General features: G+C 51.3%; 33 protein-coding genes and 1 pseudogene. 11 read left to right on the forward strand and 23 right to left on the reverse strand.

Going from position 1 to position 44,598, the window contains the following annotated elements; genetic code table 11:
• Positions 1-180 precede the first annotated feature (180 nt).
• Both AB4Z33_RS21925 and AB4Z33_RS21930 read right to left on the reverse strand, forming a co-directional pair.
• Positions 181-1,665, reverse strand: a complete 1,485-nt coding sequence (locus tag AB4Z33_RS21925; protein ID WP_442051927.1) for an AMP-binding protein — start codon at positions 1,663-1,665, stop codon at positions 181-183.
• Positions 1,666-1,703: 38 nt separating this feature from the next.
• On the reverse strand, positions 1,704-2,552 hold the full coding sequence (locus AB4Z33_RS21930; protein WP_442051928.1) for an SDR family NAD(P)-dependent oxidoreductase: 849 nt from the start codon (positions 2,550-2,552) through the stop codon (positions 1,704-1,706).
• Positions 2,553-2,730: 178 nt separating this feature from the next.
• On the opposite strand from AB4Z33_RS21930, the gene AB4Z33_RS21935 reads away from it, so the two are divergent.
• Both AB4Z33_RS21935 and AB4Z33_RS21940 read left to right on the forward strand, forming a co-directional pair.
• Positions 2,731-3,177, forward strand: a complete 447-nt coding sequence (locus AB4Z33_RS21935) for a MarR family winged helix-turn-helix transcriptional regulator (protein ID WP_442051929.1) — start codon at positions 2,731-2,733, stop codon at positions 3,175-3,177.
• A 63-nt stretch (positions 3,178-3,240) separates the two neighbouring features.
• Complete coding sequence (locus AB4Z33_RS21940) at positions 3,241-4,062, forward strand: NmrA family NAD(P)-binding protein (protein ID WP_442051930.1); 822 nt, start codon at positions 3,241-3,243, stop codon at positions 4,060-4,062.
• On the opposite strand, the gene AB4Z33_RS21945 is transcribed toward AB4Z33_RS21940, so the two are convergent.
• From AB4Z33_RS21945 to AB4Z33_RS21960, 4 genes are read right to left on the reverse strand one after another with little or no spacing between them, the layout of a single operon-like run.
• On the reverse strand, positions 4,063-4,632 hold the full coding sequence (locus AB4Z33_RS21945; RefSeq protein ID WP_442051931.1) for a DUF1697 domain-containing protein: 570 nt from the start codon (positions 4,630-4,632) through the stop codon (positions 4,063-4,065). It lies immediately after the preceding gene.
• A 24-nt stretch (positions 4,633-4,656) separates the two neighbouring features.
• On the reverse strand, positions 4,657-5,754 hold the full coding sequence (locus AB4Z33_RS21950) for a low temperature requirement protein A (protein WP_442051932.1): 1,098 nt from the start codon (positions 5,752-5,754) through the stop codon (positions 4,657-4,659).
• Positions 5,755-5,763: 9 nt separating this feature from the next.
• Positions 5,764-6,939 carry a response regulator gene (locus AB4Z33_RS21955; protein WP_442051933.1) on the reverse strand — a complete coding sequence of 392 codons (1,176 nt, stop codon included), beginning with the start codon at positions 6,937-6,939 and terminating at the stop codon, positions 5,764-5,766.
• Positions 6,920-8,743, reverse strand: coding sequence for a histidine kinase N-terminal 7TM domain-containing protein (locus AB4Z33_RS21960; RefSeq protein ID WP_442051934.1), 1,824 nt, complete (start codon positions 8,741-8,743; stop codon positions 6,920-6,922). Before AB4Z33_RS21960 ends, AB4Z33_RS21955 begins: the two co-directional genes overlap by 20 nt.
• Before the next feature lie 216 nt (positions 8,744-8,959).
• Here AB4Z33_RS21960 and AB4Z33_RS21965 point away from each other — a divergent pair, with 216 nt between their 5' ends.
• Together AB4Z33_RS21965 and AB4Z33_RS21970 are read left to right on the forward strand one after the other, a co-directional pair.
• Positions 8,960-9,880, forward strand: coding sequence for an ABC transporter ATP-binding protein (locus AB4Z33_RS21965; protein ID WP_442051935.1), 921 nt, complete (start codon positions 8,960-8,962; stop codon positions 9,878-9,880).
• A 1-nt stretch (position 9,881) separates the two neighbouring features.
• Positions 9,882-10,829 carry an ABC transporter permease gene (locus AB4Z33_RS21970; protein WP_442051958.1) on the forward strand — a complete coding sequence of 316 codons (948 nt, stop codon included), beginning with the start codon at positions 9,882-9,884 and terminating at the stop codon, positions 10,827-10,829.
• 141 nt (positions 10,830-10,970) lie between these two features.
• On the opposite strand, the gene AB4Z33_RS21975 is transcribed toward AB4Z33_RS21970, so the two are convergent.
• The gene (locus AB4Z33_RS21975; protein ID WP_337099209.1) at positions 10,971-11,603 is read right to left on the reverse strand and encodes a hypothetical protein; all 633 of its coding nucleotides are present in this window, start codon (positions 11,601-11,603) and stop codon (positions 10,971-10,973) included.
• 242 nt (positions 11,604-11,845) lie between these two features.
• Here AB4Z33_RS21975 and AB4Z33_RS21980 point away from each other — a divergent pair, with 242 nt between their 5' ends.
• Positions 11,846-12,976, forward strand: a complete 1,131-nt coding sequence (locus AB4Z33_RS21980; RefSeq protein ID WP_442051936.1) for an MFS transporter — start codon at positions 11,846-11,848, stop codon at positions 12,974-12,976.
• A 52-nt stretch (positions 12,977-13,028) separates the two neighbouring features.
• On the opposite strand, the gene rpiA is transcribed toward AB4Z33_RS21980, so the two are convergent.
• The 5 genes from rpiA to AB4Z33_RS22005 all read right to left on the reverse strand — a co-directional run bounded on the left by rpiA (position 13,029) and on the right by AB4Z33_RS22005 (position 15,734).
• Positions 13,029-13,700: a ribose-5-phosphate isomerase RpiA gene (gene rpiA, locus AB4Z33_RS21985; RefSeq protein ID WP_442051937.1), complete on the reverse strand. Its 672-nt coding sequence runs from the start codon at positions 13,698-13,700 to the stop codon at positions 13,029-13,031.
• A gap of 19 nt (positions 13,701-13,719) precedes the next feature.
• Positions 13,720-14,679 (reverse strand): acetylxylan esterase, encoded by a 960-nt coding sequence (locus AB4Z33_RS21990; protein ID WP_442051938.1) that lies wholly within the window; start codon positions 14,677-14,679, stop codon positions 13,720-13,722.
• 136 nt (positions 14,680-14,815) lie between these two features.
• Positions 14,816-15,052 carry a hypothetical protein gene (locus AB4Z33_RS21995; protein ID WP_442051939.1) on the reverse strand — a complete coding sequence of 79 codons (237 nt, stop codon included), beginning with the start codon at positions 15,050-15,052 and terminating at the stop codon, positions 14,816-14,818.
• 154 nt (positions 15,053-15,206) lie between these two features.
• Positions 15,207-15,386 carry a helix-turn-helix domain-containing protein gene (locus tag AB4Z33_RS22000; protein WP_442051940.1) on the reverse strand — a complete coding sequence of 60 codons (180 nt, stop codon included), beginning with the start codon at positions 15,384-15,386 and terminating at the stop codon, positions 15,207-15,209.
• A gap of 36 nt (positions 15,387-15,422) precedes the next feature.
• Positions 15,423-15,734 (reverse strand): AraC family transcriptional regulator ligand-binding domain-containing protein, encoded by a 312-nt coding sequence (locus AB4Z33_RS22005; RefSeq protein ID WP_442051941.1) that lies wholly within the window; start codon positions 15,732-15,734, stop codon positions 15,423-15,425.
• A 158-nt stretch (positions 15,735-15,892) separates the two neighbouring features.
• On the opposite strand from AB4Z33_RS22005, the gene AB4Z33_RS22010 reads away from it, so the two are divergent.
• Complete coding sequence (locus AB4Z33_RS22010) at positions 15,893-16,474, forward strand: NAD(P)H-dependent oxidoreductase (protein ID WP_442051942.1); 582 nt, start codon at positions 15,893-15,895, stop codon at positions 16,472-16,474.
• Positions 16,475-16,535: 61 nt separating this feature from the next.
• Here the strand turns inward: AB4Z33_RS22010 and AB4Z33_RS22015 are convergent, their stop codons facing one another.
• From AB4Z33_RS22015 to AB4Z33_RS22050, 8 genes are all read right to left on the reverse strand, one after another.
• Positions 16,536-17,624 carry a response regulator transcription factor gene (locus AB4Z33_RS22015; protein WP_442051943.1) on the reverse strand — a complete coding sequence of 363 codons (1,089 nt, stop codon included), beginning with the start codon at positions 17,622-17,624 and terminating at the stop codon, positions 16,536-16,538.
• Complete coding sequence (locus AB4Z33_RS22020) at positions 17,621-19,411, reverse strand: cache domain-containing sensor histidine kinase (protein ID WP_442051944.1); 1,791 nt, start codon at positions 19,409-19,411, stop codon at positions 17,621-17,623. Before AB4Z33_RS22020 ends, AB4Z33_RS22015 begins: the two co-directional genes overlap by 4 nt.
• Positions 19,412-19,562: 151 nt before the next feature.
• Positions 19,563-25,847: a fibronectin type III domain-containing protein gene (locus AB4Z33_RS22025; protein WP_442051945.1), complete on the reverse strand. Its 6,285-nt coding sequence runs from the start codon at positions 25,845-25,847 to the stop codon at positions 19,563-19,565.
• Between the two features lie 85 nt (positions 25,848-25,932).
• Positions 25,933-27,522, reverse strand: a complete 1,590-nt coding sequence (locus AB4Z33_RS22030) for an extracellular solute-binding protein (RefSeq protein WP_442051946.1) — start codon at positions 27,520-27,522, stop codon at positions 25,933-25,935.
• A gap of 95 nt (positions 27,523-27,617) precedes the next feature.
• The gene (locus AB4Z33_RS22035) at positions 27,618-28,499 is read right to left on the reverse strand and encodes a carbohydrate ABC transporter permease (protein ID WP_442051947.1); all 882 of its coding nucleotides are present in this window, start codon (positions 28,497-28,499) and stop codon (positions 27,618-27,620) included.
• Positions 28,500-28,509: 10 nt separating this feature from the next.
• A complete protein-coding gene (locus AB4Z33_RS22040; protein ID WP_442051948.1) occupies positions 28,510-29,448 on the reverse strand; it encodes an ABC transporter permease in 939 nt (312 codons plus the stop codon).
• 195 nt (positions 29,449-29,643) lie between these two features.
• A complete protein-coding gene (locus AB4Z33_RS22045) occupies positions 29,644-30,612 on the reverse strand; it encodes an alpha/beta fold hydrolase (RefSeq protein ID WP_442051949.1) in 969 nt (322 codons plus the stop codon).
• A 161-nt stretch (positions 30,613-30,773) separates the two neighbouring features.
• Entirely contained in the window at positions 30,774-31,709 is a 936-nt protein-coding gene (locus AB4Z33_RS22050) for a LacI family DNA-binding transcriptional regulator (RefSeq protein ID WP_442051950.1), read from the reverse strand.
• Positions 31,710-31,883: 174 nt separating this feature from the next.
• On the opposite strand from AB4Z33_RS22050, the gene AB4Z33_RS22055 reads away from it, so the two are divergent.
• The 5 genes from AB4Z33_RS22055 to AB4Z33_RS22075 are packed head-to-tail and all read left to right on the forward strand — an operon-like array spanning position 31,884 to position 38,108.
• The gene (locus AB4Z33_RS22055) at positions 31,884-33,233 is read left to right on the forward strand and encodes an alpha/beta hydrolase (protein WP_442051951.1); all 1,350 of its coding nucleotides are present in this window, start codon (positions 31,884-31,886) and stop codon (positions 33,231-33,233) included.
• Entirely contained in the window at positions 33,233-34,567 is a 1,335-nt protein-coding gene (locus tag AB4Z33_RS22060; protein WP_442051952.1) for an alpha/beta hydrolase, read from the forward strand. Before AB4Z33_RS22055 ends, AB4Z33_RS22060 begins: the two co-directional genes overlap by 1 nt.
• 25 nt (positions 34,568-34,592) lie before the next feature.
• Positions 34,593-35,945 (forward strand): sugar ABC transporter substrate-binding protein, encoded by a 1,353-nt coding sequence (locus AB4Z33_RS22065; protein WP_442051953.1) that lies wholly within the window; start codon positions 34,593-34,595, stop codon positions 35,943-35,945.
• A 1-nt stretch (position 35,946) separates the two neighbouring features.
• On the forward strand, positions 35,947-37,269 hold the full coding sequence (locus AB4Z33_RS22070; RefSeq protein ID WP_442051954.1) for a carbohydrate ABC transporter permease: 1,323 nt from the start codon (positions 35,947-35,949) through the stop codon (positions 37,267-37,269).
• Entirely contained in the window at positions 37,266-38,108 is an 843-nt protein-coding gene (locus tag AB4Z33_RS22075) for a sugar ABC transporter permease (RefSeq protein WP_442051955.1), read from the forward strand. Before AB4Z33_RS22070 ends, AB4Z33_RS22075 begins: the two co-directional genes overlap by 4 nt.
• Before the next feature lie 64 nt (positions 38,109-38,172).
• Here the strand turns inward: AB4Z33_RS22075 and AB4Z33_RS22080 are convergent, their stop codons facing one another.
• The 3 genes and pseudogenes from AB4Z33_RS22080 to AB4Z33_RS22090 all read right to left on the reverse strand — a co-directional run.
• On the reverse strand, positions 38,173-42,237 hold the full coding sequence (locus tag AB4Z33_RS22080) for a DUF5695 domain-containing protein (protein WP_442051956.1): 4,065 nt from the start codon (positions 42,235-42,237) through the stop codon (positions 38,173-38,175).
• 250 nt (positions 42,238-42,487) lie between these two features.
• Positions 42,488-44,461: a glycoside hydrolase family 127 protein gene (locus AB4Z33_RS22085; protein ID WP_442051957.1), complete on the reverse strand. Its 1,974-nt coding sequence runs from the start codon at positions 44,459-44,461 to the stop codon at positions 42,488-42,490.
• A gap of 29 nt (positions 44,462-44,490) precedes the next feature.
• A pseudogene (locus AB4Z33_RS22090) lies at positions 44,491-44,598 on the reverse strand (arabinose transporter permease); the annotation flags it as partial.

The raw sequence follows: 44,598 nt of genomic DNA on the forward strand, positions 1-44,598 counted from the left end.
ATACTATAACGGTATTTGGACGATAAGCCAATGGACAATTTCAAACTATTCTTTGGACAAATTTCCGCGCTAATCATCTATATGGCTAACAAAAATAAAAGGCGCTCTTCCGAATCTCTCTCTACGACCGCCGTTTGACGGATCTAAAGAGGTCTCGGCTGCGCCMAAATCGTACTTCGTTCAATGCAATTGCTTGCGATCAACCTTGCCCAGCGGAGTATAGGCAATTCTATCAACAAATACGATCTCTCTTGGCATCTGGTATCTCGCGACTCTCGGTCGCAGCCATTCGATAAGCGTCTCCGCGTTAAGCTCGGTGCCTGCCTTAAGCTGAACGACCGCCTTCAACCGCTGGCCGAATTGCTCGTCCGGAACGCCAACGACGGCGGCATATTCGATGAAAGGATGCTGGAACAGAATATGCTCAAGCTCGCTCGGGTACACATTTTCACCAGCCGAAACGATCATATCATCCGCTCTTCCTTTCAGAAAGAAGTAACCTTTCTCATCCCGATAGCCCATATCGCCCGTCTTGATCCAAGTAGACCCGCTTTTTACGCAAAACTGTCCAATCACGCCAGCCGCTGCTTCATGCATGCTCCCATCCAGCACTTTCAATCCCACGCCTTCGATGAGCTTGCCGATCGTGCCTGATGCCGCATCCAAATCTTGCGGCGACGCGATGATACATAGTCCCGCTTCCGATGTGCCGTACAGATTGTACAGCACCTCTCCCAGCTTCGCAGACACCTCTTCCGCCAGTCTCGGATTGAGCTCCGCCCCTCCTGACGCGATACAGGCAAGCGACTTCAAATCTCCTCCGGAATTGCTTGCTCGGAGCATTTTATCGATCATCAGCGGAACGACCGTTATCACTTCTGCCTGATGCTCCCGTACGAGACGGCAAGCATGTTCAGCCTGGAAGATACTCGTAACGACCGACTTCTTCCCAAGTGCGACGAACAGCAGCAATATAGCAATGCCATATCCGTGGTAAATCGGAGTAGCGATATAGACCGTCTTGTACTGCAAGAGCCGCAGCCTCTCCAGCATCGACGAGAAAGGCGGCAAGTAATGGAACAACGAGGGCTTGTGGGCGACCTCCTTCGCTCTTCCCGTCGTGCCGCCCGTGAGCAGCATAAGCTTGCTGTTCGAGTTGCGTTGCCCTCTAGAACTCCTCGAAAGAGGACCGTGAATCATATTGCTAATGGCGGGTAAATTTTCGTGATAGCTTAAAACACTTGCCCCCTTAAAGGTGGATTGCCTTATGAAAGCTGTTAATTCCTCATCATAGATAAGGAAATCGAACGCATGGGCATCCAGCAGTTGCGCGAACTGATCCGAGCTCATCTCGGCATTCATCAAATAAATATCCGCACCTGTCATGGATAACGCAAAAATCGATTTCACTAGCGAAGCATGGTTGCGGCAAAGCAAACCTGCCTTCGAGCGGCTGCCTAGTCCATATTGCTCGCGCAGCTGCACGGCCAGGCACTCTGCTTGATCCAACAGCTGCTGATAGGTTAACGTCTCATGATCGTCTGATAGCGCGACACGATGACGATGCGAGCCGGCAGCAAGCTTCAACAATGCCATCAGGTTGATCCCATACCTGCAAATAACGAATAGCAATCGGTACACGCCGACGGGTGTTAGCAGCTTCATTCGGTATAATACCGACAGTAATGTCAGCAATGGCAGCGTCATCTCCCCCTTCCGCGGAGCCGTCTTTCCGCGAATCGCTCAAGCGTTGCTCTGAATAGAACCGAAGCAAGCTGACCAAGCGGCAGCCACCAAGGCATCCAGCTTCGGCGCCTCGTATATAATGATTTTGCAATAATGTCCGCAACATGATCCGGACTCATCGCAGGCACGGAGCGATAGGCTGCCGTTGGCTCGATCATTGGCGTCCGTACGAGCGGCAAGTAAATAGACGTTGTTGCGATGCCTGATACGCGCAGCTCAGGTGAAGCTGATCGCAGCCATATATCGAAAGCCGATTTGGATGCTTGATAGGCAGCCCATTTCGGGAGAGGAACGATTGATGTATTAATCGTCGATATATTGATGATATGTCCCTGAGCACGTCTCAGCAGCGGAATGAGCGACAACAGAAGCTCTACTGGGGCAACATAGTTAATCGCCATCGTTCTCGTAAAATCATGTTTTCGATCCAATGAATCCATTATGGAGCGATTAATCGATAAACCTGCATTGCTTACAACGATATCAAGTCCGTCTGGCAATCGATGAATGAATGACAGCAGCCCTTCCCGTTCGTCCGCGTCACGAAGATCAGCGCCATAGATGCTCACCCGTGCAGACAGCTTCTCCATCTCCTGTTTCATAACGAGCAGTTTATCCTCTCGCCTAGCTACAAGGATCAGATGCACGGGCAATTCGGCCAGCCTATATGCCAGTCGTTCCCCAATGCCGGAGCTGGCGCCGGTAATCAGAATCGTCTTCTTGCGAAGAGCAGCGGTCAATCTGCTCCTATTTAGCCGCACCCCAGAGGAAAACAACAGCTTCTCCAGTAATCGGTAGTTGTACATCGTCACCATCCTTTCATACGCGTGCTGCGGCTTCCAAACTTATGAATGTAATTGTATCTCCTCTGCCAATACCTGTAAATGAAATCAGAAGACTTATGAAATCCATTATTTACAAACCAGAGATAAAATCATATACTGTATTTAGTTAAGCACTTAACTATGTGGAGGCAACAAAAGAATGGATGATCTCGAACAATTTATTCATGATCTGCCCTTGCGCAACCGAGTATTTTTCGCGCTTGTAGAGGCAACTGCCAGCTTAGTAGACGTATCGGAGCAATATTGGCAATCCAAAGGGCTGAATGGAGCACGAATTCGGCTTCTCGTCGAGATCATGAAGGAGGGCGGCACGATTCTCCCCTCAACGCTTGCCCGCAAGATCGGCGTAACCAAATCGAACATTAGCTTGTTGCTCAGTCCGCTCGAGAGCGACGGCTTAATTAGCCGCAAGCCTCATCCCAGCGACGGACGCATGTCGGTTATTTCCATTACAGCTGAAGGCCAAAGCGTATTGCTGCAGCATCTGCCTGACAATCGGCAACTTATCTCCAATAAGATGCAACAGTTATCTGAAGAGGAGCTTCATCAACTGCTCGCGTTGCTCCATAAGTTGCACCAAGCGTAATGTCGTTTGCTCGCCCATTTAGTTAAGCCATTAACTATCTCCCACAAGAAAGGATAATTCGATATGAAAATCGCTATAACAGGAGCGAATGGCCAATTAGGAATGATCATTATGGAGCAGCTGCTCACGCGCCTCCCCGCCGAGCAAATGATCGCTTGCGTTCGAGAGCCGGGTACGATGAAACGGTTTGAGCAGTTAGGAGTTACGGTTAAGCGGTGCGATTACGACCAGCCAGATACGCTGCCGCAGGCATTCGAAGGTGCTAYGTATGTACTCCTTATTTCCAGCTCCCATAGTGACGATCTTGTTCGTATTCGTCAGCATTCGCATGTCATCGAGGCGGCTAAGAGAGCGGGCATCAGCCATTTGATGTACACGAGCTTCGCTTATCCGGAAGCGTCCACCGCCTCCCTTGCTCATATGCATAGAGCGACGGAGCAAACGATTCTGGCAGCAGGCATGACGTATACCTTTTTTCGCAATGCCTTCTACGTTGATTTCGTTAACGTGTTAGACTTGAACACAGCTATAACAAGCCGTGAACTTGTGATTGCCCCGGGGAATTGGCATTTCAATGCCGTTAGCCGTTTCGATCTGGGAAGGGCGATCGCTTCTGTCCTATCCGAGCCCGAGCTTCATAGCAATAGAGTCTACGAGTTAACTGTACCGACCGCTTGGCAGTTCAACGATCTAGCTAATGCTCTATCCGAGCTGACGGGAACAACCATAACCGTACGAGAGGACGCGGCTGTCCAGCATTGGATCTACGGACTTCTTCGCAAGCTGGACACCTCGTCAACCTCGGATGCGATGGAGCGGCTGATTGGCTCACCGGTTACTTCTCTGCTAGAAACCATTAGACCTTTCATTCATCCCAAACCATAATTATTCCGACTTTCCATTAGCCATCTCGTCGGCTAACGCGATGAGCTTATTCATTGTTTTCCAATTGCGAGTCGTTGGAAGTACGCCGAGCTTCTCCACTTGAGCGGCCAGCTTGGAGTTGCGAATGCTCTGCTTGAACAATAAGTAGACGTCTTTGCCCGCGATTACGAATCGCTCTTCGTCCGTCTCGAATGTATGCAGTCTTTCGACACGCTCCGGCTCCGGCTCGCTAAGCAGCATCGTCACATATAAGCTCTCGCCTTCTCCAGCCTCCGCTTCAGCCATGAGCTCATCCGAGAACGGAAGGCCCGCAACGATAGCTCTCAACTCATCAGCCGTTCGAATAATCGTCTTGATCGAGAACCCGAATACCTTCTGAATCTGCTGCTCAATCCGATCACGCAATACACCTTCGTCTTCTACCGATTCGAACAAAATATTGCCGCTCTGGATATACGTCTGCACATTCGCTAAACCAAGGTCGGCAAGTGCAGCTCTCAGGTCCGCCATCTTCATTTTGTTATTGCCTCCGACATTGATCCCGCGCAGTAACGCAACATGTATCGTCATTTGTTTGATGTTCTCCCTTTCTTTCTATTTCGTGGTCACTTTGGCATACAAGGCGAAGAACAACATCACCTCACCTACAAGCAGGTAGCTAGGCAATACCGTGATGAAGCTTATGACAATAAATACGGCGAGAACGCCGAGCAATAAAGCAAGATGAGAAGTCCCGAGTCTCTGATCACTATGTCTATACTTATGGAATACAAGCGTTGTTGAGAAAAAGTAAAGCAGCACCGAACCGAACAGGAACGTGACCATGTAGACGTAATCCAGCTGATCTAGAAATAATAGACGAATGGACGCCGCCAGCATACATAGTGATATGAAAATAAGCAAATGGCCGTAAATAATAATTTGTCCCGTTGTATTTATATTTTTGTTCACCTTCAGCTCGACATTATCAAAGTATTGCCACCATACCGCGATAGCAAGCAGGAAGGTGAGTACAGCGAATAGAACGGATTCCCAAGTCCACTCGCTGGACTGCAAGACAGCAAGTATACTGACCAATATTTCCCCAAGCAGAATAAGCGTGAACAAGGCGAAGCGCTCCAGCAAATGATGGGTATTGATTGACGTCTTAACCAAATATCGTCTGCCCATAAGCGGCAGAGCCATATCGATGACTATTCCTGCATAAAGGACAGCATATCGTACCCATGAATCGAAGAACAACGAGAGGGAGGAGATGATTAGACCGATCCAGAAACGGCTGCCCAAATATCGTGCCGTATCCTTGCGATGATCGCTCTCCCGCTTGCTGACCGCTAAATATTGAATAGCCGTCATCGCTCTAAGTCCAGCATAACCGATTAGGAAGGTCAAGTAATATTCGTCGAACTCAACGGATAAACTCGCCGTCATAATCAGCGAGAAGAACAACTGCAGAATAAGAAACACACGATGGGATACGCTATCCTCCCCGTACCGGTTAACGAACAGCGATTGACCTACCCAAGCCCACCAGACGGGCACAATAATAAGAACAAACTTCAGCAAATATTGAATGGGAATCGTGTCATGCTCGACATGCAGAAGCACATGACCAGCCTTCGACACTGCTGCCACAAAGAGCAGATCATAAAATAATTCAAGCCAGGTTACTTTTTTGGCAAAATGGGCCATGGACAAATATCATTTCCTTTCCAATGTCGTACTTCTCTTATTGCTATCGTCAAATCTGCTAATCAATAAATCATAATGATGAATCATTTCATTCGAAGGACGAATGCCGAGCTCTCGGCTAAGCAGCCTTGCAAAATCCGTATAAAGGACCGTCAACCCTTTCTTATCCCCTGTCATCTCCCGAATCGTCATCAGCATGCGAATAACCGAATCATCTAGCGGATTACGCTCGTTTAGCTTGAGCAATAGCTTCGAGGCTACCGACGAATCCCCTATGGAGATAAGCAACTCAGCGAGCTGCTTAACGAATGAAGCATACAAATCCTCGTAACGCTCCGTTTCATAAATGGCCCATATATACGCCTTGTCGCCGAATAACCTGCCCGCATAAAGCCGCTCAACCTGCAGCGCCCGCTCCATATCACGCACTTCGTTTGGCCGAATCTCTTCGACTCGCCTTGCGAACTCTATATAATCGATTATGGAATCCTTTAATTCCAGCGCGTATCCGTCATTCTCCGACCGCACAACATCGCGCAGGCCTATCGTCTCCAGCGACTTACGAAGCTGATAAACAGTCGTATTCAGATAGCTCTCCGCATTCGAAACGACCATACCGCCGAATATATCCTCGACGAGCCTGGAACGCGGAATTCGCCGTCCATGATGGATAAGCAAGTAGGCGAACAGCTCCGCGCACTTGCGCGAGATCCACTTCACCCTTCCTCGTTCATTGCTGACGGAAACATCGCCAAGCACCGTTACCCTTGTCTTGTCCGACTGCTCAGTTCCCGGCTCGACCTCCCGCGAAGGACTCGCCTGCCTGCGGTTCGCAAGGATACGGTTCACTGTCCGCCCAAGCCGTTCTTGAGAAACCGGCTTTACGAGGTAATCAACGACGGCAAGCTCATAGGCTCTAAGCGCATAATCCTTATGCGACGTGACGAATACAATCTGTAATTCAGCATTCGCAGCTTCCATGCTGACTGCGAACTCCATTCCGCTCTCTCCCGGTATCGAGATATCGACGAATGCCAGCTCAATATTCCCGCTGTCGCGTATGAAGGAAGCGGCGGACTTCGTATCCGTAAACGCGCCTGCAACTTCAATCCCCGGCAGCTTCGCTAACATTTTACGCAAAATAAGATGCATTGCGGGTTCGTCGTCAACCAGTATAACTTTCATACAACTCCGCCTCCCTTCCTTCGCTATCGAACGCCTCGCGACCGCCAAGAGAACCTGGCAGCGTGAACGAGAATGTCGTCCCCTTGCCTGCTTCGGTGCTGAACCATAGGCTGCCTCCGTTAATACGAACGAATTCCCGAGTCAGCACGAGACCGAATCGCATCGCACCGCGTTCGTCTTCTTGATCTAGAGGACCGAGGAGGGGCTCCTCCATAAGCAGCAATTCAGTCGTCTTCTTATCCATGCCGACACCGTTATCGCGTACAGATACAACGACAAGCTCCCCTTCCAATACGGCTTCCAGCTCAATAAATCCGCCCACTCCTGTATATTTGATCGCATTCGAGAGCAGGTTCCGCAGAATAAGATCCAACATCTCTTTGTCCGCTCGTACGGTGAGCCGCTCATCGATCCGTTCTGTCATACGGATTTGCTTCATGCCGGCCTTCGTACTAACCATGGACAGAGCTTGCCTGACAACCTGCTGCAAATTCCAGCCCGATGGCCGGAATACGACCTTCCCACGCTGGCTGCGATACCAGTCAAGCAGGTTCTCGACGAGGTGAAACGTATTTTGCATTTGCCCTTTCAGCTCGCGGAACAACTCGGCATGCTCCATATCAGCCTCAGTCAGCTCCTCGCCGAGAAGCTCGGTTAAGCTAACGAGAATGGCGATCGGATCGCGAATATCATGGGTGACGACGGTAAACAGCTTGTCCTTGAATGCGTTCAGCTCGGACAATTGTCTTGCGTTCTCACGCAGCCTCGCCTCGTTCTCCTTCATCTCCGTAATATCGGTGAACAGCAATATTTTGCCTATCGGGAGCGTGCTTGTATCGTAAATGAACGATAATCTGCAGTCATAGTGACGATTGCGGTTCAACATGAACCGTTGGAAAGAGAAGCGTTCCTCTTCGGACGTTGCTGCAATAACAGGCGTCAGAAGCTCCGGACAATCGGACAGAACCTGAACGGCCGGGATCGGCAATTGCTTCGCCAGGCCAAGCTCCGGAAGCACTTCGCAGGCCGCTTTATTGAAGCTGACGATCTGATCCTCATAGTCGAGCAGTATCGCGCCATCGCGAATCGTATCGAATACTTTGGCCATTGCTAGCGGCGTCAGACGGAGCAGATTAATGCGATAGATGCCCCATAAGTAAACAACGCCCGACACGGCAAAGCCGAACGGAGTCAGATCGACGTTAATGCCTGTCCAGAAAAACATATTGAATAAGAATGGAGCTGCTGCGCCGATCAGTAGCACGGCGATTTGCTTGCGCACATTCGCCATGGATCGCCAGTACATCGATAGGTACAGCATAATGCCGCAAAGCATGACGGCGTAGTTGTAAGCCGTATGTACTTTGTATCCGAATCCCTTAACCGTCGTATATAGCGGAATGGAGGTGTCAGAATGCCATATGTATTGCTCGTAGATAAGATGATGCCAATCATTCRTTAGATGCAGGAAAAAGACAACAACGGGAATAATGAAGAGAGCTGACATCATGCTTCTGCCGAGCTTCGCCGCCGTCCCCGTAAATTGGATCGCCTGCAGCAGCCAAAGCGTGGAGACGAAAGGGATACCCAGGTATTCGATCTGGAGCGACAGCTTGAACGTATTCAAATCGCTGCTTAGTAGTTCAAGAACGTAGCCTGACGCATAAAGGACTGCGCCTATCATAATGGCAATCAATGTTTTCGCGCCGGGCAAATGCCGTTTCCGATAGGACAACGAAGCGACGAACAACATGAGAAGTATGGCGAGCACTAGCAAAATAACCATCCCTTGCTTCGTATCCATCGACCAGCCTCCCGCTCTGAATCTCTCACTAAGCTCTAAACGAATTATATATTCAAAAAGCGGCGTCTGCATACAAAATCATTTCAGTAATAGCCGGATCAACTCTGGTTATACTCGACCTAAGCAGGGGGAAAATACTAATCAAAGGTCTATTTTATACCGATACTACTTCCAGTATAGTTCAAATGTACAATAATTCTAGGAGGTTTTATTCGCATGACAGAAGCCGTGTTGCAGCTTCGCAACGTAACCAAATCGATTGGCGGACGCAAGATCGTCGACAATCTGAGTTTCGATATACCCGCAGGTGAAGTATTCGGATTTCTAGGGCCGAACGGTGCCGGTAAAACAACAACGATTCGTATGATTGTAGGCTTGATCTCAATGTCCAAAGGGGAAGCCCTCATAAAGGGAATATCCGTCAGCGAGCACTTCGAGCTGGCCATGACGCATGTCGGGGCAATCGTCGAAAATCCGGAAATGTATAAATTTTTGACCGGATATCAGAACCTCGTTCATTTTGCAAGACGGCACAAAGGAATCACGAAAGAAAGAATCAATGAAGTCGTACAGCTGCTCGGGCTTCAGAACCGCATCCACGAGAAGGTTAAGCGCTACTCGCTCGGCATGAGACAGCGGCTTGGCGTTGCCCAGGCGATTCTGCATCGCCCTTCGCTGCTGATCCTTGACGAGCCGACTAACGGACTTGATCCGGCAGGCATTCGCGAGCTGCGCGATTATTTGCGCAAGCTGACGAGAGAAGAAGGCATCTCCGTCATCGTCTCCTCCCATCTGCTATCCGAGATGGAACTCATGTGCGATAGAGTCGCCATCATCCAAGCGGGCAAGCTCATCGATATACGCTCGCTGCAGGAAGCTCGCGATTCGATCGAATCGAAGATCGTAATCGAGGTCGGCGACCATATTGGCGCGCAGCAGCTGCTTGCTTCAATCTTCGATGCTTCGCGCATTACCGTGAAAGGCAATCTGCTTGAGCTTGCCGCAGATAAAGCAGCGATTCCCGATATTACAAGGCTGCTCGTCAGCTCGGAAATAGATGTGCTTGGCATTCACGCCGTACAGAAGTCGCTGGAAGACCAGTTCCTTGAAATTACCGGAGGTGAGATGATTGTCTAGTTTGTCTAATCTAATTCGAAATGAAAATATGAAAATTTATCGCCGTCCTCGAACGTGGCTCATGATCGCCTTTCTCATTTTGGCAATAGCGTTGATGAGCGGTATTATGAAATGGGATTCGAGCCAGAATTCCAATGTCAACTGGGAAAATAGCCTGATCGAGCAAAACAACTATTATCAGCAAGAGCTTCAAAATAACAAAGAGCTGTCCGAAGGCGACAAAACCTATTTCACGAATGAAATAAAGCTCAACGAATATTATCTGGAACAGAACATAAATCCTAACGAATTATCGTTATGGACCTATGTGAACAACTCGGCTTCCTTAATTATACTGGCGACGATACTTACGGTCATTATCGCTGCCGACATGATTGCCGCTGAATTCACTTGGGGTACGATTAAGCTTCTGCTTGTCGGTCCGRCATCGCGTTCGAAAATATTGTTAAGCAAATATATCGCAACGCTCGGCTTCGCGCTTCTGCTGCTGATCCTAAGCTTCGCAAGCGCATTTGCTGCCGGCGGCATCCTTGAAGGCTTCGACGGCACTAGCCAATCGAGCATAACGATAACCGAAGCAGGCGTAATCGAAGGGAGCTCCTATTTCGTTCAATCGTTGGAGAAATACGGCTTTTCCGTTGTATCGATGCTCATGTACGTCACGATGGCTTTCATGATTTCATCCGCTTTCCGCAGCTCTTCGATGGCGATCGCCTTCTCCCTGCTGTTCATGCTGGTCGGCAACATGCTTTCGGCCCTATTGAGCGGTTACGGCTGGGTGAAGTACCTGCTGTTCTCCAACATCGATCTGACGCAATATATGAGCGGCTCATCGCCGCTGCGACCGGAAATGACGCTATCGTTCTCGATCATCATGCTCGTCGCCTACTATGTCGTGTTCCAGCTTGTCGCTTGGCTGTTGTTCACGAAACGCGACGTAGCCGCTTAACTTCGTTTGTATGACAAAGAGCAAGAGCCCGCCAGGAAGAAGTCATTCCTAGCGGGCTCTTGTTTGTCACACAAATAGAAAACACTCCTTCTAAATGAAGGAGTGTCGGTTGTTCGACTTAAGATAAACGTATCGCAAATGCTAGTCTAAGCCATGCTCTTCGCGAATCTTGTATAGACCTTGAATGAGCAATTCCGCAGGATCGCGGTTCATCATCAGATGCGTAAACAAAAGATGGAGCGGAACAGCACAAACATTGTTGCCGTCGATAATGGACGGGAATCCGGCTTCTAGAACCGGACCTTGCTCGGGATGCATATCAAGACCTACATGCACCTTCTCCGGTGCGAATTCCGAGCGAATGGCTTCCATGCAAGCCGGTACGAGCTGATTGTCGATAATGCCTTTGGCTGCTTCCTCAGTAGCCGGAGGGGTTGGAAACGGTTTGCCGCCTTCTTGCTTCATCATTTCGAAGTAGAACGAAGACATCCACTGCGCAGGATCGCCGCCAGACTGGAACTTCGCGACGAGCTCTTGCAGGAAGAAACCGCATACATAACCGTTCTTGGACTCGTCCTTCACTTGAAAGAGGAATACCGGGCCGTATCGTTCTTGATTCACAACTTGACCCTCGACATCGTCGAAGTACATCTTCAATGCCGTAAGTCCGTTATGATAGACTGCCTTGATCAATTCGACCATTCTTTCGTTGGAATCGTTTGCTTGATTCTCGTTGTTGCCATTGACGTCTGCATTTTTCGTCTCATTGTTCATCGTCTGCTTCACCCATTACCATCATAGCATTTTGCCGCTTGGGCAGTCTAGTCCGTCCTCTCATGCCCGAAAATACGCTTTGGCAGAACCTGCAAATCCATGGTATATTCTAGTTGATTTTTCTTCTATGACTTGAGATCGATCCTATGGCCAAAGGTGGAATTGTTATAAAATCAAATGTACATTCAAAGTACAGATGGATCGTTCTGATTTCCATGATCCCGATCATCGTTTCAATTGAAATGATGTGGTTATCATTAGCGCCGATCTCAAGCTTAGCCGAGAGCTATTACGGAGTGGGCAGCTTGTCCATCGCTTTATGCTCAATGAGCTTCATGCTGATGTTCATCCTGTTCTCCTTTCCGGCATCATGGGTAATCGACCGTTACGGGTACCGGACCTCCTTGATAATCGGCGCATCATTAACGGCAATCTTCGGATTGCTTAGAGCCGTCTTCGCTGATGACTTTACAATCGTCTTAATAACCCAGTTCATTATTGCTATCGCACAGCCATTTCTGCTGAATCTGTCTACCAAAGCAGCCGCGGATTGGTTTCCTGTAACCGAACGATCGACCGCTGCTGGTCTGTTGACGCTTGCTCAATACGTGGGATTCATCGTTCCCGTGGTGGTGGCACCGATCGTAGCGGAGCAATCCGGCATTCCGCAATTGTTCATGCTGTTCGCGATTATCGCCATTGTATCGGCATGCATCGCTATTCTATTCGCCTTCGTAAAGTCACCCGCCAGTACTGGCGAGGCATTACCGACTGCAACAGCTATGAATCTATCGACTGTGAAACAGCTGATCAATAATCGGGCTTACGGTCGCATCTTACTCATTAGCTTCATCTCAATCGGCATTTTCAATACGATCTTAACGCTGCTTGAGAATATTATGCTGCCAAGAGGAATAACGACAGACGAAGCAAGCATAATAGGAGCTATCTTCATCGTTGCAGGAATTATCGGTGCTATTCTGCTGCCCCTGTATTCCGATAAACGCCGGCTAAGAGTCCCCTTCTTCATTACGGCAATCGCCGTGCTGCTTCCCACGTATCTTGCGCTTGCCCTTGCCAATAACGTCATATGGCTTATCATCAGTGCCGGAATTGCCGGCTTCGCCATCATGGGCGTAGCGCCGATTTTGTTCCAACACGGCTCAGAAACCGCATATCCCGTCCAAGAAGGCATGTCTCTAGGCGTCATTCTGCTGGGCGGCCAAGTGTCAGGCACTGCATTCGTATATTTGTTCGAGAAATCCACCGACGCGTTCGGCTCCATTCTACCGGCGATGCTCGTGTTCGTTGTGTTGACAGCGGCACTGCTGCCGAGCGCATTCCRAATCAAGGAATCTTCTATATCGGGATAACGAAGCTGCCCCATGGTCATGTTATGACCATGGGGCAGCTATAAGCAATGATTTACTCCGGCAATCGTTCCCCTACCGAACCATCCGTAAAACCTAAGACGATTCTTTCCGCCATGTTCACGAACAACCCGTTCTCGACGACGCCCGGCCACTTATTCAAAGTTTCGCTTAAGGACTTTGCATCCTTAATTACGCCGAAGTGGCAATCAATAATGTAGTTTCCGTTATCGGTAAGGTAAATCTCATCACCGGCCATTCGAAGGACCGGATCGCAGCCAAGCTTGCCCAGCTGCCTGCTTGTCAGCTCCCAGCCGAACGGCACGACTTCCACCGGCAGCGGAAACTTTCCTAATGATTCAACCCATTTGGACTCATCGGCAACGACGATGAATCGCCGGGATACGGAAGCAACCAGCTTCTCGCGGAGCAGAGCGCCGCCGCCGCCCTTAATTAAGCTCAATTCGCCGTCCGATTCGTCGGCGCCGTCAATCGTCAAGTCGATCTCATCCACCTCAGCCAAGTCCAGTAGCGGGATGCCTAGCTCAAGCGCCAGCTCTTCCGTTCTCMGTGACGTCGGTACGCCTTGGATTTGCAGACCCTCGCGAACCCTCTCGCCAAGCTTCATAATCGTCCAATAAACCGTCGATCCCGTACCGAGGCCTACGACCATCCCGTTCTCCACATACGCGGCCGCTTTTTCTCCAGCAAGCTTTTTTCCATCCATATTCGAATTCTCCCTTATATTACAGCTTGAGCAAAAACTGCATCGCTTTATCGTTGAAGCCCGGCAAATGTTCGTGACCGAAGTCCGGGAACAGCTCAACCTGCTTCTGAGCTTTGATCTTATTATAAGCCGCAAATTGCGTGGATGGAGGGCAGATCGTATCGCTTAACCCAACACCCATCAGCACGTCGCCTTCGATTCGTTCAGCCAAATATTGGATATCAATATAGCCCAGCTTCGTAAAAATTTCTTCCTCACGCTCATGCTGCGGATCAAAATGACGGAAGAACGTCCTAAGCTCGGCATATGCATCCTTAGCGAGGTCCATCTCCCACACGCGCTGATAATCGCTAAGAAACGGAAATACAGCCGCTAACCGCTTAATTCTAGGCTCGAGGGCGGCACAAGCAATCGTGAGCGCGCCTCCTTGCGAGCCGCCCATCGCGCCTACGCGCTCAGGGTCAACCTCCGGCATGGACATCGCAATTCCAGCCAGCTGCGCCGTGTCCAGGAAAATATGGCGGAATAACAGATGATCAGGGTTGCCGTCCAATCCGCGGACAATATGTCCGTTCATCGTCGTCCCCTTCACGCCGCCCGTATCTTCCGACAGCCCGCCTTGCCCGCGGCAATCCATCGAGAACACCGAGAAGCCAAGTGCAACGTATTGAAGCTTGTCCTGCCAGTCGCCCGCATTATCCGTATAGCCATGGAATTGCACGATCGCAGGATGAGGCTCGGCAGTATGCAGCGGCTTCAAATATTTAGCATGAATTCGCGMCCCTCTGACACCGGTAAAATACAGATCGAAGCATTCCGCGTTAGGCACTTGAAATTCGMTTCGAATCAACTCAATTTGAGCATCGACCGCCTTCATTTCGGCAATCGCCCGATCCCAATACTCGGCATGATCAGACGGTTTCGGATTCCGCCCCTCATACTTATAAAGCTCTGCAATAGGTTTGTCTACTAATGGCATTTTCGAATTCGACCTCTCTCTCTTTGCGTAAAAGCGTTTTCCTTAGTTTATCATATCGTCATCACTGTGAAACTTATAAATCAATAGATTTGTATATAAAAAAACATGCCGGAAGCAGGCATGTTTCGTCCATTCCTTACTCGTTTACCTCGATCGTTCCTGCCTTCATAACGAAATACCCTCTGTTCGCGAAGGAAAGGATTCTACTTACGCTAATGCCGGTTTGGTTCGAAAGATCGAGAACCATCGTATCCGGATAAGCGACAACAATGTCGCGCAGCTTGTGGTACATGTCCTCGCAGCTTTTGCACATGTTTTTGCTCGTTTTCTCGGATAGCTCACCACAAAAGTCGCAAATTTGATAGTTTGCCATGATGTCTCCTTCCTCTCGCTAGAAGCGGTGAGTCATTCCAATGATATGGCATAATTTGCCGAATTATAGGTATTTTATCACATCGAATAGACATATAGCTCTATAAATTTGAACAAAGCTTGCAAATGCATAGTTTTGAATCAGTTCACTTGACTCAATGAACGCCAAGCCCCGTATTTCGGTAATGTCCAGGAGAAACGCCGGTCCACTTCTTGAACGCGTTCTGGAACGCGCTAGGCTCGGAGAAGTGAAGCAAATAGGCGATCTCGCCTATCGAATAAGCTTTTATTTCCAAATAACTGAATGCGAGCTCCTTCCTTACGCGGGCTGACAATAAATTGTACGAGGTTTGCTCGTCATTTAGCTTATTTTACAGCGTTCTAGTGCTCATATTGAAATAGTCGGCCGTCTGCTGCAGCGTAGGAAAATAGGCGGGCATACATTTCATCATCCACTGAAACACTTGGTCAGAGAACGCGTTCCCTTGTATGAGCCTCTCCTTCGTCTCTTCCGCCAGCTTCTCGAAGATGCCAAGCAGCTTCGGGTCCGCGTACAGAACAGGGTAATTCAGCACTTCCTTATTCATTCGCAAAAAGTTATCCTCTGCGCCGAATCGGGGCGTTCTGCCGAATACCGACTCGTAAGGCTGCGTAGAAAAAGGCGCTTCATGTGTGAACTGCACTTTGAATAAACCATCGAAATCGCTATTCGTTGATCTTTCAAGCTAAATCCCGCCTTTGCGCTTTTGTTCACTTTTATTGCGCCGCTCGTCATTCATCACTTGCCGCAGTTTTATTATGCTGTATATATCTTACAACAATATTGCGGAGGAGATCGATCATGAAATCAAATATTCTCGTCATTACCGGCCACCCCGACACCGAAAGCTTCTGTTCGGCGTTGTCCCAAGCTTATATCGAAGGCGCCAAAGAGCAGCCGGTCCAAGTTCGCGCCCTTCATATGGGCGAGCTCGAATTCGAGCCGAACTTAAAGTTCGGTTACCGCCAAAGAACGGAGCTCGAGGCTGATCTGCTTAAAGCCCAAGAGCTTATCCGATGGGCGGATCGTATCGTGCTTGTCTACCCCGTATGGTGGGGCATGATGCCTGCCGTAATGAAAGGTTTCTTCGACCGCATCCTGCTGCCGGGCTTTGCCTTCAGGTATAAGGAGAACTCCATGTTCTTCGATAAGCTGCTAACCGGCAAGACCGCCCGGCTCATCGTGACGAGCGACACGCCGTCTTGGTACAACCGGCTGATCTACGGGCAAGCGGGACACCGCGTCGTGAAGCAAAGCATCCTGCAATTCTGCGGCATCAAGCCCGTTCGCGTAACGGATATCGGCCCGGTTACCCACGCGACGGCAGAGAATCGGAAGAAGTGGCTGGAGCAAGCGAAGCGGATGGGCGCGCGATTGGCGTAAAACTATAAAAGCCCGCGAATCAGAGAGGATTCGCGGGCTTTTTTCTTTGTCTATTTTCCAACTAATCGCTTTCCAGCTTATTCTTGTACTCCATCGGATTGATGCCGTGATATTCCTTGAATATTCTAGAGAAGTGGACGCTGTTCTCATAGCCGACGCGGTTGGCAATCTCATAGCTTCGCAGCGTCGTGGTCAGCAGAARATCTCTCGCCTTGCGCATCCGAACGCTAATGCAATACGTCCAGATGGTCATCCCGGTCTCCTCTTTGAACAGAATAGCCAAATGCGAGCGGCTCATCGCGACATGGTCGGCTACATCCTGCAGTCCCCATTTCTCCGCGTAATGTTCTTCGATATATCGTTTCACTTGATCGACCGCGCCTTGCTTCTGGAGGTTTTTGCTTCTTCTCGCTCCCTCCATTAGCACGTTCGCCGCCTCCTCCAGCCTTCTTACCGCGCATAACCGAAAGTAAGACCGCACGCGCGAATTAGCTAACGTAACTTCTCCGAGTCCGGTATCTTCCCCTTCCTCGTAATTCACGACGATATCCTGCTTTTTCAGTTCCTCGATGAGGAGCTGCGTCCATGCCATCGCCAGCTCGTTCAATATTTCGAGCCGTCCGTCAAGCCACTCTTCCAGAACGGCCAGCGTATCTACGATCAGCAGCGGCTGTCCRTGCAAGTACACGGAAGTGATCATCTCGATCCATTGATTAAGCAATGCCTTGCAGCTTGGCAGCTTGCGCAACAGCAGCTGGTTCGCTTCATATCGCCGCTGCGTCTGAATTCTCGCGCATGCCTTGCCCAGCACTTCGGTCAATACGTCCGGGTCTACCGGCTTAAGCACGTAATCGATAGCCCCAAGCTGTATGCTCCGCTTCGCATATTCGAAATCGTCATAGCTGGAAATAACGATGCAGGTCATCCACGGATACTGCCGATTGACAGTCTCAATTAATTGAAGCCCGTCAACGAGCGGCATCCTGACGTCCGTAATGCATATATCGGCAAAGTGGCCTTCCAGCCAATCGAGAGCTCTCTGACCATTCGCTAATGCAGCTGAGACGACTACCCCCTCCATATCGGATAACCGGATAGACAGGCTTCTGCGGATCAGCTCCTCGTCATCGACGATTACGATTCGGTTCATAATTCATTCTCCCCTTTATTTCCAACATCTCTTAATCGCAATGGCAATATGACTTCCACGACAGCTCCGCCCGAGCTGGCATCATTGTAAAAGCGGATGTCCGCCTCGCCCGCATAGAACATATGCAGCCGATAGATCAGATTCGATATCCCTACCCCCGTATAGTCGTAACGATGACGCGGGTCTCTCGCAAGCTCCGCTCTCAGGCGGGCCAATACTTCTGGCGAGAAGCCGTGACCGTTGTCTTGGACCGTTATTCGAAGCCTTGAGGCATTGATGATCTCCGCGGCAATACGGATATCGACCGATTCCGCGGTCGTTTCTCTCGTATGCTTGATGCTGTTCTCCACGATTGGCTGGAGCAGCGCTTTAGAGCAACAAACGTGCGTCATTTCCTTCGGAACATCGATAGAGTAAGTCAAATCATCGCCGTAACGGATTTTCATAATAGCCAAGTAATCTTCCGTATAACGAACCTCATCCGCAAGACTGACTTCCCATTCTTTGTAGTCCGACGTATACCTGAGCATATGGGACAGCGCTACCGCAATGCTCCCTATGTCCGGTTGCTTGTAGATGACTGCCATCGAGTTAATCGACTCCAGCGTATTGTATAAAAAATGAGAATTGATCTGGGATTGCAGAGCGGATACAACCGCCTTATGCTGCTGAACGCGAATCTCGGCTAAATCGTTAACCGATTGCTCCAGATGGCCAAGCAGACTGTTGAACGATAAGCTTAAATCCGTCACCTCATCATTCCCGTCGACCTGCGCGMGAAATTTGAAGTCGTTTTTGATTTGCGTGATGACCATAGCCTGTCTCAGCTTGGCTATCCGCTTAACGATGGAGGTCGTGGCCAAATAGGTAAGCACAACCGCTATAATCAACGCCGTCACCGATATGAAAATCGTCATATTGCGGACATAATCAATGCTCCCGGCAATTTTCTCGTAAGGGATCACGGCGAATATTTTCCAATTCGTTCGATCAATGGATTGGAATACGATAAGCTCCTCTCTGGAGCGATCATTGATGGAGCCTTCGCTCTTGCCGTCCAGCAGTCTAACGATCCGATCGTCCGTATGCTTCATCACCTCGCCCGGATTGGAATGGTGAATGACCGTTCCGTCCTCGGTTATAACGGCGGCCACGCTGGAATCGGCGATGCTGATTTCGTCCATGACGTTTTGGGAGGGTGTAAGCGAAATGTCCATTTTGACATAACCGTTATTGAATTTTTTGAAAAGGGTAAGCACCGGTTTCTCCGACTTGCGATTGCCGAAATCCAAATAATAGTCCGCCACCCGCGGTATGAATTTCACCTTGTCATAGTTGCCAAGCCCGCCTAAGAACGGCTCGTCCCGCACGCTGTAATCGAGCGAAAGCACATAGCCGTTGGCAAAAGTCTGCTCCCGTCCATTCGGGTTGTACATCGTGACAGACATGACCTCCGGATATTGCAGAAAGATGCGGTTCAAGTAATTGACCTTAATTCGTTCATAATATCGAACGAGATCGGAAGAGAGTTCCGTATCGTTCGAGGCATGCAGCCATTCCCGGTATTCCAGGCTGCTTCCAAGCAGCAGGAAAATCATTTCGTATTCCGAATAGAAACGATTCAGGTTCATATTCGCTTGCGTAAGCACTTGATTCGTCAGCTTATCGATATCTTTGCTGACGGAATGCATCGTCTGGACATAGCTGAAATAACCGATGGCTGAAACCGTGAAGATGAGTATCGTTACGATGAGCGCGATCAGCTTCCACTTTAGCGATCTTTTCATATACTTGATGATKGGCTTCAACAATCTCGTTTCCTCCAGGCCAGGTCGGATGCACTTCTATTACTACTCTATTAACTCTAATAACTCTCTCGGCAAATCACAAGAGTAGACCGCGGCGAACGACAATGTTCGCCACGGCCAATATTTGGGTTTAATCGAAGATATAGCTTAATAGTCTGTACATTAACACAGCAGCTTCTGCACGGTTGGATTGGCTCGTTGGATTCAGTTGCGCTGCGCTGCCTTGTACAAGCCCTTCCTTCACCATAGCTGCAATCGCAGATTCCGCATAAGGAGCAATCGCGCTGCGATCCTTGAATGGCGCAAGCTGCTGCTCCGGAGATGCAACCGGCAATGATTTGCCAGCAAGCGGCAGCGCCCTTGCAATTAGCGTGAACATCTCTTGGCGGGTGATTGGCGCTCTTGGTTGAAACAGACCGCCTCCCTTGCCGCTCGTTATGCCAAGTGAATGCGCAACTTCGACTGCTTCATAGAAGTAATCGGTATCCTTGACATCTCCGAAGGAAGATGACTTCACATCGACTGATAATTCGAGAGTGTCAACCAGCATCTTCAAGAAGTCTGCACGAGTTATCGAAGCAACGGGGTTGTAGGCGTTCTCGGATACGCCGCGAACAACGCCTCTCGCTGCAAGAGCTTCGACGGCTACACGCGCCCACGGTACAGCAGCCAGATCAGTAAATGTTTTGTCGTTATAGACGACGGCATATTTACTGAAATGATCTGTAGTGAAGCGTATCTCCCCTGTTGCTTGATTGTAGCGTCCAGACGGCACGCCACGCACTCCTCCATCGTCGCCGACATACCAGACCGACAGATGCTGCGAATGCTGGCGCTCCAAGTCTGTCGCTTGATAAGGAATACGAACCTCGATCGGTGCTTCCTTATTATCGTAAAGCAGCTCAGAGCCTTGCGACGACACCGACAACTCTAATATAAGGCCGACTTTTCCGCTTAGCTCCGTATCGGCTGGTAGTTGAGCTCGTGATATGCTGACGGTTACGAATGCCGCAGCTTTGGCAGCGGCGTTGTTCGCCAGCATATGTCCCGGAAGCGTCAACGTTCCCCAGTCGGTAATAAGCTCAATTACTCTATTGCTGCCGCTGCTTGTCAGATAGCTGGCCGGTATTTGCAAGCCATAGGAAGTCGTATCTGGCGCAGGAGGCAGCTTAACGCTTATCACGTTTTTTCCTGACGCATCAGTTGCGGTCTTGCCGAATGCCTCGGCAAGTATCGTCCCTTCTAGCGACAATACAATCGGCCCGCTTCCTGGAGTCACGAACAAATCGGGGAACAAGATGCTTACTTTGCCATCGCTAGCCATGATGAATGGCTGCTCCTCCGTCTCCTGCACGGGCGGAAGCGTGTTATTCCCTGCTGTCTTGGTGCGTGCGCGAACCGATGGGCCATTGACGGACTCGTTCCCTGCCTCGTCGACCGCTTCTACCTTAAAGTCATAATCCGTGCCCGGCGCTAAGTCAGTTACTGTCCAGCCCGTTCCAGGCGGCGTCGCTGCTTCACTTCCATTAATGAACAGCTTGTAGCCTGTTACGCCGATCTGATCGATCGCCGCATCCCAAGTTAACCGTATGGAAGTTTGGCTTACTGCGCTAGCCAAGAGCCTGCTGCCAATCGGCCAGCCTGGAGGCAGCGTATCTTGTGGCACCGGAATGATGGGATCTGTCGTGCTCGGCCCGAATACCGTCCAGTTGCCGACGATATCGACCGCTTCGACTTTATACACGGCATCTGGATCGCCAGCCATATCCGAATAGCTAGTGAAGCCGCCATCTATCAGGGCGATTGGCACACCGTCCCGATAAAGCTGATAATGCTTAACCGCAATATTGTCTACCGCTGCATCCCATGCTACATGAACCGCGCCTGTCTCCAGCACCGCGTTGATCCGCGAGCCGGTCGGCCACTGCGGCGTAATCGTATCCTGCTGCAGCGTCTTTACCGTCTCGGCTGACAGCGGGTCTGAGAGGTTGCCCGCTTCATCCAGCGCTCGAACATGAAACGTATAAGACGTATCGCTGCTTAGTCCGGAAGCAAAGTAACTGTCTGCCTGCGCGCCTGCTTCACCGATAATCGTGTCGCCCTTGTAGATGCGATAATTTGTTACAGCTGTATCATCCGTCGCATGAGGCCAATGAAGCCATACGCCAGACGTTGTCACAATCGATGCCGTTAGCTCGTCGTCTTCCCCCCATACCGGCACGCTGTCGTCGGCGGCTAACGTTGTGACTGGAATCGCTGCGCTGCTTGCCGCGTTGCCCGTGCCATCTTGCGCCTTCACGCTGAACGAATAAGCTGTGCCAGGCTGCAGTCCCGTAACCTCATATCCATGTACATCGCCAGCCACTTCATTAATCTTAACGCCGCCATTATAAATCGCATAAGCTTCAATGCCGTACTGGTCCTCGGCTGGTGTCCACTCAAGCATAACGCCAGTGCGCGTTACACGAACTGCTTGAACGGCAGCACCATCTGGCCAAGATGGAGCAACCGTATCGGTTGCCGCTGTCGTTGCCTGCGCGGCAGGTCCTGTTGTCGTTTCATGAACCGCATCCAGCGCTTCTACCTTGAATGAATAGCTCGTATTCGCTGTTAATCCTGTTGCTTCATAGCTCCGTACATCTGCCGGCAACGTATCGATTGCAGTACCGTCGCGATAGATTTTGTAACCATTCACACCTGCGTCATCGGTAGCCGCTGACCAAGCAAGCTTGACCCTGTTCGGCTTCACATCGCTCACGTTCAGCGTAGCCGCATCCCACTCCGGTGCGCTTGCATCTGCTGGAATCTCGTCCGTGCCGACCGATAGATAAGGCTTCAAGGCAGCGTTCGTCCCAGTCGCCTCCTTGGAGTGGATATCGACATTCTGATCAAGCCATCTGTCGTCAGTCAGCTTGAAGGTGACAATTCCATCGCCATTCAGCTCTGATTGAACGTAATCCGTCACCGGAATCGACACCCAATAACCGGCGTTTCGCACGGTCGCGCTGCCTAACAAGCTGCCGTCAACCGGCTTGTTCTTCCAATTAACCGTAGTCTCGGACCAGCTGTCGCCCGCTGCATACAGATCCATGCCAATATCCAAATTCGGCGTTTGCACCGCATACACGTAAAGGTTTAATGTAGCTTCATATACACTTCCAGTTACCGTGTCGAGCGGGAATTTCAAGTACGCTCTGCGGTTATTGCCCGTGTTTTTGTTCTGCTCCGTTGCCGAAGCGCCCGCCGCGTTCTTGTACCGCAGATAGGCTATATTGTTCGTCGTGCCGTCTCCTCCGAACACGGCAGGAGCTTGAATGAAGGCGTCGTCGCTCGGGTAAAGCGTAGTATGGTTCCGAACGACGCCGGACGAGGTATGAACCGTAACCGCAGGTCCAGTCGAAGTCCAGTTGCCAGCGGCGTCTCCCGCTTCGACCCGAAACGCATAAGTCTGGCCCGCTTCCAGATCATCAGCATTATAGTGAAACGAATTGCCGTCCACTTCAGCTAGGACCGTATCGTCTTGGTAGATTCGATAAGCGGCAACCGCTATGTTATCCGTCGCAGTCGTCCAGTTCAAGCTGACGGTACGATCCGTCAAAGCGCTGTAATGGAGCGTTCTCGACTTTGGCCACGTTGGCAAGACGGCATCTTGAGTGACAGCCGTGCTTACCGTTGCTGCTGGCCCATTCGTTGTCCAATTGCCGGCATGATCGGCAGCCTCTACTCTGAACGTATACGTTCGATTCTCTGTTAATCCGTTAATTTGGTAGAAATCGACGGATGACGGCAGCGTTACGAGTTCTTTGACGCCGTCGAACAATCGGTATGCAGTTACGCCGCCGGCATCCCGTGCCCCGCTCCAGCTCACCTTGACGCTGTCGGCCTCGACATCCGATGGCGTCAAGCTCGCGTCTACCCATACGGGAGCGGAGTGATCGGCGGCGCCTAATGTCTTGAAGGTGACTATCGGTCCGCCCAGCGACAGATTGCCGTTCGCGTCCTTCGATTCGACGCGAACGGTATACGATGTTTGTTCCATCAGATCGGTTAGCTCGTAGCTTCGCGCTGTCGTTTCATGAACGATCCGTCCATTCACGTAAATCCGGTAGCCGCCTACGACCCCATTATCGACGCCTGCCGGCCAGTTCAATATTGCTCCGTCTTCTCTTAGCCCGGATACGGTGATGAACGAGCCTTTGCTCCAGCCAGGCGCTGTTGCATCGGCATCAGCATCCGATAATGTCGTTATAGCAAGCGGCTCGCTCGGTACGGAACGATTGCCTTGCGCATCGACCGCTTCCACGGTATACGTATAGCTCGTTCCAGGCTTCAAGCCTGTCACATCGAAGTCCGTAATCGCAGCATCCACCTCACGAAGCAAGCTTCCGTTCTCATAGATGCGGTATCCATCTACGGCCACATTGTCATGCGCGTCGGGCCAAGACAGCGTCACCGCAGTTGCGGAAGCTTCGGATGCCCCGAACACACTGCCGTATGGCCACACGGGAGACGTTATTTCCGCATTCTGAAGCGGAATAGGCAATGGAATGAATGGCTCGCTTGTATCCTCCTCTTGACCAAGCACGATCGTAACGCGGTTGTCGCTGTTCTTGTACAACGACCGCTCAATCGTCTGGCTGACGCCTTCATAGTCGATGATAATGTCGTAATCCCCATAGAAACCGCGATCTTCATATACGCCGCTAGCATTAGTTATTCCTTGTGAATCCGTCCACCAGGTCTCGTAGATGAGCTTGCGCCACTCTTCGCCTGAAGGCTTCAAGCTCCAGTCGCTTCGGAATAACGGAGCATTGTTCTGCCAATGCGCGCCATCCCAGAACCCCCACATCGTGAACGATTGCACATTCGGGTGGCTGAACGTCGCGATCAATATATCTCTCGTGAACATCGCCTGCACGTCCTGCCGCGGCGAATTCATATCGAACTCCGTAATGGCTATCTCATCCGCATATTGGGTGAAATGCGTCAGTTGATCGTAGAAGTCCATCGGCGCTTCCGGGGTGCTGCCGAAATGCGCTTGAATGCCGATGCCGTCAATCGGCGCCTCGTTATCCTTCAATGTCTGAAGAATATCCGACAGGTTGTCGATAACCGGAGCATCAACGCCTAAAATTTGCGTTTCATTGAGATACAGCTTGGCGTCCGGATCCGCTTCCTTGGCTAATTTGAACCAATCCGCAGCAATCTCGTCGCCGTAAACGCCACGAATCATCTTATTGAGCACGGGCTCGTTAAGCACATCCCAATCGAATAGGCGACCCCGGAAATAACCGGCCAGCTCGTGAAAATGATCCTTGATTCGCTTATCCAGCGCTTCGCGGTCGTTCAGCAGCTCGCCGATATCGGCCGGCATCCGGCTTGCGCCATCCCATAGCAGTGCATGGCCTCGGACGGCGAACCCGTTCTCGCCCAGCCAATTGTACAGCTGCACCGTTCTGGCGCGATTGCCTTCCCACCATGACCACTTCATATCGTTCTCCATCACGACCGAATTGAAGTTTTCCTTCAGCTTCGTCCGGTACATTTCGGAATTGGCATCCGTACCAAGCGCCAGTGCGCTGTTCACCGCCGTGCCGAACTTAAACTCGTGGTTCTTCATCTTCAGATGAACGTCCGCTCCTTCGACCGGCTTGCCGTCTTCATCGATAACGGTAATCGCGAAGTCGCCTTTGCGATACTGCTCAATTCGCTCATCCGCTTCCGCCCGCCAAGGCGCATCCTCCTCCATACCCTCATAGGTAACGGGCGTGCTCGGCAATTGATCGAATGTAATCGCTTTCATATAATTGATTAATTGAAGATCGGCGATCTCGACGACCTGCGGCTTAAAGCCCAGACGCAGCGTTAGTTGCGCGTTATTGGCTGGGAGCTCCCCTGCAGGCATAAGCAGAGCCGCTTTGATTGGGATAAGAAATTTTTTCCACTGGGATGGGATTGCAATCGTTTCGTTAATCGACTTATCCCAGGTCTGCGTCTTCTCCATGACGACAGCCAGCTGTCCCTCAGCCGTCTCGTGGGTTGAGCTGATCGTCCTGGCATAAAATGAAGCTAGCAGCACGTCATCCTGTTCGATCTTTCCTTCGATCGGCATCACATATTGGAACAAATAAGTGCCCTGCGGCTGGACATTAGTCGTGAACCGAAGCGCATTCGCGAAGGTCTGCCCCGCTACCTCAACCGCCTCGAGTGAACCGTAAGCTGCTGCCTCCGGATTAAGCACAGCGCCTTCCAGCTCTAGATCGTCAATCAGCACTTCGCTGCCGGGAATCTCACTCAGCTCTTGCTCCGTCAAACCTTGCGCGAATACAGCAATAGACTGYAGCGGCAGYCATAATRGGAGTGCAATCATCGTAAGAGAAATCCATTTCACTGATCGTKTTCGCAATCTGCTCATCCTTCCCGTCAAGCGTCAAACATCCCCCTCTTCCATAGACGATCTTCTGATCGGTCGGCATGGAAGAGGGAGTTCCGCTTGTTATTTAGTTACGGTTAGCGTTATACCAGTCCGTCATTTCTTTGATGGCAGCATCGCCGCCTTGTTTCTTCCAGCTGGCTACGAACTCGTCGAAGTAATCGAGCGGTTTCTCGCCGATAATGATTTTGGCTGCAGCCTCTTGGAACAATCCGCCTTTGTATGATAGCTCGGCGTTTTTCGTTAGCGCCTCGGATGGCGGCATGCCAGCTGTAGGATTCGTGATGCCTTCGTTACGGGAAATTCCGATCGTTTCGATCAGCTTATTAAACGCTTCTTCATTATTGATCTTGACCTTCTGCGCTTCTTCATTGAATCCGTGCATCGTGAAAATATCTTGTCTCCAGAGCAGGTCGGCATCTTCCTTATCGCCCACGTACTTAAGCTCCGTGCCTTCTTTCGTGAACGTCTGACCTTCGATCCCCAGATCGGAGAACAATTGTCCCTCTTCCGAAATCAGCCAATCGAACATGCTAACAATCGCTTCCGGATTTTTCGCATCCTTGTTCACAACGAACGTTTTCAGCACCGACTTCTCTACGCGGCCGACTTCTCCGTCATAGCCGACGCCGTGCGGCGTAGGAATGGCGACAACGTTCGGGTTTTTGTCCGCTAGCAAGGTGTTAAGCTCCTTCTGCCATGGCTCCCATACCCCGAAGACAACGTGGTTCCAAGAACCGACAAGGTCGGACTTAATCTTCTGATCCCAGACCGCTCTTGTATTCGTCAGGAACTCGGCATCGATCAGCTTCTCCTCATACATGGTCCGCAGCATGCCAAGCGCTTGCTTCATGTTCGGCGTTACGAAGCCTGGCATCACTTCGCCATTAATCAGCGTGTTCGAATCGAGATTGACGCCGTACATGCCGAAGATGTTGTCGGCCCATTCGAACTTCTCGCGGCTGGAGAACGGAATTTCGTCCTGCTTGCCATTGCCGTTCGGATCTTTGTCCCGGAATGCTCTCAGCATGTCGAGGAATTCATCGGATGTCTTAGGCGCTTGCAGACCGAGCTTATCCATCCAATCCTTGCGGACGAAGATGACGCGTTCTGCCGGCGCATTGCCTTGAGCAACTTGCGGAATGGCCAAAATTTTACCGTTAAGGGTTACGGCGTCCCATGCGGATTGCGGCGTATTTTTCAATAGGTTCTGTCCGTATTTCTCAAGATATGGCTTAAGATCGATAGCAAGGTCATTGGTGACGAGCTCCGAGTTCTCGATGCCCCATACCATATGTACGTCAGGAAGGTCGCCGGAAGCGAACTTAAGGCGCAGCTGTTCCATGTAATTTTCATGCGGCAGGAACGTAATGTCGAGATTCGTATTCGTCTTTTCTGCAAGATATTTGACCGTCGGCAGTTCCATCGACTTGCCTGGCGGGATTTGACGGGCATGGTTGGATACGAAGATGCTGATCTTAGCCGGATCGGCTGATTGCGACGGAGCATCGGTTGCATTCGCCGCAGGCGATGAATTCGGGGAAGCAGAAGCTCCCGTATTATTGCCGTTGTTGCTTGTATTACCGCATGCTGAAGCGATCAAGGTAAATACGGTGATGCCTACTGCCAGTAATTTTCTCTTATTCGATTGTTTCACTTTGGTTGACCCTCCCTAATAGTGTCATTCTTAAATATGGCTGTGCATCGCACGTTTAGCAAGCATCACCTCCTTGGCGTGATGTACGTCTATCGCTACTCTTTCACCGAGCCGAGCAAAGCGCCTTTGATGAAATGCTTCTGCAGGAACGGGTAGATGACGATAATCGGAATCGTCGCCACGACGATCGTAGCCATCTGCAGCCCTTGCGGCGTAATCGCCGACGACAGCTCCGTGACGGACTGGCCTCCCGCGGAATCCATATCAAATTGAGAGATAAGCTTGTACAAGTACAGCTGCAGCGGCTGCTTCTCCCGATCGGTAATGTAGAGCAGTGGACCCAGGTAATTATTCCAGTGTCCTACAGCGTAGAACAAAATTAAAGTCACATTTATTGGCATCGACAGCGGTGTTACGATCCGCCACAGAATACGATATTCGGACATGCCGTCCACTCTCGCGGCCTCGAACAGCTCCTCCGGTATCGACCTTATGAAGGTGATGCACAGCATCATATTAAAAGCGCTTAACGCGCTCGGAACGATTAATGCCCATATGCTGTTCAGCATGTTAAGATCCTTAATCAGCAGGTACATCGGTACCATCGGCGCTTGGAATATCATCGTGAAAATAATGAAGAGCAATATGTACTTGCGTCCGCCAAGCCATGTCTTGGACAGCGGATACGAGGTGATCAGCGTCATCGCCATATTAATTGCCGTGCCGACAAGTACGATAACAACGGTAACGCCGAACGATTTCCAGAACACGCTATTTTGGATAACGAACTTATAGTTCTCCACATTCAGTCCGACGGGCCACAGCTTCACTTCCGAATGCGTTATAGCTTCATTGGAGCTTAATGAGCCCGCTACCACATGCAGAAGCGGTATCGCGATAGCCAAGCAAAATATGGCAAGCAGCACATAATTGAACACATCGAAAACAATTTCCCCTGTTGATCTTCTGATTCTCATGTTAGGCCTCCTAGTAAATACCTTCACCTGTTGTCCATCTGCTAATCCGGTTCGCTACGACTAGGAAGATGAATCCGATGACGGACTTGAACAATCCGATTGCCGTTGTAATGCTGTATTGCCCTTGCAAAATACCGACCCGGTACGTATAAGTATCAAGCACGTCACCTGTCTCGAACGTCGCCGGATTAAGGAATTGATAGATTTGTTCGAATCCCGAATCCATAATATGTCCGAGCTTCAGCAGCAGCAAAATCATAATGGCTGGAAGCAGACCCGGCAGCGAAATATGAAGGAATTGCTTCCATCTGCTGGCGCCGTCCATCTTGGCTGCTTCATATAGGGAAGGATTAATGCCGGCTAGAGCCGCTATGAAGATGATGGCGTTCCACCCCATCTCCTTCCAAATACCCGATGTAATGATGATCGAACGGAAATACTCGGGCTGCTGCAGGAAGGCGATCGTCTCTCCCGTCTGGGAATGAAGGAACTGATTAACCAAACCGTTCGTCGGCGAGAGCAGCATATAAGTGAGGCCGAATACGATCGTCCAAGACAAGAAATGCGGCAAATACAGAAGCGTTTGAACGAATCGCTTATAAAACATGTGACGAACTTCATTCAGCATGACGGCTAGCAGAATCGGCAGCGGAAATGCGAATATGACCTGGTATAAGCTGATAATGAGCGTGTTTTTCATCAAGCGGCCGAAGTTCGGATACGTGACGAATTGATGGAACCACTTAAGCCCTACCCACTCGCTTCCCCCGTAACCTTTGAAAATATTGTAGTCTTGGAAAGCGATGAAGCTCCCCATCAGMGGGAAATATTTGAAAAGCAAGAAGAACAAGATGCCCGGCAACAGCATGATGTAAAATGCGCGATGGCGGATGAGATACCTCCAAAACTTGCGTGGAAGGACGGTTGATTGCTGCGGAACGGTTGTCATTTTGTGCCTCCTGTGTTGGCTTGTTTTTAATTTAAGCTAAGTATAGAACGGGGCATCCCACCCAACAATGTGAGCAGAATTCGATTTACTGCAGTAATCGTACGAATTAAAAAAACGGCGGTTATGCCGACCTTGTCACAAGATGTGACGAGGCCGGCATAACCGCCGTACGCATGATGGCTTCTATTGCGTTTTCTATTTTGACTGAGCAATCTTCAATATTTCCTCAACAACAACATCCGGTTTGTAATGATGGATATAATGGGAGGAATCCGGCACGATGATCTGCTTTCCCTCAGACGACCACTCCGGGAATGCCGCTTGGCTATCGATCCAGAGCTTATCGTTAGCAAACTGTCCAAAGTAGTCTGCCGATAAGACCGTAAGCGGAAAGTCGAACGTCTMTTTATCCTTTAGAATGGTTTCGGCATTCCGACGGCTTTGACGAATTTCGTCTGTCATGTCCCGGTTCCCCAGCAGCAGCAAGGTAGACTTGCGATCCAACTCTGTCAGTTCCTGCGGGAGCAGCTTCAATGCGTTGCGCTGGTCGTTGGCATTGTCTTGGAAACGATCGAACCTATACAACGCACGAATGAGTCCGGTCTTGAGAGCGAGGCGCTGGACGATAGGAATGATGGTTAAGGCAGAGCTTGCCTTGTAATATTCCGGACTGCCGCTGTCGATCATCACGATCCCTTTTACTTCGTCTGGGAATCGCTGTGCGTAACGGATGATCTCCAGTGCGCCGAGTGAATGGCCGACCAGCACATAAGGAGGCTGTTGTCCGGACTGTCTCAGCACCTCGTGCATTTCGTCCGTTATGCTGTCAATGTCCCTTTTCCTGCCCGTCGTGTCGCTATATCCGTAGCCGAACCTGTCGTATACGGCGAGTTGGACATGGCCGCGAAGTCCTTCGTAGAGCGGATAGAAGTCGGAGTACGGATTCGCCGTCCCCCAGCCCGAGGCGAATACGACCGTCGTATCCCCCGCTCCATCCGCATAAAGGTGCATCCGACGATTGAACACGTCGTACACGTTGCCCGTAGGCGAATAATCCGACCGATCATGCCGTTCTCCGTACCTTTGATATACGGCTCCAACTACTGCTAATAGAAATAGTAGAGCTATTCCATATAAAGCTATACTCCTTACCCGTCTCCACATCGTCGCGTTTCCCCCTAATAGTCGTCCGTCTTGCATTGGATTTATTTCCCTTTCCTTATTCTACTTGGAAATATCGCTATTCGGTTCGCTTAACGAATTTTTCACAAAAAAATCCCCTGCCGACGAGCTCATCAGCTGGGGAACGTATGCAACCTTTTCCATTATGTTTCGAAACCTTCCGCCCGGTACTCGATTCGCCCCTCAGCGGACGAGCCGAACGGCGAGACCAGCAGATCGCTCATCAAGTCGAAGCTGGCGTCTGCCTTGGAGCGCAGCGGAACAAGCTTTCTCATCTTCGCCGGCAGAAGTTCCGGGCACTCGGACGTGCAGACGACGACGATGCTGTCAGGGCTGCGATAGCGTAACGCCCGCAACGCGACGAATTCGTTGAATACGACAAGAGACTTGTCCGAATGCCGCTCGATAAAGGACCGCAACACTTCCTCCTCGCTCGTTGCCAAGAGCATGCTTGAATCATCCAGCCCGAATGCATCACGGAGCGACTGTTCATAGGGTACATTCGAAAGCTGCTCATGTATGAGGGCTAAGGGCTCCCCGGGCAGCATTCGATTATTCAGGATCTCCGATATTCCTTGCAGATCCGGCATCACTTCGCGAAACAAAGGGTCGTTGATCCGGCCATCGACGAGCACCAAAGGCGACCCGTATTGAAGATGGCTGGAGATCGCATGAAACGAATGCGCGACGGCATCGATTAGAAACACACCGTCCAGCTTTCTCTCCGCGATTATATCAAGGCTCGGCTCAGACGGATCGAGCTGCGATACAAGCAGATGGTAACCTTTCTCCCTGCATCTCCGCTCCAGCCGGTCGAGATATGCCCCGTAGCTGACCGTCTTCGGAACGATGGCATCGTTAGGACTGACGATGAGGACGCCGAGGACGTTCGTTTTGCCGAGTGATAGCGCCTTGGCCGTCAGGTTCTGAACGTACTTCAACTTGCTGGCGGCTTGGAATACCCGCTGTCTCGTTTCTTCGGGAATCGTTTGCTTGCTTACATTGTTAAGAACGTAACTGACCGTAGCGACAGAGACGCCCGCTTCTTTGGCAACGTCCCTCAACGTCGTTTTTTTCATCGTATTAGAACCGCCTTATCCGAATTATAAGCTCAGCTAATCATAAATCCCGCATTGGAAAAATGTCAATTCGAGCAGTTGACAGTCAATTGGGCTTCCCCTATACTAAGCTTAACTTAACCGGTTAAGTAACAATCGAATCACGCTATAATCGCAATAGAAAGGACGTAACGCATGTCTAATTCCGTTCAAACGTCGCAATTGATTGTTCTTCCGGGGATCCGTGCTTCCCGTCTAGGCAACGAAAGAGAAATTTACGTTTATTTGCCCGCCGGATATGAAGAAAAGGCGGACGCCCGTTATCCCGTGCTGTACATGCACGTCGGACAGCATGTGTTCGAGCCGCGGAAGCAATCCGGCGAATCCTGGGCGATGCACCGGATTGCGGATCGCTTGATCGCCGACGGCTTGATCCGGCCGATCATCATCGTTGCCGTCGAGCATAAATTCGAAGATGGAACAAGCGAATATTTCCATGACCTTTGCGCATATCCGATTCGCTGCACAGGGAAGCAATACGAGCACTTTCTGGTGAAAGAACTCAAGCCAATGATAGACGGCCGTTTCCGAACGTTAACCGACGCTGCCCATACCGCGCTGATGGGATCTTCCGCAGCCGGTATCGCGACTTACAATATCGGCCTGCGCAATCCGAACGTATTCGGCCTGCTTGGCATCCTGTCCCCTTTCTTCATTCAAGTTGAACCGAGTACGCTGAAGGAAAATCCGCAATATCGGTTGTATCCGTACAACGAAGGACAAAAATTATGGTTGGATATCGGCGGCGCGGAAGGTTTCTTCATGCCTGTCCATGTTCAGGCGGCAGCCGAGGCTATGCTGAACGAGGGCTGGAAGCAGGGCGAGGAGCTTTATTACTTCCAAGACAAGGAAGCCGCCCATTCCGAATGGGACTGGGGCCGGAGGGCGCATATGCCGCTGCTTCATTTCTTCGGCGGCAAAGGCGTTGCCACAAGCGTGGCGCTTGAGGGTCCTGATCTTGTTGGCATTGTCGGCCCGACTACCTATGCCAATGCGGTGGTTACGCTGGGTAGCGGGCTGCGGTTCAGCGACTTGTCCGGCCGCTATCGCTCGTTGCAGCCTCAAATCATGGACGTTGCTCCCAATGGGCGGCTGCTGCCCAAACAACCGGGGAGCGCGACGGTCGTATACGAGTACGACGGCTTACAAACATCCAAGCCGTATACCGTAACGGAACAATTATCGGAAACCGTAACGATTGAGTTGGAAGTTCGCGTACCGCCTTCCACGCCGGAAGACGCAGAAATCTATGCGACCTTCGGAATCCCCAAGCTTGAGAAGGGGTTATACGGAGGGGCGATCCGGTTGCCGCGAAATCTGGTTTTCGACTTCCTCATCACGAGAGGGTACGAGAAAGAAGAAGTCGATGGGGAGTTCAGGCCGATTCCGTATAGACGGCTCGTAGCGGACGCCGACAAAAAAGTCAGCTATACTGTCAACAACTGGATAGACTTAAACCCCGTCAACATAGGAAAGGAGCAATAATGATGAACGTGCAATCTCGAATAGAGACGATCACCTCCTTCCATTCTGTTTGCTTAAACAACGATAGAGATGTTTTCGTTTATTTGCCCCCGGGCTACGACCAGGAACCGGAAGCATCGTATCCGGTTATGTACGTGCACGACGGACAGAACGTATTTGCCAAAGCGTTCAACGGGCAGACGTGGAATCTTCACGTTATATGCGACCAATTGATTTCCGAGCGGCGTATCGAGAAGTTGGTCGTCGTCGCGGTATCCAACATGGGCATTGCCAGAAACAGCGAATTTGCCCACAACGGACCGTTCGCCGCCGAGTTGGACTATCCATGCTGCGGCGAATTGTATGAACGTTTCTTGGTCGAGGAGTTAAAGCCCCATATCGACCGTACGTACCGGACGAAACGGGAAAGTCGGCATACGGCGCTCATGGGCTCCTCCAGAGGAGGACTCGTCACGTATCATATCGGATTTCGCCGTCCCGACGTGTTCGGCATGCTGGCCATGCTCTCTCCTTATTTCGCCCAATACGACGAAGAGAAGATGCAGCATAGCCCCATCGCGCTGCAATTCGAGAAGAAACAGCCGCTTAAGCTTTGGATCGATGTCGGCGGCATGGAAGGGATGACCGTGCTGGCTGCCCATGTAAGAAGCATGGCGGAACATTTCATCCAGCTCGGATACCGTTCGGGAGACGACTTGCACTTTTGTTACGAGCCGACCGCAGAGCATAACGAAGCCGCCTGGGAATCGAGAGTCCACGGCCCTTTGATCGGTTTCTTCGGCGACAAAGGCGCCCCCGCGGCCGTCCTATTGATTGGCGACGAGCTTGCTGCCCTCAACGGGGCAAAGAGCTGTCTGTATCCGATCGTTCAATATGAAAGCGGTTTAAATATCGTCGATCTTCATGCGGCATTCAGCGTCATACCGAGAGAAGGCGTCCGTATTACTCCCCAAGGAACCATTCTCGCTGCCAAAACAGGACGTTATCACGTGGAGTACAGCCGTTTCGGCCTAAAGAGCGAGCATCTCCTTGCGGTAATCGATGAGCTGCCTCCGCAAGTAACAGTGGAGCTTAAGGTCATCGTACCGGCGGACACTCCACATGATGCCAAGATCCACGCCGGAGTTGAGCTCCAGAGAACGGGCCGTCAAATCTATAGAAGACGCTTCTCCCTTCCTAGAGGCACGGGATATTCATTCCGTATCTGCGATTATTCGGGGATGCAGGAGACGGATGCCGGAGGCGCCGAATTGCCGAAGCGCAGATTCATTGCGAATGAAAATCTGAAGATCCGGTACGAAGTGAAAGGCTGGGTTCAAGGAAATACCCTATAAGACATGAACAATCGGAGGAATGACCATGAAGAGTAATCTATCGGCCCGCACGGGAGCAAGGCTCGCGCTTTGCAGCTTATCGTTATCTCTCGTCCTTACTGCCGCATGCTCCAATCAAACCGGGCAGGAAAGCCCGAAATCCAATAACGATGCGCCGCAAGGCCAGTTCGATCTGAAATTCGAGAAGCTGGATACGGAGCTGACGCCCGAACTCGGCGCGAAGCTGTTAGTCTGGGAAAGCAAGGAAGCAAGGCCGTTCGTCGAAGCCATTATGAAACAATTTACGGAAATTTACGGCGTGGAAGTGACGATGCAGGAGCTCGGCACCATGGATCAGATCGGCAAGTTCGAGTTGGATGGCCCAGCCGGCCTGGCCGCAGACGTCATTACGACCTCGCAGGATCATCTTGGCAAAGCGGCGAGCGCCGGACTTATTTTGCCTAACGACGAATTCGAAGCGGTAACGAAAGCCGAGCACGAGGAAGTCGCGATCGCGACCGCATCCTATAAGGATAAGCTGTACGGCTATCCCATTAAGGTCATGACTTACGCGATGTTCTATAACAAGGACTTGATCAGCGAACCTCCGGCTACGATGGAAGAGGTAATCGAGTATGCCAAAACGTTCAACGACACCGCGAACAATAAATACGCGTTCATGTTCGATGCGCCCTTCTTCTACTTCAGCTACCCGTTCATCGGCTCTACCGGCGGCTATATATTCGGCAAAAACGGCACCGACGCGGGAGACATCGGTCTTAACAACGACGGCGCGATAAAAGGCATGGAAACGTTCGCGTCTCTGCGCAAGGAAGTGCTTCCCGTAACCGCAGGCGATATCGCCAGCGATATCAAAACTACGTTGTTCAGCGAAGGCAGCGTAGCGATGAACGTTACCGGCTCCTGGTTTATCGATACGTTCCGGCAAGCTGGCGTCAACTTCGGCGTTGCTCCGATTCCGGCCATCGCGGGCAACGAATCCGTTACGCTTTCCCAAGTCAACTCGTGGTATGTAAGCGCTTATAGCAAATACCCGAACGCAGCCAAACTATTCGCGAGATTCGCTTCCACCCAATCGGCTCAACTGCTTAATTACGAGCTTACGGGCGCCGTTCCTACGCACAAGGAAGCGGCTGGCAACTCCGTTATTCAAGCTGATGAAATCACGAGTGCATTTTACAAGCAGTTCAGCGGCTCGCACCCGGCCCCGTCCGTTCCCGAGGTTAGCGGCGTTTGGGTTCCGATGGATGCTGCCATGGTCGAAATTTGGGAGGGCAAGGACATCAAGCAAACGCTGGACCGGGCCGTAAAGCAAATCAAGGATGCCATTGCGCTTAACGCCCAGCAGCCGGAACAATCGCCGGAGGMTCCATTCTAACATGCAACCGAACAGCAAACATCGGCTGGCCGCAGCCCTCCTCTCGGCACTGACACCAGGCATCGGGCAATTGTACAACCGGCAATGGATAAAAGGAATGTTGCTCGTCGCCGTAAGCGCGGCGGCGGCAATTTACTTCGGCAGCACCTTGGGGCATGCGGTCTGGGGAATCTCCACGCTCGGGGAAGCCCCTTCCCGCCTCGTCGAGGTCAACGGCAAATCGCAGCATATCGCCGGCGACCATTCGATTAACTTAATGATCGAAAGCTTGATCGTGCTCTTTCTTTTCATGCTGGCCCTGTTCCTATACGCCAGCTCGATTAGGGACGCTTATCGTACCGGTCGTCTACGCGATAACGGATGCTCCCCGTCCGGCTTCAGGCAAACGCTAACGTTTATTCACGACTTCAAGTTCGCGCAGCTGCTGCTGTTCGTTCCGGCAGCGGGCATTCTATTCATTACGATATTGCCGATCGTGTTCATGATTCTGCTCGCTTTCACCAACTATTCCTCGCCGCACCATATTCCGCCGGGCAATCTAGTGGATTGGGTCGGGTTCGACTCGTTCGTGCAGCTTTTTCGGTTGAAAAGCTGGAGCAGTACGTTCGTCGGCGTGCTTGGCTGGACGGTAATATGGGCTGCGGTCGCGACCGTAACGACGTTCGCAAGCGGCTTGATCGTCGCGCTCGTCCTTTCGCAGAAGGAAATCAGGCTGAAAGGGGCATGGAGAACGGCTGTCATCATACCGTACGCCATTCCCCAAATGATCTCTTTGCTGGCGATGAAAATGATGTTTAACGGCAAGTTCGGCCCCATTAACCAGTATCTGTCTTACTTCGGGTTGGGACAGCTGCCTTGGCTGACCGATCCCTATTGGGCTAAGCTCACGGTCATCATCGTTAACATATGGATCGGGATGCCGTTGTCCTTCCTTCTCGTCAGCAGCGTTCTGTCGACGATTCCGGCCGATTTGTACGAAGCCGCGAAGGTCGAAGGCGCCGGACGCTGGCAGCAAGGAAAAATCGTGACGTTCCCGATTCTGCTGTTCGCGATTGCACCGATTATGATCATCCAAACCGCGGGCAATTTCAACAACTTCAACGTCATTTATTTGCTTACGAACGGCGGTCCGTCGAATCCGCAGTACCAATACGCGGGTCATACCGATCTGTTGATTACTTGGCTATACAAGCTAACTCTTAACAACAACATTTACAATATCGCTTCGGCGATCGGCATCATTTTGTTCATCATCATCGCCGGCTTTTCCATATGGAACTATAGACAAACGAAATCGTTCAAGGATGAGGAGATGATTCAATGAGCATGAAAGCAGCGACCAAAATACGCGTATACGCCAGCTATGCTTTTCTGCTCGCCGTCGTCTGCTGGAGCTTGTATCCCGCCGCGTGGGTCGTCATCTCCTCCTTCAAGCCCGGCAAATCGCTCTACAGCGAAACGTTTATTCCGAAAAGCTTGACGCTTGGCCATTATGCGGAATTGTTCCATTCCGAGAGCCTGATGTTCGCAACCTGGTATTTCAACACTTTCAAAGTGGCCGTGTTCAGCATGATCTTCAGCACGCTTCTCGTCACGGTCTCTGCTTATGCTTTGTCTAGATTCCGTTTCCCGTTCAGGAAAGCCTCCTTAACCTTGATGCTCATCCTCGGCATGTTCCCTGGATTTATGAGCATGGTAGCCGTTTATATTCTGCTTATGCAGGTAGGTCTGCTGAATACCCATACGGCGCTGGTCATCGTATATTCGTTCGGATCGGTCATCTTCAATCTGTTCGTGGCCAAAGGTTTCTTTGATACGCTGCCGAAAGGCATCGAGGAGGCTGCCCGCATCGACGGCGCCAGCAATCTGCGTGTGTTCACGAGCATTATGCTGCCCCTGTCCAAGCCGATGCTGGTATTCGTCGCATTGACCGCCTTTACCGGCGCATGGGTAGACTTTATATTCGCCAGCCTCGTGCTGCGATCCAAGGAAAAATGGACGGTTGCCGTCGGGCTGTACGATATGGTCAATTCATACCAAAACGCCTATTTTACGCTGTTCGCGGCTGGGGCCGTGCTTATCGCGATTCCGATCACGCTGCTGTTCATGTACTTGCAGCGCTACTTTGTCGATGGACTGACGTCCGGATCCAATAAAGGTTAATCGAAAAAAAGGGCTTTCCGTAGAGGTCGACAATCTGACCCCTCGGGAAAGCCCCTCTTTCACTTTAATACCCTAATACTTTCCAAGATGAAATACCTGTCGATGTCGTCGCTTTCGCCGTTACGTTGATCCGGATCTTGTTCGTCGATACCGGCGTGAACGTCGTTGCGTTGTACTGGTCCGCAAGAACGCCAAGCCCCGACGGGCTTGAGACGTTCACCCAAGCCGTACCGTCCCAGTATTGGATCGTATACGATGCCGGCAGGTCGATCCCCCCATTGTCGTCGAACCAATAGACTTGAATGCCGGATATCGTGTAATTTTGCGAGAAATCGTATTGCACCCACTGCGTCGTATTCGGATTGTTCCAGTTGCCGTATACCGGATGGCCGCGATCTGCCGAACTTGTCGGCGCATAGCCGTCATTCAAACCGGCAAGGCTTTCCCAAGTCGATACAAAGGAGGTCGTAGCGACTCCAAGCGGCGCAATGTCGGCGGCTGACGGCGAGCCGCTGAATAAGGTGCTGATCTCCGTACCGCTGAGCGCCCGGCTGTAAATGTTGAAGTCGTCGACCATGCCGTCCAAATACGGATCCGAAAATTGCGATTTGCCGATGTAGTTCGCGGTCGTGCTGCCAAGACTTGAAGGCTTCAAGGTCATGCCCGTATTCGTTGCGGCAAGCGCTCCGTCAACATACAGACGTCCTGTCGTGCCCGTGAGCGTAACGGCAACATGCTTCCAGACGCCAGTCGGCAAAGCAGGCGCGTTAAGCTGCTGCTCCGATCCGTTCCCTCCTGTCGTAATGCCGAATCGCAGTCCCGATCCGCCTGCTCTAGGCGCTAGGAACATATAATTCGTTGTCCCCGTGCCAAAGTCGAAGATGCGCGACCAATCGCTCAAAGTATCCACCTTCACCCATGTCGCAATCGTGAAATCGTTCAAGTTGCTGACGATACCCGCTGGCAGACTGGCATAGGCGTTGCTGCCGTTCAATTCTAGCCCGTTGCCCGTCTTGCCCGCCGACCAAGCTGTTCCGCCCGTTAGCGTCGCATGCTTGCCGTTGCCGGAAGAATCGCTGGCTGCGGTGCCGCTCGTTTCATTAAAGGCGTAGCTTGCGATAACCTCCGGCACCGGAGCAGCCGGATTAACCGTATGCGTAACGGTGTCGTTAGCTGACAAGCTTCCATCGCTTGCGCTCAGCTGGAAGACATAGGTTCCCGCTGCCGTTACGGTAGCCGTTGTATTCAACGCCGCGCTGTTCGCGATGGCAGCCGTTCCAGGTCCGCTTACCAGCGTCCAAGTCGTTGCGACCGTGCCGCTCGGCAATCCATCGTCGCTCACCGTTCCGGCAAGAGCAACCGTTGACGGCAGCGTGAAAGTGCCATTCGAGCCGGCATCAACGACAGGCGCCGTATTCGGAAGCGGCGTGCCTTGCTGCAGCGAAATGTTGTACGTTGCCGCAGTGCCGATATTCAGGGTAATCGTCGCATTGACGTTATTGACCGCATTGACGGAACCAACAGCAACGTTATTAACTAAAATATTATAGCTGCCTGCAGCGAGACCTCTAAAGGTCACTTTTGTCGAGTGGGCTGTGCCCGGCGTCGAGCTCTTGAGCGTGAAATTAACCGCATTTTTCGCCTTCGCAACCGTTGCCGTCGTATATTTGTCCCGCTCCAGCTCCATACCGAATTTCTCGGTAATGAGGTTCAAGCGTTGGAATACGCCATCCTTCGGCACGACTGTGTAGGTTGTGCTGGTGTTCGCTACTTCGCAGCCGTAGCAGTACAGACCGAATATCGGATCGACCGCAACGTCGGAGCTTAGAATCTTGATTGCGCCGAACAAACCGAGGTCAGCCTCGCCGGACATGCCTCTCCAGCCGTTCTGCAGCGGACCGCCGCCGTGACCTAGCGCATTGTAATTGCCTTTCTCCGCTTGGTAAGTCCAGGCTACGGCGCCGATATCAGCCGGGTCGGAGCTGATCTGACCCGAATTGATCGCGCCGATGTTCGCGATCTTGGCCGCATAGGACAATCGCTGCTCCACCTCGGGAGTCGTGGAGTGGAAGCGAATCCAATCGTCCATCGCGTAACCGGCCAATGAAACGGTGTACTGGAAGTTCCACCAGTTCTCGCCCGTAATCGTCACCGGCGAAGTGTAGTAGTACCAGATCGGCATCTGTCCGCGAGCCGCGCGCGTCTTCGTATTGATTTTGCTCTTCATTGTAGTGTTGTTGTTCATCTTGGCGAGGGTATACACGGCTTCTTCGCCGGTGTTGTCGTAGTTGTATTCGGAGCCGTACGGATAGGTCGTATTGGCGAAGTTGTTGTATTTGGTAGCCATTTTGGTAATGATGCTGTTCGCTTGCGTCGTGTAGCCTTCATCCTGAAGCGCCTTGATGATTTCCGGCGTCGTCAGCTCGCCCATAAGCCCCGTATTCCAGTTGTAGGCGACCCCCGATCCATAGAGAGCGTTAAATATGTTATAAGCCCGAAGCAGGTACGTATTTCGCGGATTGTCGTACGTGATCAGATCCGGGTAGAGCTTCGCGATCTTGTACATGCTGAAGTAGGTATTGTAAATATGAGGATAGGCATAACCGCGATACGTAGGCGTATCGTTCGGATCCGGCATGAGGAAGTCGTGAATGAGATAGTCCGTTTGGTGCTCGCCCATCAGGTTCTGCCAGATCGCTACCGTTAAATAGTCGTCGACGGCCTGAACCTCGGAAGCTACAGGTGTCTGAACGTTTTTCTCCGCTAGGAACTGGCCGTGAGTCAAGCCCCAGTCATCACCCCAACCCCAATAGCCATTGAACACGTTGCGCTTGGAATTCGTATTCATCATCCAGTCGTCGAACACTTTATCCCTAAGATCGCCTGGAACATTCCATTGCGTGCTGTTGACCATGAACGTCGAGTGCCGCTGAAGAGCATCGCCGATCGGTTCGATCGCGTAGAACTGCAGCACCGTTTTCTCCCCATTGCCATAGTTCACCGTTACGTTGTTTGGACCGAGCCTGTTCATCTGGATGGAATAAATTTTGTGATTCGTTCCGGTCGTCCCTAACGAGGTGATTGTCGTCTCGGACGGATATTGCGCGACTATCGAGTTAATCGTCTTCGTCGTGTGCAGGTCGAACTTCGCCGTTTGGTCCGTAGGAACCATCATACCCGGCACGACCGTCACGTCAATGAGGCCTTCGCTGTATAGGCGATCCTTTACCTGGTTCTCGCCGGTCACCTTAAAAAACTTGAACGCGTATTTCTTGCTTGCGCCCGGCGCGAGCGTCAGGCTCGTATTCGGCAAATAGCCGCGGTTCGTGCTCTTGATGACATTGGAGTGGATATAGAACACGTTCAGCCCTTCGATCCAGCCGCCTTGATCCATGGCCCACATGCTGCCCGGATGCTCTTCGACTCTCCAGCGATCCTGATACTCGAAGCCTGCACCCGTGCTGGCATCAGGCACCATGAGCAGCGAAGGACCGATACCGCTTGGACGTCCGACCGTAATGTAGGAGCTGTTATTGCCCACGAAGGAATGCGTCAGTACCCTCGATTCGTAGATTTGCTCGTTGCTTCCGCCCGTCCAGAATTCGTTAAACGGAAGCGGTAGTCCAACATCGCCGAATTCGATCGTTTGCGTGCTCGTGTTCGTCATTTCGAATTCCCATAGGAAATAGTCGCTAACAAGAGAGTACTTATTAACGAGCTTGAAGTTTTTGATCCCGTTCGCGTTTGTTGAATTTTGATACGTAATGGTTGCGGTATTGCCGCTTTGGGCCTGCGTTCTGGCATCGGCGGAGCTTTGGGTCATCGCCGTTTGCCAAGCCCCATTGCCGAGGCGGTATTTGAAAATCAGCTCGCCCAGCCATTGATGGTCTGCCGTATTCTGGTTCGGCGTTACGGTCGGATTCATGACGTATTGGGTGTTGAATGTGTCGCCGACGAGTCTTAAGGAGTTAATCTCGCCATGCGTTCCCGTCGTAATATTGAAGTTGCTGTCGGTTAGCGTGTAGGCAGAAGCGATTTGAGGATAAATAACGATAAATGAAGCGGTTACAAAAAATGACGCTGCAAGTAACATCCATCTCCGGTGAAAGGGCAGGGCTTGATTCCACATAAATAGAGCCTCCTGTATATCGGATTTTTTGTGCAGCATTTGTCCACATCATGGTGTCTGGCTATCGTTTCCATCTGGCGATTGCATGCGCAATGCCATACACGTCACCTCCTCCTAATGACAATGGCTGACCGTATCACCCCCTCTCATGGCTTTTTTGGGCTTACAAAAAACCCCCTACCTCTCAGAGCTTAAGCATGTCGATTGCCTGCTGCCGGAAATAGGGGGTGTCGTTATTCATGGTGACGTATCAATTAGCGGAATGATTCGTCCATACGGTCATCTCGCCAGGCTCTCTGTTCGCCCAGGCGTAATAAGGGATAAAGGTCAGCTCGGTCTTCTCCTGCAACCATTGCGCGTCCGGACGATAGAGCTCTTCCTGCCACGGCGTCGAACTGCGCCGTTCGCCCTGTGCCTTAATGACCTGCATGCCGCCTAACAGCTCTTCTTCGAAGTAAACAGCAGGTTCGCTGGTTGCCGGCAACGATAATTGATAGAGCTGCCCGCCGTTATCCGCTTCTTCCAGACAATAGACGAACGGCCCACGCTGCAGCGCCACCTTACCTGCCGTCTGACGGATGAGCGGATGACCTTGCATGCGGAGAACGGGCATTTCGAACGAGACTTCGACCGTATCGCCGATACTCCATAATCGGTTCAATCGAATATAACCTTTCTCTATTTCCTTCGCGTCATAGAGGTATTCGGAGCCGTTCACCCGCAGATGCTTAATTCCCCCGCTCCAATCCGGGATGCGCAGCGCGAGCGTGAATGCTGTTGCACGCGGCACCGTAAAGTGAAACGATGCTGCTCCATCCCATGCATAGTCGGAGCGTTGCTCTAGCGTCACAGCACAAGTGCCTAGCTCGAATTGCGCTATACCGCCGATGTATAAATGCGTATAGATCGTCTCATCCTTGACGGTGTAGACGTATTGGCCGAGCGAAGCCAGTAGTCTTGCAATATTAGGAGGACAGCACGCACAGCCAAACCAGCCTTGCCTGCGTGGCTGCACATGATCGTAATTTTTGTTTTTGCCAAGCACGGGCGGATACACCTCAAGCGGATTCACATAAAAAAACTGCTTGCCGTCCCTGGACATCCCGCTGACGACCGTGTTGTACAGCGCCCGTTCCATCACGTTCGCGTATTCGCTGCTCGGCTCGATTTGCAGCATCCGCTGCGCGAAGAAAATGAGTCCGATAGACGCGCATGTCTCGGCGTAAGCGGTATCGCTCGGCAAATCGTAATCCTGCGTAAACGACTCGCCATGCGCCATAGAGCCGATCGCTCCCGTTAAATACATGCGCTTCGCAACGATGCTCGCCCACAGCCTTTTGCAGGCGGCAAGAAGTTCTTCGTCGCCGGTCTCCGCCGCAATATCGGCCATCGCCGTGCACATATAGACGAGACGCACAGCATGACCGACCGCATGATCTTGCTCCTTGACCGGGAGATGGGATTGGCTGTATTCCAGATCGTGAGACATTTGCAGCTGCGGAAAGTGAACCGTCCGGCCGCGCTCTTCCCATTGCTCGTTATAGAAGTTCGGCTTCGCCCCGCGCTGATTCAGAAAGTACCGGCTAAGCTCCAAGTAAGACTGCCGTCCCGTTGCATGATAGAGCTTGACGAGCGCCAGCTCGATTTCCTGATGGCCGTCATATCCGTTCAGCTTGCCAGGCTCGTCTCCGAACACGTTGCCAATATAATCGGCGAACCTGCAAGCCACATCGAGGATCGCCCGTTTGCCCGTCGCATTCGAATACGCGACGGCTGCTTCTATGAGATGGCCCGCGCAGTAGAGCTCATGGCATTCGGCCAGGTTGCTCCAGCGTTGGTCCTTTTCTTTTATCGTAAAGTAAGTATTCACGTAGCCGTCAGGCTGCTGTGCCCGTACAATCAGCTCAACGACGGCATCCGCTAGAGACTCCAATTCCGAATCAGGTTCACTTTCCAACAAATAGGATACAGCCTCCAGCCACTTCGCCACATCACTGTCTTGGAACACCATTCCATAGAACTCGCCCTTCTCCAAGCCTGCGGCGATCTTGAAATTCCGGATCGCATGGCTGGGCTCAGCCTCCGCGACGCGATCATTCAATACCTCCCATTGATAGGGCACAACCACGCTTCGAACAAGCTGTATATAGTCGGACCAGAAGCTGTCCTGTATCGTTACTTTGCGTACGCCCGGTTGAACCGGATCTGAATGCTGCGCTTTCATAGTGGCGATCTCTCCTTTTCTCTCTATCGTTATCCCTTCACGCCGCCTACMGTTAAGCCTTCAATAAAGAATCGCTGAAAGAATAGGAATAGCAAAAGAATAGGTAATATGGTTAGAATGGCGCCTGCTAGAAGAAC

Origin of the sequence: Paenibacillus sp. 2TAB19, from assembly GCF_052115185.1 — a bacterium.
In the GTDB taxonomy this organism is placed as follows: domain Bacteria; phylum Bacillota; class Bacilli; order Paenibacillales; family Paenibacillaceae; genus Pristimantibacillus.

Bases quoted from the DNA above. Each gene is read 5' to 3' on its own strand.
- AB4Z33_RS22075 (WP_442051955.1), top strand. From the start codon at position 37,266: ATGAGCATGAAAGCAGCGACCAAAATACGCGTATACGCCAGCTATGCT.
- AB4Z33_RS22085 (WP_442051957.1), bottom strand. From the start codon at position 44,461: ATGAAAGCGCAGCATTCAGATCCGGTTCAACCGGGCGTACGCAAAGTA.
- AB4Z33_RS21955 (WP_442051933.1), bottom strand. From the start codon at position 6,939: ATGAAAGTTATACTGGTTGACGACGAACCCGCAATGCATCTTATTTTG.
- AB4Z33_RS21925 (WP_442051927.1), bottom strand. From the start codon at position 1,665: ATGAAGCTGCTAACACCCGTCGGCGTGTACCGATTGCTATTCGTTATT.
- AB4Z33_RS21995 (WP_442051939.1), bottom strand. From the start codon at position 15,052: ATGGCAAACTATCAAATTTGCGACTTTTGTGGTGAGCTATCCGAGAAA.
- AB4Z33_RS22070 (WP_442051954.1), top strand. From the start codon at position 35,947: ATGCAACCGAACAGCAAACATCGGCTGGCCGCAGCCCTCCTCTCGGCA.
- AB4Z33_RS21930 (WP_442051928.1), bottom strand. From the start codon at position 2,552: ATGTACAACTACCGATTACTGGAGAAGCTGTTGTTTTCCTCTGGGGTG.
- AB4Z33_RS22035 (WP_442051947.1), bottom strand. From the start codon at position 28,499: ATGAGAATCAGAAGATCAACAGGGGAAATTGTTTTCGATGTGTTCAAT.
- AB4Z33_RS22055 (WP_442051951.1), top strand. From the start codon at position 31,884: ATGTCTAATTCCGTTCAAACGTCGCAATTGATTGTTCTTCCGGGGATC.
- AB4Z33_RS21950 (WP_442051932.1), bottom strand. From the start codon at position 5,754: ATGGCCCATTTTGCCAAAAAAGTAACCTGGCTTGAATTATTTTATGAT.
- AB4Z33_RS22010 (WP_442051942.1), top strand. From the start codon at position 15,893: ATGAAATCAAATATTCTCGTCATTACCGGCCACCCCGACACCGAAAGC.
- AB4Z33_RS21935 (WP_442051929.1), top strand. From the start codon at position 2,731: ATGGATGATCTCGAACAATTTATTCATGATCTGCCCTTGCGCAACCGA.
- AB4Z33_RS21965 (WP_442051935.1), top strand. From the start codon at position 8,960: ATGACAGAAGCCGTGTTGCAGCTTCGCAACGTAACCAAATCGATTGGC.
- AB4Z33_RS22060 (WP_442051952.1), top strand. From the start codon at position 33,233: ATGATGAACGTGCAATCTCGAATAGAGACGATCACCTCCTTCCATTCT.
- AB4Z33_RS22050 (WP_442051950.1), bottom strand. From the start codon at position 31,709: ATGAAAAAAACGACGTTGAGGGACGTTGCCAAAGAAGCGGGCGTCTCT.
- AB4Z33_RS21945 (WP_442051931.1), bottom strand. From the start codon at position 4,632: ATGACGATACATGTTGCGTTACTGCGCGGGATCAATGTCGGAGGCAAT.
- AB4Z33_RS22080 (WP_442051956.1), bottom strand. From the start codon at position 42,237: ATGTGGAATCAAGCCCTGCCCTTTCACCGGAGATGGATGTTACTTGCA.
- AB4Z33_RS21975 (WP_337099209.1), bottom strand. From the start codon at position 11,603: ATGAACAATGAGACGAAAAATGCAGACGTCAATGGCAACAACGAGAAT.